Raw genomic sequence first — 57,671 nt, forward strand, 5'->3', positions numbered from 1 at the left:
CTTGAGTTAAATCTGATTTAATCAATAATTCAATATTGTTCACAAAATAAGTTTGTGAATCTTACGAGTGATTTGATAGTCATTGCTTTAAGTTTAGTGGCGAATTGATATGTAAATCAATTTAATAAGCAGGCTAATTAAAACGGAAACATGGAATGTCATATGTGAGATGGTTAATCGAAATAGCTAGAGTGCGCATCACTTGGATTGAGTTAATAAATTTAATTTCATTATAATCATGTAGTTAGCATTAATCATTAAATTTCCTACTCAATCTAGTTGCTAAAAAAAGATTATGGTGTTACTTATATGAACATCAAGTTAATTATTTGTGAATGATTTATGCTTGTATCAAATATTAATTTTTTTTCATATTGTTACAAACTAGATTGATTCCAGTCAGTTTGAAAACCTTGTTTCGCGTGCAAATGTCTTGGTCTAACAGGGCATAACTTACATTATTAAACAGAGCATTTCGGCTCAGATGTCGATCATCCCCGACATCTGGCTGAATAATCTAATTCCGTATATATTTTGTAATATTATTCTGAAGGAGATAAATGGAATATGTTAGGGCTCAAATGAACTGCTGTATAGGACTATTAATTATCAGGATTTTATGCTCTTAAAAATTAAATCATAGCCTACGAAGCTCTATCGGTTTGTTTAAACAATAAAGCCATCCTGACATAAAAGTTAGGGTTGTTCTCGTCTTGCTTTAATTATTTTTATTTAGTGTCTGGTTATAGGTTTTTTGCTTATGCTTTCCCACTAGTAATAACTTTAATTGAGGTAAAAAATGAAAAAATCATCTGCTTTAAAGGCGTTACTGAATAAAAAAGAAATGGCTTTTTTAATGGAGTCGCATAATGCGATGAGCGCTAAAATCGCCGAGCAAAGTGGTTTTGAAGGACTATGGGCATCTGGTCTTTCTATTTCCGCTTCAATGGGTCTGAGCGATCGTAATGAAGCTTCCTGGACCCAAGTTATGGATGTCGTCGACTTTATGGTAGATAACACTGCCATACCTATCCTGTTAGACGGTGATACTGGATTTGGAAATTTTAATAACGTCAGGCGCTTGGTAAAAAAATTGTCTCAGAGAGGTGTGGCAGGCGTTTGCCTAGAAGATAAGCTGTTTCCCAAAGTAAATTCTTTTATCGGTGCTGGCCAGGACTTGGCTGATATCAATGAATTTTGCGGTAAAATTCAAGCGGCTAAAGATAGCCAACTGGAGGAAGATTTTTGTGTTGTAGCGCGTGTTGAGGCACTGATCAGTGGCTGCCCAATGGATGAGGCGTTAAAGCGCGCGGATGCCTACCGTCGCGCAGGGGCGGATGCGATATTAATTCACTCAAAAAAATCGGATGGTGAAGAAATATTATCGTTCTGCCGTCAGTGGAATAATGCCTGTCCGGTGGTCATAGTGCCTACTAAGTATTACAACACTGAAACCGATGCGTTTCGCGACGTCGGTGTCTCTACAGTTATTTGGGCTAACCACAGTCTACGCGCTTCGATTGCCGCTATGCGAGATGTTACTCAAAAAATTCGTTTGAGTAACAGCGTGGCGCACATAGAAAGAGAAATTGCCACACTGGATGATGTATTTCAACTTACCAACGAATATGAAGTGCAACAGGCAGAGAAAAAGTATTTATCGATTTAATTATGTTTACCTCCACTTGTCTGTGCGAGAAAAAAATGATTAATGTAAAACGTTTCGTTGATGAAATTATTCGGCAAGGTACTCACTTTTTCACTGGCGTTCCCTGTTCATATTTAACGCCGCTTATAAACGACGTTATCGCCCGTAATGAAACTCGCTATATTATTGCCTCAAACGAGGGAGAAGCGCTTTCGCTAGCATCAGGTCTCTGGTTGTCTCATCAGACTGCGGTGGTGTTGTGTCAGAACTCTGGGCTGGGAAATTTAATTAACCCCCTGACTTCCTTAAACGAGCCTTTTTCCATTCCGGTGCTGTTACTGGTGACTTGGCGCGGTCAACCTGGCAAGAAGGATGAACCGCAACACAAGTTGATGGGGGAAATTACGCCGCAACTGCTGACACTAGCTGGCGTAAAATGGGCGTTGCTGCCGGATGATGAAGAACAAGCGCTCCATGCGCTTGAAGAGGCGGGGGACTATATGCGTCGAGCGCAGCGTCCTTACGCTTTGGTGATGACAGGCGATCAATTCTCCGCCGAGGCACCAGGTCTTGCAGCGCAGGAAGTGGGCGCGACACGTGCTGAGGCGCTGGGTGTTCTGCTCGAACATGCCGATCCGCAGGGTGTGTTTGTCGCCACAACCGGCAAAACCGGGCGTGAGCTATTTACGCTTTCAGACAGGCCGGAACATCTCTACTGCGTAGGCTCCATGGGCTACGCCAGCGCGTTGGCCGCCGGCATCGCGTTGGGCTGTGAACATCGTAAGGTGTATGTCATCGATGGAGATGGGGCCGCGCTTATGCATCTTGGCAACATGGCAGGTATCGGCGCCAGTCGTCCTGACAACCTTATTCACATCATTCTCGATAACGGCAGCTACGACTCCACCGGCGCTCAACCCACGGTGTCGCAGGGGGTTAGTTTCGTTGGCATCGCTGAGGCCAGCGGCTATGCACGAGCTTGTAGCTGTAACGACATGACAAGTTTTGCTAATGCGCTGACCTCGCCGGTCAAGGGGCCGATATTGCTTCATGTGCCAATTCGTTCCGGCTCTATGGCACAGCTTGGCAGGCCAACGCTGAGCCCTTTTCAGGTAGCGCGCCGTCTGCGCGATCTTTTGGGGGCCGCGCCCATATCATCAGGCACTTACCCAGAGGGCATTGCAACCTGCCCAGCTTCGTTAAAACCTGCAAATGAGAACCGATCCATGAACATTCTTGATGAGAACCCATCGAACGCACTGAATCCCGTTCTGACGGGGATGGATATTTACGCCTCGAAAGCCATCTCGCTTAAGGCCAAAGCCGATCCGTCTATTGCGAACCTCAGTTTTGGCGAGCCAGTATTTGGTCCCCCGGAACACCTGTTGGATTCGATTGAGCAGCAGGATCTTTCGCTGGACGCCTTTATGGACGCTTCGAAGCGTTATGAAGATCCGCGCGGCAGCCTAGCTCTGCGCCAGGCGATCGCCGCTTGGTATCAGGACCGTTACGGGCTGAAGATTGATGCGGAGAAGGAGATCATGGTTACCCATGGTGGCGTAGAAGCGATTACGCTATCTCTGCTGGTCACCACCAAAGCACAAGATCGGGTAGCCATCAGCGATCCTTCTTATATGCTGTACGCCCGCACGATTAAAACGCTGGAGCGCCGCGCCTTAAGTATTTCCCGCCCCGCAGGCAATCATGAGTATGTGCGCATGCTGGCTGAGCATGGCTCGCTTGAAGGCGTCTCGGCTCTGATTGTCAATTCACCGGAAAACCCTACCGGCTACGTCGCCAGCCCGGAAGACTGGGCTGCGATAGGCGAAGCCGCAGCCAAAAGCGGCACTTGGATCATCCATGATGAAGTTTACGATGCGATGCATTTCGAACGCCCGCATCAGCCTGCGCGTATGGTTTCTTCGTTGGCTAAAAACTCAATTATTATCAATAGCTTCTCTAAGAAATTCGGCCTACCTGGCTTACGTATTGGCTGGATGGTGGCACCTGCCGCCATTATCGATGAAGCGGCTAAAGCCCACGACTACCTTTATCTCGGCGTTAATATTCAGTATGAGCGCATCGCTCAGCGCCTGTTGAGCGACCCTGGTAAATCTGCCTGGCTGGAAAATATGGCGAATGGCGTGGCGGCGCGATGCGATAAAGCCGTTAGTACTTTAACTCAGGAGAAAGGATACCTTTGGCCGCGCAGGCCGTTGGGTGCGATGTTTCTATTCCCCGATGTCAGTCTCTTTTACCACCAACTTCCTGAGAAATATCGTCAGCCTGGCAGACCCGTCGGCGATGTCGTTGCCCAGTATCTGCTTGAAGAGCGGGGCGTCGCCGTAGTGCCCGGATCCGTTTATGGCTCGCAGGGCGATAACCATATCCGCTTGGTTCTCTGCACCCCGGATGACGTTTTTGAAAACGCGCTTCAGCGCATGGTGTAGCTGTTTTTCTGTGGCGGCGCATTTTGCCGCCCTATTAGACTGGAGATATAGGATGAGCTCGCAAGATAACCTTTTTATGCAGAAAGGCTTTATTCACTTCTCGCATCATATATGCCGATTGGATATGCCCGAAATTGAGCAGGCGCTGGCCCGGCTATGTGACCGGGCGCGCAATGAAAACAGTGGCGCTCCGGGCATCGTAAGCGTTTTTGAAGCAAATAACTCGGATTTGCTATGTCGTATTGAATACCTTGCCGGCAGCGACGCCTTTTTCGCTGAAGTACTGGTACCACAGTTAAAAACGCTGATTGAACGGCAGATTGGCCAAGCTGTTAATCTCTTTAAAGACAAGTGTAATTTCAAGCATCCGGGCGGAGGCGGCTTTACGCCGCACCAAGATGTAGTTGCGTATCGCCCCTTTGGCTCGGACTATCAAGTGACCGCTGCAGTGATGCTTGATGCGGCTAACGAAACCAATGGCGCTCTGGAAATGGCTCATATATGGGGCTGCGGAGAAAATGAAGGGGAGTGGGTGACAACGCCGCGCGGCAAGCTGCCTTTACTTCCCAGTTACCAAGGTGGTCAGCGCAACGGTGATATCAGCGATCGTCTGAGTCAAACGATGGAGTGGCATCGTATTGATACCGCACCGGGCGATGTGGTGTTGTTCGATTCATACATCCCCCATCGCTCAAGCCCGAACAACTCGCAATCTACGCGTCGAATCCTGTTTTTCACGTTCAACCTTGCCATCGAAGGCGATTTTTATCATCAGTACTATCAGCGTAAGTGGGCAGCGCCCGACGATCCATTGTTCCATGTTTCAACACCGACGCTGCATAGTGCCAGACATGTAACTGACAGCACTGTCACTCCCCCCAGTAATCGTTGAGGCATAGTTTATGCGCCCTTTGCGTTTATTCACGCCCGGCCCGCTCAACACCTCAGAACGCGTGCGTCAGGCGGCAGGCATAGACCTGGGATCACGTAGCCCAATGGCGACGACTCTGAGCGCTCAGCTGCAGCGCGCCGTCGCCGGAATTGCAGGTTGCAATGAACAATGGTGTGCCATCCCGCTCCAGGGTAGTGGCACCTTCGCTGTTGAGGCGATGCTCTGTTCATTGATCGGCACTAATGAGAGCGTACTGGTGCTCGAAAACGGCATCTACAGTCAGCGGATAGCGTCTATCTGTGCGCTACACGCGATTTCGCATCGCGTGCTGAGTTTTAATGCTATGAAGGGATTCGATCTGGAAGAGGTAGAGGCAGCTCTGCAGGAGAATCCGGAAATAACATATATCGCCGCCGTACACTTTGAAACCGCGCTCGGTGTACTTAACGATATCAGCGGCCTAATTACGCTAGCCCAGCGCTATCGGCGCGAAGTTCTTGTTGACGCCATCAGTACTTTCGGCGTGCTGCCGCTTGATTTCACTCAGCCCTCGTTGCGCGCCATTGCGCTGTCGTCAAATAAAGGGCTGCATGGCTTACCGGGTCTGGCTTTTGTGCTGACGCGCCGCACCGCGCTCAGCCGTAAGATGCCCGCCAGGACACTGAGCCTCGATCTTAACGCACAGTTTGAGTCGTTGGAGCAGGACGGGCAATGGCGTTTCACCCCGCCACTGCAAATTATGCTAGCGCTACAGCAGGCGATCGCTGAGTTTCATGAGCAGGGCGGGCGCGCTGCGCGCTATAAGGTCTATCAACAGCGCATGGAATATTTGCTTCAGGGCATGGCGTCGCTAGGATTTACACCAATAATTGATGCTGAATACCGCGCACCGTTGATCGTGACTCTGGCACCGCAGTCCGAAGTGGATTGCGATATTTCCCGACTCAACGACTACCTGTTCGAGCGACAGCTGGTGATCTATCCCACAAAGCACAGTAATCCCAACTCGTTTCGAGTTGGCGTGATGGGCGAGCTGAGTCTAGCGGACATTGATGATCTGCTCGTCGCATTTTCCATGTTTATCTCCGGCGCGTCTTCGCTGCAGATGCAGGCTTCTCAAGGTGACGCGCTATGAGCTATCGCCTTGTCCACTATAAACATTTTGCCGATGTACCGCCGGAAGCCTACGAACGGTTGTGGGAGGAAAATGGATCTCCCGCTTTCTATCATCCCCGTTTCATAGCGTCGGCGGAGCAGTTTCCCCTATTGCCAATAGCCGGTGCATGCTACCTAAGCGCCTGGCAGGACGATCGGCTGTGCGCCTTCCTGGTGGCGTGGCAGCAGATGCAGCCCGATCCGTTTGGTACGCTGGCGCAAAGTACTGGCATTGTTTTCACTCCACCGGAAGGCGGTCTGCTGGGACATATCGCACACTGTTACGATACCCGAATATTACTTCTGCCGGGGGCGCATGCGGCGGCGGCGGCACTGCTTGAACAGCTGGCGGATATCGCGCGCGCCGCCCATTTGCCCGGCTGCGGCCTCCTTAATTTACCCGATGAAACGTCCCTTAAAGAAGTGGTACGCGCGGCAGGCTACAAAACGGCCTTTATGCACCATCGCTTTGCCATAAATCTGCGTGGCTTTAGCGATTTTGATGAGTATGTTAACCATCTGCCGCGCGATGGACGCCATGAGATGCGCCGCCAACTGCGTAAGTTTGCCGCATCGTCAGGCACGATCCAAGTGCTACCCGGTGAAGAAGCCGATTTAAGCAGCGCGGTGGCCCTTGCGCAGCGCACCAGTGCGAAGAATGGCACGCCCGATTACTATCCGCATAGTGTGTTTGAAAAATTCCTGACTGCCTGCGGCGACCTTATTAGTGTGGTGCAGGTGAAGTATGAGGGCAAGCTGGTCTCGGCGATTATTTGCCTTAACGAACCGGGCTGCCTTCATCTCTGGGCGGGTGGTGCAGACTATGCGCACACAGCATGGAGTCCTTATTCGATTATGGTCGCAGCAGGCGTTCAGCATGCGCTGCACCAAGGCCTTTCGCGTGTCGAAGTAGGGCGTACCAATCCGCGCATCAAAGCCAGACTGGGTTGCCAGCCGCTGTCGCTTTATTCTGCGCTCTGGCAGCAGGAGGAGGCATGAGCGCATCCAACTCACGCATCACGCTGGCCCCTGGCCCGCATAAGGAAGGCGAGATGGCTCGCGGACAAGCGCTGACGCTTATCTATATCGCCCTAACTGCCGCATCGCAAGTATTTCTCAACCATGTTGGCTCGGGTCTACCTGCCGCCGTGAGCTTGTTTTATATGGCCGCCGCCGCCAGCCTTATCTTTAACCTGTGGGAGGTGCGTCGGATAAGGCGTAACCATACTGCGCTCTGCCGGTACTGGCCCGCTTGGACGGTAATGTCAGTCTCCTTTGTGCTGAACTGGCTCTGCTCTTGGTATAGCGTCACTCATGCACCGGCCGATTTTTTTATCGCGATCTTCTTTCTCTCTTCTGCGTTGTGCAACTGCGTTCGCGATCGACTCAGAATAAAAGGCATCACCATTGTCAGCGCGCTTACCGCCATCTGGTGGCTATCCGGTGTAGGCCTTGTCGTGCTGAGCACATCTCTGATGGCGGGTGCCTTTATGTTCATTTACTACCTCAGCTCAATGCGTTTTAGCCAACAAAGTGGGCTAGGTCCGGTGTCGGTCGTTTCGCTGCGCTGCTATTTATTGCTTGTCTGCTGCGCGGGCTATCTCATGGAACAGCGTGGCTTTGCCTCGCTGGCGCTTTCAACGGAAAACCTGCGCAGCGTTATGGTGCTGATCATTGCAAACATGGTACTGCCTTCTTTTCTTTCTCAAACCTGCCTGCAGTGGGTCGGCGTAACAGTGTTTACCTTTATGAATTCGCTTATTCCGATGCTGGCCTTTCTTATGCAGTCGGTGCTGAGCGGCGAGTGGCCGGTCAGTATGCTGCTGGCGGTGACGCTTGCCACACTGACGTTGAATCATGACCGTCTGTTGACCTTAGCTGCCAGCCTAACCTTACGCACCAACCACAAAGGGTAATTGCTATGCCGATAATCAATCCTTGGCTGCAACAGCTGAATCCGATATCTTCCCGCTCGGTGTCGCAGCGCGCAAAAGCTAACCCGCAGATCCTTAACCTCAGCATGGGTGAACCTGATTTCGGACCACCGCCGCATCTGTTGACAGAGTTTAGCAAAGAGGACTTGGGCACCGAACGCTTCATTGACGCGATGAAGCGCTACGAGCATTCGCTTGGGGCGCTGTCGCTGCGTCAAGCCATCGCTGGTTGGTACCGTCAGCGTTACGGTCTTCTTATTGATGCTGAAAAAGAAGTACTGGTCACGCATGGCGGAATAGAGGCGTTTAACGTAGCGCTGCTCGCGCTCACCCAGCCTGGCGATAGCGTCACCATCGCCGATCCTTCATATACGCTTTATCAAAGGGCCATCCAGATGGCCAATCGCCATTGCCATATTTTGCCGCGTGCGCCAGGCGTTGACGAATACGCTGAGGCGCTGGCGCGCGCGCCTGTCTCCGCGTCAGCGCTACTGATCAATAGTCCGGAAAACCCGACGGGTTATGTGATGAGCGAGGCGGATTGGCTGGCGGTGACACGGGCCTCGGCCGAGCGGGGATCGTGGGTTATTCACGATGAGGTCTACGACATGCTGGCGTACACGCGCCGCCACGTTAACGCCTGGTGCTTTCCAGCGCTGCGCGAAAACAGCGTACTGATTAACAGCTGCTCAAAAAAGTTTGGAGTGCCGGGGCTGCGCATTGGTTGGATGATAGGCCCGGCGGCCGTTATTGAGGCTGCCAGTAGGGTGCATGAAAGCCTTTGTCTGGGCGTCAATATCCTCAGCGAAAATATCGCCATTCGCTTGCTCAACGATCATCAAACGCTCGCCTGGATAAAGCAGCAAAACGACATGCTGGCTACGCGCAATCAGTATGCGCTATCGCGCTTAGGTGAAGCGCAGGGCTTTTGGTGGCCGCGACAGCCGATGGGCGGCATGTTTCTTTTTCCTAACGTAAGCCGCTTGGCTCAGTCGTTGCCTTCTCGCTGGCGTGACGGTGTACCCGATGCTGGTCGCGCGGTGGCGAATTATCTAATGGACGAGCTTGAGATTGCGGCGGTGCCCGGCATAGCTTACGGCCCGGCCAGTCAGCCTCATCTGAGATTGACCAACTGCGCCAGCGAAACTGTTTTCCGCCAGGCGATCGATCGTCTGGCTGCTCTGCAATGCAAGGAGTCCTCTCTGTGAACACGTTGCTTGATTGCTCAACACTCGCTTTTTACCAAAGCTGTGATAATACAGATGGCGAAGCTTTCGCGGCACAGCTACGCGCCGTGCATCCCGGCGACTGGCGCGCCACGTTTCCGCCCGCCGTTTATCCACCGGGCTTCCTTACTGAACTGGGCGAGGTTGCCGCCGCGTTGCTGAAGTTGATTTTCAGCTTGCCTGAAAGATTATTCGACGGAGACATCGTCGGCCAGCTTAAGGCGCAACGTCTGACAACGCAGCAGCAAACGGACATCCTGCCGTTTTGTACGCCCCCTCTGCTGGAAAAGGCGAGGCTGTTTGCGCGCCCAGATATTCTGCTTACCCACAGCGGACCTAAAGTTGTAGAAATGAATGTTACACCGTCCTTAGGCGGGCTCGGCATCTGCGATCGCTATGTACAGACATGGCGGCAAAGCGCGCTCTGTCAGGCGATGAGCCAGGCGGGACTTGAACTAACAGCACCGCCGATGGGGAAAATTTGGGGAGAGGTATTACATTCCTACCGCCGCGCACGCAGCGCGTCTCGGCCCGTAATGCTGGAGCTTATCGACGACCCAGCGGAAAACCCGGAAGAGAATTTCGCCCGTCCCGACTTTTTAATGGTGGCGGAGCAGGTCGGTTTTCAAGTCGTTACCGCCAAGCCGATTGATGTGCACTTTCAACCGGACGGCGTCTATGTCAAGCAGCAAAAAATCGATGTGGTGTTTACCGATTTAGTATTTGCCGAACAGCTGGAACACGGTATCAGCAGCGACTTTTTCGCTGCGCTAGCCCAGGCGGAGGCGCAGCGGCAATTAGATGTCTTTAGCATCCCCGCCAGTTGCGCGCTGTACGATAACAAAGCGAACTTGGCGCTGTTAAGCGATCCCGCTTTCGCCGCGCACTTTACCCTTTCAGAGCGCGCCCTAATACAACGTTATATACCGCCGACCTTCCTGCTGAATGAGCAGACGCTGGCACGTGCGCAGCTAGAGCGGGCCCAATTAGTACTTAAACCGGGTCTGGGATTGTGCGGTCATAAAGTGGTGTTCGGCTACGCCTGTACTGAGCAGGAATGGCGAGCCGAGTTGGATGCGCAACTGGCGGCAGGCGGTAGTTGGATCTTGCAAACGCTGGTTAGCGATTTATGGAGCTACGCCCTGCCAACGGCACCTGAAGACAGGCGTATGGTGTGTCTCGGACCGCTGATATTCGACGGAAAATATGCCGGTATTTACTCAAGGGAAGAAGCCTTTAATGGCAAAGCCGTAGCGGTTAATCGGGCCCAAGGAGCCACATGGACGGTCGGTTTCGAACGCGCCGCGAACTAACGATTACCGGTGCTTTTAAGAAAGTGCCGTTAACACATTGACCGGCAGGCAAGCCGGACTTCAACTAGGAGAAGATTATGCGTATTGCATGTTTAATGGCGGGATTGAGCAGTCGGCTGTTACCGTTGACCGAAAAACGACATAAAGCCTGTCTGTCTGTCGGCGCGCGTCGAATGATCGATTACCAGTTGAGCGCCTTCGACGCGGCGGGCATCGATAAGCGCACCTTTGTGGTGGGGCATGGCGCACCAGAACTTGTGCAGGTGCTGCTAGAATCGCAGCCGCATCGCGGCTTTGAACTCTGCTATAACCCGGATTTTTCCGCGCGCAACCTCGACTGGAGCGCCTTTTGCGCGCTCAGCCAGCAGCCCGGCCCGGTTTTATATTATGAGGGAGATTTGCTAATCCCCCCGTCGCTACTTCGTGATATGGCGAACAATACGGCGGAAATCTGCATCGCGCTCGACTCAACAAGCCTTAACCCGACAATGGATACGCTCGTGCTGGCTCCCAACGGCAAAATCGAAAGACTGCTTTTTATAGAACACGGCACGGCTGAGCGCCGTCAAGGTGATGGCGCTTTGGGCGAATTCATTTGTTTGGTGAAGCTGGGCGAGGCAGCGCGCCAGTTTGTAGTAGCGGAACTGGAGAAGCAGCCTTTCCAGGGGGCGATGCAGCTCTACGCGATTTTCGAGCGCGCTTTTGCCCGCTTCACGACCTCGTGGGTAGATGCGGCGGGCCGTCCTTGGGTAGAAGTGGACAACGCCGACGACCTGGCGCGTGCCGCCAAGCTGGCCGAGGAGGTGGCTCGCGCATGAATCATCCCATTGCTTCCAACGCCGCACCTCGCCTGAATCCAACCCTGAGTTCATTGGGTGTTTACGCCTCAAAGGCTATTTCTCAAGCAGCCAAAGAGAATCCTGCCATTCTGAATATGAGCATCGGCGAACCGATTTTCGGCCCACCGGAACATCTGCTGGCGGAGATCGCGCGCGACGATCTTAGCCAAGAGGTATTTCTTGCCAGCGCCAAAAACTACGGGCCTTCCGGCGGCAATCCTGAACTGCGTGAGGCGATAGCGGATTGGTATCGACGGCGTTACGGTCTGGATATCGATCCGCAGCGGGAAATTTTGATTACTCACGGCGGCGTTGAGGCTGTGGCGTTGGCTATCCTCTGCTGCTCCCAGCCGGGCGAGGAAGTCGTCGTCACTGAACCTTCTTATATGCTTTATCAACGAGCGCTGCTGGCGCTGGGACGTCGCGTCCACCATCTTCATCGCAATTTCTTTAGCGACGACGCGCAGCAAAACCTGCCTGCCGCGCCCGCAATGATTGTTAACTCACCGGAAAATCCGTCCGGTTATGTGTTTGACGATGCCGAATGGGAACTGCTGCTGCGCAAGGCCCGACAGCAGGGCAGTTGGATCATTCATGACGAAGTGTATGACACCATGTCGTTTGGGCGACGCCATCGTCCCGTGCGGCTATTCGATCCACAGGGAGACCGAACTGTGTTGGTTAACAGTCTGTCGAAAAAGTTTGGCACGCCGGGCTTACGTATCGGCTGGCTGGTGGGCAATCCTGAGTTTATAGCGGCTGCCAGTAAAGCGAACGATTATTTGATTCTTAGCGTCAATCAGCAGTACGAACGCATTGCCCTCAGAATGCTCATCGATCCTCAATGCGATCGTTGGCTGGAGGAGCGCAGCCTGATGCTGAGCGCGCGCGTAGAACGCGCTCTTGAGCGGCTTACCCCCGACAAAGGCTTCACTTGGCCGCATCGGCCGATGGGCGGAATGTTTCTGTTTCCTAATGTGCAGCGGCTGTTTGAGGCATTAACGCCCGCCCAGCAGCAACGTTTTCCTACATCCGGCGAATGCGTGGCGGATTACTTGCTGCGTGAAATGCAGATCGCGACTGTGCCCGGTACGATCTATGGCGCCAGCTGCGCACAGCACATCCGGCTGGTGCTTGGTTGCGACGAGGCGACTTTCGACGAGGCGCTTGCGCGGCTTGAACGCGCTATGCCGACGCGAATTAGAGGATAATTGGAATGAAAAAATCATTTGCCAGAAGGCTGATGCCTTTCGCGTATATGGATGGCGCGAATTTGGTCACGATGCTCAACTTGTTGATCGCCGCTCTGGCGCTGATACTGATCTTCAGTGGCCAACGGTTTTTGCCGTTACTGCTGGTTTTCGCCGCCATTCTTCTCGATCACCTTGACGGCTATCTGGCGCGCCGTTTCTACGCGCATGACAACCTTAAGCGCGGCTTTGGCAAACAGCTTGATACGCTGGCGGATTTGGTAAACTTCAACGTTGTCACTGCCATGCTGGTATTCGCGCAGTGCCGCGAGTATCCACTACTTGCCGGCATGGCAGCGGCCCTGCTGCTGTTCTGTGGCGCGGTTCGCCTTTCGCACTTCACCTTGCAGAACGGCGACGGGCCCGAAGCGTCTTTTGGCCTTCAAACGCCCTATGCTGCGTTTATCGTGTTGGTTTTGCTGATGCTGCAAATGGCCGGGCGGTTGCCGGGCGGTGAGATTTCAGTGCTTGCACTGTCCGCATTCTTTGCGCTGCTGCAAATTACTTGCGTCCCGATTCGGATGCCTGACAACCGTTTGCTGATTCCAGGGATGACGCTGCTGTTCGGCCTCACTCTATGGGTGTCGTTTTAACTTACTGTTAGCAAGGAGATGTTTATGGCTCACGTTGTTTTTATCGATAGCACCCCTACCGGGCTTAATGCCTTCCGCACCGCCCGCAGCCTGGGGCATCAGGTCACGTTTATCCGTCCGACGCGGGCTTCGAGCTTCGTCAGCATTATGTCGAAAGACCCGAAAAAGTTAGAAGGCCAACTGCGCGATGTTGATCACTACATAGAGGTCGAGACGCTGGAGGATAACGACCTGTTCCCTGTACTGGAGCGTCTGCACAGTGAAAGTCCGATTGATAGCATTATAAGCTCGGCTGAAACCGGCATTATGCCTGCGGCGCGCGCTGCGGAAAAATGGCATACTAGGTATCCTTCGCCTCAGCAACTAAGCAAAGCTGTCTTTAAGCATCAACTGCGTGAGACGCTGGCCCGCCATGGCATCCGCTCACCGAGGTTTGAAGTTTTAAGCGAGGATGCGCTGTTCTCCGGCCCGCAAACGATCTGCTATCCCTTCGTCGTTAAGCCGGTGCGCGGCTTCGCCAAACAGTATTCCGCCATTTGTTATACGCCCGCTGACTTTGACACCTATTTAAAGAACCTGCGTGAAGATCGCGCCAACAGTAGCTTGATAGATAGCGTCGTTTCTCATGATTATATTATTGAGGAATACGTTACCGGCACGCTGCATTCGGCAGAGACAATCGTGCGTGACGGAAAGGTGATGCTTTACGCCACCACAACCCGCTACCGAGCGCATTATTATGACCTGCTGGAGCTGGCGGCAGTCATGCCGTCAGGCTTGCCCGATTCCGACCGGGAGCTTATCCGCGACTATTTACAGGCGGTTTTCAACGCGCTGGAGATCGATATCGGCCTCTATCACGTTGAGCTACTGATGACGCCGGAAGGCCCGGTGCTAGTTGAGATAAATGCTCGCATGATGGGTAGCGTATCGCCGATTATGTATCAGATTCAGACCGGAGAAGACGCTTTCGCTCATTTGATTCGCCTGCATTTAGGCGAGTCGGTAATGGTCAGTGAAGCGGGGTTCAATAATGCAGGTATTACACTGGCGGTGGGGGCCAGACACGGTGGTCATATCAGCGAACGCTTCCGGCAGGAACAGCTGACGGCGCTACTGGAAGCCTATGAAATACCACATAATACACTGAATATTGAGGCAAATAAATTTGTGGGGCGCTATGGCGGCAACTTCAGCATAATGGGACATGTGATTATTCTTGCGGAGTCGCCGGAAGCGGTTGCAGAAAAAGGGCACCGCTTTCTGTGTGAAATGGATGCGCTGACTGGACTGGAAACAGCGAAATATTTCGATCGATCATAAAGGAGAATGGTGATGCTTACCCGCGAAAGTTTATTCCAAAATCCGCAGTTTGCCCGTTTTTACTGCGGCGACGTGGCGACACAACTCGGGTCGGCCATCACCTTTATCGTTGTACCGCTGATCGCCGTTGCGGTCTTACACGCAACTCCGTTCGACGTTGGGTTGATCGCAGCCTGCGCGCGGGCACCTTTTATGCTGTTTACGCTGCTGGCGGGCGTGACCGCTGATCGGCGGGAGCGGCGCGCCATTTTGCTTGTAACCAATATGGTGCGTTTTAGCATGCTGTTTGCATTGACGCTTATCGCCTGGAGCGGGCATCTTTCGATTCCCTTCCTGCTACTCGGCGTGTTTATCGTTGGCTGCGCTAATGTCTACTTCGAAGTGGCGTATTGGTCTTATCTACCCAGCCTGGTGCCACTGCATTTAATCGCACGCGCAAGCGGGGCGCTGGCGGCGATAGCCGGCGCGGGAGAGTTGCTCGGTCCTGCGCTAGGCGGCATATTAATTAAGCTGACCAGTGCTTCAGGCACGCTACTGCTCAATGCGCTGCTTTTTCTGGCGGGGAGCAGTCTGCTGCTGGGATTGCCGAAAAATCATCAGGCGTCCAGCGAAAAGCAGCGTTCTTCCAGTCTTATACAGATTAAAGAAGGCATGACGACGCTATTCCGACACCCCGCATTACGCCGCTTGACAATCATCGGTGCCGCGTGGAATCTGTTCGCCTGTACCGCCACGCCGCAGTTAGTTGTTTACCTGAGCCGCGATGTGGGGCTGGATGCTTCTTCGGTTGGCTTAGTGTTGGCCTCTCAGGGAATGGGCGGACTGATCGGCGCGCTGTGCGCGAGTCTGATTAGCGACAGATGGGGTGCTGGACGCGCTATCCTGCTTGGGGGCATTGTTTATGGGCTGTTCTCTCTTGCAATTTGTCTGCCCGACCTTTTTCCGCGTCATATGCATTATCTGGACGCAGTTTTTCTATTTTTTGCCGGTTGGGGCTCATCTGTTGGGGTGGTGAATATCCTGAGCATGCGTCAGCGCGTCTGTCCAAGCCCTCTGCTGGGACGCGTCAATGCCAGTTTTCGCTTTATCACTTGGGGTATAATGCCAGCCTGCGCGCTGTTGGGCGGTGCACTTTCTCAGTTTTTCGGCAGTCACGCGGTGATTATGGGAGCATGTATCGGTGGGCTGCTTTCCATCCTACTGAGTTTCAAAAGCGGCGTGGCTATATTGCGCCAAGAGCAAGACGTGCAACTGGATATCAGCACATGAGCCGAGCACTTATCCGTGTATTCAGTATCAGACAGCCCGGCATCATTCGCATGTCAACCGTTGTAACGGTCTCAAAGCCAGCCTGTAGCTTATCCGTAAGGGTATCAAGACGTTCACTGAGCAATAAGCCAAGGCTAAAACCATGCGGAGAAAGAGGCTCTCATGGCCTAGCTATTATCGATAAGGATTCCTATATCTGTGCAGAGGGTGGTGCTGGCGAATCTGAAAATACTTGCTGCATGGCCTGAAGTGCTGCGAAATAGAGTTTTAATTTAACATAATTAGTATTATGCGCATTTATGCCTTTATTTGATAATGTTGCTTTTTGGATAGTTTATAATATTAGCCGTAAACTGCGTTTTCTCCATTTCTTATGGATGAGGCTGCTGGCCATGTCTAACAAAAAACTCACCATATTTCATTGTTGCTGGTTTTAAACTAAAAGTGCCTGCATTTATTCATATATGAATTATCCGCTTATTAAGGGCCTTTTATGAACTGCTAGAGCTGTCAAAGTATTGCTCTGACAGTTACAATATTTTAATGTTTACTGATTAGATGATGAGATTATGGGGTAAAGCAATGGATGCTAAAATGCTCGCCAGTTCAATCGTATCGGGCGTGGTTTCTGTGCCAATGGACTTCTATCTAGGACTCGAGCGAACCTTTCAGGATTTGGACCTGTCTGATGGAGGCCGACGCATCCAGTCACGCAATATGCATGATGACGTCCGCGTGGGACATGCTGTTTATAACGTCTTTAAGAACAGAAACGAGATAGCTAAAATTGTTAAGATCATCATCGATGATACTCTGCAATACCTCCCCGAACCCGCACTTCGCAAGGTTTATGACAAACTGATTGGCAGCGCAACTTCAATGACCAGCAGGACGGCTACTCAACTGACATTGTCTTCTTACTTTGGGTCAAAGGTCGTCAATGGGGTCATGCTTTCATTTATATCCCGTGTGGCACTCCGGGGACTAACCGGTGGCTTGACCGGCGGCGTTATCGCCCAAGGCGTTATTTCACGTGCCTGTGAGGCATCCCGACGGCTTCAGATGCAAAACCCTGAGCTATGGCGCAAACTGAGGGTTAACGACTACGACATGCTATATTTCATGTTTGAAGAACCGCTGCAGAACTTCATTAAAATGGGTGAAATGTTACGTAAAAACCCCTCCGCTTCCAGAGAGTTTATCAATGCTATCGAAAATTATTAGACTTGTTCGTAAGCTCATCGCCGAAGTATCCGGTGGTCTAGTACTGATGGCTATGGTGGTAGGTATATTTCTGGCAGCCACGCTTAATGAAGGCACCATGCGCTTTATAGGTCCGCTGCTCGTTCTCGTAGTTGGACTGATTGTTTACGGTCTAACTTATCTGATTGCTGAAAAGCCAGACCGTCGTTAACATTTAAGTGACAGAAGTTACTGAACAACATTCGCGAGTACTCATGAGTACAGACCTGATATTTAAACAACTTCCTGCACTAGCCTCCTGCGGAATTTGTCATATAGGGCGAGAATATGGCGGATTCGGCGACAGGGTTTGCTACTTTTCAGTCAGTTTGAAAGACAGCAATGTCGCCTGGATGAAGTTGTCGCTGTGGCAATATTCTGAGAAGTGGGTCGTGATCGTTCGTAAACGTCCGTTCCTTAATGCTTGGGCACGGTCTGGTGATGAACCACAGCTCGCAGCTGGCGATGAAAAAGTATGGAGAAATGATTATAAGTTTTTTCGCGCGGAGAAAGGTTTTTCTCACGGATATTATAACCCTGTCCCACTTGCATTGTGCGATGCACATTATGAAATAGAAAAAGGGTTACCCGTGCTCCGCGCGGGTTTTACAGATGGTGTAACGCGAACATTATGGCTTATGGCCAACGGGGCGGAAAGTTTCCCAGTTAGCGTATCCTCAGAAAGTGATGCTCGTCTGTTATTCCGGGGCGCAGGTGACAGAACAACTCAACCGCTTTCAGTCTCTTTCCTGTATTCACTGTGTTAACAAAGCCGAACTATACAAGGTTTTGACCTTGTAGGCTGAACAAAAGTAATTCTGCTTGTTAACTTTCGGCATCTTTCGCTTTTCGTCTGCCAGCAATGCACCAAAAAAATTATTTGAACATTATTCGAATGCATTTTTATACTCTAAGGTACTGTCATAGTTAATAAACTTTGCTTTGTTTATAGCAACAACAATTTGTGCTGGAATATTGATTTTTTTTGTCATTACAAAAATTCTCAAGGAGCATATCTTCAGGTTACTGAAAGAGATCTCACTAACATCATGGTGTACCAATCAACGGGAAGCAGGTCACGTCTGCTCTGTCGGGTTCTGGATGTGTATCCCAGTGGCTTTTACGCCTGACTTCAGCAGCCGCATTCACAACGCCATCAGGCAGACCTGAGACTGACATGAAGGATTAAACAGTTCTGGCTGGAATCGGGATGTGTCTATGGTTATCGCAAAATCCATCTGGATCTGCTATGAGCGGGCAGCCAAAGCGGGAGCGGTCAGATAAAGAGTAAGGCGTCACACTAAGAACTGCACCTGTATGGACGGGATTAAAATATGCGGAGGTCATAAAAATTGCCCACGCCGTGTACGCATGATTTACAGGCAAGTGCCTCATGAGTTCCACCAAATTCGAGCACGTCAAAAGTGTGAAAATTTATTCGTAGTATGGATTGAAATTATTGAGTGCCAAATTGTGAAAGGTTAAAACTGTTGAATCTTCCAAAATACAGGACATATTTAATTTGGTGAATAACGCTGATGTTTTAAAGGAGCATCTGATTCTGGTACAAAATAGGTTAATAGTAAGGTATACGATTAACGATGCCACAAGTCAGCATTTCCCCTGCTCTTGTAATTCGTTACTTCCCTGTTCCGAATGCATTGCCTCCCCGATTATTGCTTCAGGCTTTCCCGCTTAGTGGATCTGAATGATATTGACGTCAGGATGCATCATTTAGCACCTGGAATCAAAGCTCATGCACGAAATTCTGTCTCTGCAATGTTGAAGCTGCGCATTCTTAATCGCTCTGAATGCTGAGCGTGAAAATAAACTTCCGGCCTCTGGATTTGATGTGGAAGCGATTACGCACTTATTCTCAACCTTCAGCGAAATAAACACCACGCAAACTGAGGTCGGGGGTGTACAGGCACACAGCAAGCCATCCTCCCGTAAAGATTCTGTCACGTCTATATAACGCTTTCCCGGAGCCATATCCTGGTGAAAGCTGTCAAATAAAAAACTGATTGTTTGCCATGCAGTTGGCCCCAGAGCGTCAGGCCCGGGTAATAATTAACTCAGCCGTAATCCTTAACCGCTAAAAAAATTTTATTTTTTACACTTTCATGTGTATTGAAACTTTTCAGAGAGTTGACCGGAAATGTTACAGCGGCTATAACCCTATTAGGTTCGATACTAAAATCACAAGATTTTAAGTTTAACCAAGTTGCTTTGGTATAGAAATATTTCACTCTTGCCCGCGATAAGTCAGGATGTTATCCGCATCTTCGTGGTTAAGATTTTTTCTGCACACAGCCAAGGTATTCTGAATATGTCAAATTCTGACAACGACGCCCTACCGTTGCAAATGTGCGCAAGCGAGGACGCCCAACAACAGCGCGCCATCATTGACGTAGCGCCGGGAAAGCCAGGGATTGAAGCCCGCTGGACATCGAGTGCCAAGAGCGGAATTGGTAACGCCCTTTCACCTGATTCCCGCGTCTGGTTCACCTTAAGCCACGGCATTCTCAACGAAATTTATTATCCGCGCGTTGACAGCGCCTGCACCCGCGATTTTGGGTTCATCATCACCGCCCCTGAAGGTTATTTTTCAGAAGAAAAGCGCGATTGCTCAACAGTAACCCATACGGTCTCGCCAGGCATTCCGGCCTTTTCGATCGTTAACACGGCCCGGGATGGTCGCTACCGGCTCGAAAAAGATATCATCACGGATCCTGCCCGTGACTGTGTCCTCCAACGCATCCGTTTCACCGCGCTAAAGGGGGATGTTGCGGATTACAAGATCACCGCCCTGCTCGCTCCCCATCTGGTGAACGCCGGGCAAATGAACACCGCATGGATCAGTGAATTTGAAGACAGGCCCGTGCTTTTCGCCACGGGTCGCTCTCGTTACTTAGCGCTCGTCTGCGATATACCCTGGACGGCAATGAGCGTGGGCTTTGTCGGCACGTCAGACGGCTGGCAACAGCTGAAAAAATACGGGCGCATCGCGAATTCGTATCAGCGCGCGAACGATGGCAATGTCGCCCTTGCCGGTGAGCTGGCATTCACTAGTGCCTGCCGTGAAGCCACGCTGGCAATCGGGTTCGGCCAGACAGAATCCGAAGCCGCAGCGGCGGCAACCGCCAGTCTGAAAGCAGGCTTTGACAAAGCCCGCAAGCACTACATCAGCAACTGGCAAGCATGGCAGAACACGCTCATTCCACTCGATCAACTCGAGCGGAACGGTGTGAATACATACCGGGTGTCAACCGCAGTTCTGGCCTCGCATAAAGCAGCCGATTGCCCCGGTGCTGTTGTCGCGAGCCTGACGATTCCGTGGGGATTTTCGAGGGGCGATGACGATCTGGGAGGCTATCATCTGGTCTGGCCGCGTGACCTGGTCGAAACGGCTGGGGGATTCCTGGCAGCCGGCGATGCCAACGAAGCACTCGCCATACTGGACTATCTCCGACGCGTTCAGGAGCCCTCCGGGCGCTGGCCACAGAACCTGTGGCTCGATGGAAAACCATACTGGTCAGGTATCCAGATGGATGAGTGTGCCTTCCCTGTTCTGCTAGCCGATATGCTGCTCCGACTTGGTCATCTCGATAAAAAAGCGCTGAAACACTTTATGCCCATGCTGCGCGGTGCGGCCCGCTATATTTTGACCAACGGCCCGGCGACCGGCGAGGATCGCTGGGAAGAAGACGCGGGCTACAGCCCGTTTACTCTGGCGGTCGAAGTCTCCGCTCTCCTTGCCGCCGCGGACCTGCTTTCGCTAGACGGCGATGAGGTGGCTGCATACCATCTGCGCGAAACCGCCGACTGCTGGAATGAGCAGATTGAAAAATGGACCTTTGCCGGAGAGCCCGATTTTTGCGCATCAGTTGGTATTGCCGGTCACTACGTCCGCATCGCTCCCCCCGGCGCAACGGATGAAGCAAGCGCATCCGGCGAAACCGAGATCCGCAACCAGACGCCGGATCGGGCGATTCTGTCCACCACCGATGTGCTGAGTCCGGATGCCCTGGCATTGGTGCGTTTTGGTCTGCGCGCCGCCGACGACCCGCATATCGTGGATACGGTAAAAGCAATCGACCACAGTCTGCGTGTCGAACTCCCTCAGGGGCCACTATGGTATCGGTATACCGGCGATGGCTATGGTGAGCACGAAGACGGCGCGCCGTTCGATGGTATCGGCCAGGGACGTCCCTGGCCCTTGCTGGCGGGCGAACGCGCGCATTACGAGCTGGCAGCGGGCAGGCGCGAGGTCGCGGAGGCGCTCTTATCCACGCTGGAGAAGTCGGCAGGTCCGGGCGGGTTGTTACCGGAACAGACCTGGGATGGGCCCGATATTCCTGAAAGGGAGCTGTTCTTCGGCCAGCCAGCCGGGAGCGCCATGCCACTTGTCTGGGCGCATTCCGAGCATATTAAACTCGTGCGGTCGCTCCGCGATGGCGCGGTCTTCGATATGCCACCGCAGGGCGTCGAGCGCTATATCCGGAATAAAACCGCATCGCACTTGCGCATATGGCGCTTTAACAACCGCCTGTCTTCTGTTCCTGTCGGGAAGCAACTGAGGCTGGAAACGGAAGCGAACGCACTGGTGCACTGGAGCACAGATAACTGGGCGACCGTCTCTGACAGCCCGGCGATCCCTTCCGGACTTGGCACATACTATGTGGACCTGCCTTTACAGCATGAGGACGCAGGAACCCGCGTTGTCTTCACCTTCTACTGGCCTGATGTTGAAAACTGGGAACACACCGACTTCACCGTTCAGGTTGTGAATGAACCGGAAAATCAAATGCGCATTGACAGAGAGGAATGATATGCAGATTGGAATGGTAGGACTCGGCCGTATGGGCGCAAACATGGTTCGTCGTCTTCTTAAACAGGGCCATGATTGCGTGGTCTTCGACGTGAACGCCGATAACGTTGACGCACTGGTTAAAGAGGGAGCAACCGGCGCGTCGTCGCCAGCCGATCTTATTGCTAAACTGGCGGCGCCGCGCGCGGTCTGGCTCATGCTGCCTGCCGCGATCACACCGAAGATTGCGCGGGATTTCGCATCAAAGCTGAATAAAGGCGACGCCATCATTGACGGGGGCAACTCCTTTTATCGTGAAGCGATCGATCTCTCTGGAGAGTTTTCCCCCCTTGGGATCGACTATATCGACGTCGGTACATCGGGTGGCGTGTGGGGCCTGGAACGTGGCTATTCCCTTATGATCGGTGGCCCGCAGGCGGCTGTGAAGCGTCTGGATCCGATTTTTGCGTCGCTCGCGCCCGGTGCCGGTCAGCACATTGAGGAAGATGCGACCGTAGGCACAGCGCCGAGAGGCTATCTTCATTGTGGGCCGGTGGGCGCCGGACACTTCGTCAAGATGGTACATAATGGCATTGAATATGGTGTGATGGCCGCCTATGCCGAAGGCCTGAATATACTGAAAGCCGCCAATGCCGGAAACGGCGAACGAGAGGCAGATGCGGAAACCGCGCCTCTGTCCCATCCTGAATATTACCGTTTTGACATCAATCTTCCCGCCGTTGCGGAGGTATGGCGACATGGCTCGGTTATCGGTTCCTGGCTGCTGGATTTGACCGCCGAGGCGTTGAAGCAGGACCCGCACCTTAAAAACTATGATGGTCGTGTGTCAGATTCCGGTGAAGGCCGCTGGACACTGCAGACAGCGGTGGAAACGGGCGTTCCCGCGCCGGTTCTCGCGTCTGCTCTCTTCGGGCGTTTCTCTTCTCGTGGTGAAGCACTGTTTGCTGAAAAAGTTCTTTCAGCCATGCGGCACGCCTTCGGTGGCCATCTGGAAAAAACCCGCTAAAGCGGAGGGATACAGCGATGGTGCAGCAACGATCAGACGTACTGGTAGTGTTCGGTGTCACGGGCGATCTTGCCTATAAAATGATCTTCCCTTCACTCTATGCAATGGTGAAGCGTAACACGCTCAATACGCCCATTATCGGTGTGGCGTTTGAAGACTGGACGCGCGACCAGTTGATTGTGCGTGCAAAAGAGTCGGTTGAAAAACACGTTGATGAGTTCGATGAGGCAGTCTTTGCTGCGCTGGCGGACAGGCTGTCCTATGTTTCCGGCGATTATCGCATTCAGTCAACATTCGATGGATTGCGCGATGCGCTGGGGGACCATCATCACCCGCTCTATTACCTGGCTATTCCCCCCTCGCTGTTTGAAACGGTCGTCACAGGTCTGCAAGAGGCAGGTATCGCGAAAGGTGCCCGCCTGATGGTGGAAAAGCCGTTCGGCCGCGATCTCGCGTCGGCAAAACAGCTGAACAACGTGCTTCACAACGTTTTCGATGAGGACGCGATTTTCCGTATCGATCACTTTTTGGGGAAGGAAGCCATCCAGAATCTCCTTTATTTTCGCTTTGCCAACAGCTTCCTCGAACCAATATGGAATCGCGATCATATCGAAAGCGTTCAGATTACTATGGCCGAGGACTTTGGTATTAAAGGACGTGGCAAATTTTATGATGAAGTTGGCTGCCTCCGCGATGTGATCCAAAATCACCTAGTGAATGTGCTTCTGTTGCTGACTATGGAACCTCCCGCCTCCGGCGCGTCTGACGATCTGGTTGATGAGAAAGTTCAGGTGCTGAAGGCCATTCCTCCCCTGTCAGACGATGATGTGGTTCGTGGACAGTTTGCAGGCTATACCGATGAACCCGGTGTCAACCCTTCCTCTTCGACAGAGACGTTCGCTGCGGTTCGTTTCCGGATTGCGACATGGCGCTGGAGTGGTGTTCCCTTTTTTATCCGTGCCGGAAAAAATCTGCCTGCGCATGCGACGGAAGTGATCGTGCGCTTCCGGCGACCACCCGTTACACTTTTCGATGACATTGCCAACGAGGCCGCTAACTATATCCGCTTTCGCCTTGGTCCGGATATTACGATCGGCATTGGGGCGCGACGCAAGGCGGCTGGCGAAAAGATGCGAGGTGAGGCCGTTGAGCTAACGGCGCTTGACGATGGCATCGGCGATATGGCGCCCTATGAGCGGCTGATAGGCGATGCGATGGCTGGCGATCGTCATCTTTTTACCCGACAAGACGCAGCGGAACTGGCCTGGAAGATCGTTGAGCCAGTACTGGATAAGAAAACCGTCCCCCTTTCCTACAAGCCCGGAACCTGGGGGCCGGATACGATGGCAGACTTTGCGCCCCCCGGCGGCTGGGTCGATCCCGATTGAGTTATGGAGCACTATCAATGACGCGGCAACCTAAAAAGAAAAAAGATGAAATCGTTCTGGCCATCGACATCGGCGGAAGCCATGTAAAAATCCTCTCCAGCGCTGGCGGGGTGAAAAAGAAGGCGGACAGTGGAAAGACAATGTCTGCGGCTGAAATGGTTGCTGTGGTTAAGAGCCTGGCTGAAGGCATGACCTACGATGTGATTGCAATGGGATATCCCGGTCCGGTCGCCCACAACAAACCGCTTCGGGAACCCGCCAACCTCGGTGAGGGCTGGGTGGGATTTGACTATGCGGGCGCATTCGGTTGCCCTGTTCGTATCGTCAACGACGCCCTGATGCAGGCGCTGGGTTCCTATCAGGGCGGACGCATGCTCTTTCTCGGTCTTGGCACGGGATTAGGTGCTGCGATGATCGTTGAGAATGTCGCTCAGCCCATGGAGATTGCTCACTTACCTTATCGCAAGGGCAATAGCTATGAACATTATGTGGGTGAAGCCTATCGGATAAAAAAGGGCAACAAAAAATGGCAAGAGCGTGTTTTTGATGTAGTGGAGATGCTGACCGCCGCGTTACAGCCTGAGTACGTCGTCTTAGGCGGCGGAAACGTAGGTGAACTCGATTCACTTCCGCCCAACTGCCGGAAAGGCGACAACACGCTGGCATTCGAAGGTGGATTTCGTCTCTGGAACGACCCAAACTTGATCACGTGATTCCTGCCTTTTAAGAAAGCCAGAATAGCGGTGCTGTGTTTTAGGTTTACTGCCGTGAACGTTTATTCGCGGCAGACTAACGAAAACCGCCAGCGAATGCGACATTCATAGCTGGCCGACCCGCCCCGTCATTGCCGGTGACCGGCATCGGTGGGTTAAGAAAACCTGTCAGAAACCCCAAAAAAGCCTGAAAATGGCGTTTTTTATTGCTGCTTCATACTGACTGACATCACCCACTTTATCCCCTAACGCTTTCACCGGGACAGATGCAATGTCGGTTGTCACAACGCGGTACTTGCTGCCGTTAACCAGTACCTCAGGATAAAGTTCACCTGAACCCACGAACTCGCCCGGAAGAGCAAGGGGGGCAACCATTAAACGGCCTGGTGTGTCTATCAGGTAGCTTTGTATTTCAACAAGATAAGGATATTTTTTACCATTCTTGTGTGAGTAAACGTCAAATTGCATCCCTACCAGTTCCTGTACATATCAGAAAGCGATCCCTCTTCTCCCACAAAGTCAGAGAAGGCTTTCATGCTTTCACGGTTTTCTTCTTTCCAGCGTTCAGCCCGGATTCTGCGAGCCTCAGTAGTGACAAGCTCGTTAACCATTTTAGAAAGGTTTAAACCCGCAGATGAAAATATCTCGTAGGCTTCTTTATCAATGGTGACGTTAGTTCTGTATTTCATGTACACCTCCGAAGTGTGAGTTATAAGTATACACTGCTGATACACACCAGCAAGGAACGATTTTTAGGTGTACTTTGCTTTCACGTGCGCCTGGTTTGACCCGCCCGAAAAGCGTTGTTCAGCTTGTCAGACTGCTTATGACCCTGAATGTACGATCGCACTGGCCCAGAGAAAAATGTCTGCTCAGATAACAGGCTCTTTCTGAATAAGTGGCCACTTTGTTTACGGTCTTGCACGGGCCAAAGCAGATAGCCGTGAAGAAAAACGAAACGGTGACGATATACTAGCTGACCACTTGTCCGCGTTTCTGATGCGGATAGCTTTCTGTTGAAACCTTTCAGCGACAGGAAGGAAGGTGAATGCAGGAAGCGGATTAATGTAAGTGCAGGTTTAACTCTCGTTGTGCGGCAAGAGCAGAGGGACGGCAAAAAGCTCGTCCTGGTGGTCCGTCTGCCGTGGTTACTCATACACAATAAAAAAGTTTCAAGCTAGCCATTTGACTGGAGCACCGCATGTTAGACACCAGCATATATCACACCTCAGAAACAACCACCGGCGTTTCCTGCTCACCCACTAACCTGGTGACCCTCAGGGACAGAAATAATAAAACATGGATGATCCAGAAAGAGCTTATTGCCTGGGTCCGTGAAGAAGAATTTTCAAAAGGTTGCCGCGTCGTTCTGTCTAACGACAAATGGTTTGACGTTCCTCTCGGTATCGATGAACTGGTAAGCGCGCTAGGTTTGCCGGTTCCACCACATACTGACGACTAAGTGGGCGCCGTGAGACAGGTGCATAAGTGCCTGTCCAAAAAATATCACAGAACTGCGATGCCATAGGTTGAGTGCGTGTGCCGCTCAGAACGTATCGTTGAGTCTGTTGTTATCAGCATGGACATACGTAGGGTGACACTGCGTTCGCCCGGCGCAACAGCTTATCAGTCCAGTACATCCGCTCATAACAGGCATTCGGCACTAACATACCAACGACTTTTCCAGCAAAGTAATATTTTTGCCCGCCGAGTATTCGATCCGAAATTTATCCACATACCACAAAATCAATTTCAGCCCTCTGCCGCTTTCCTGGGTCATTGTCTGGTCAGAAAAAGCATCACAACGTGCCGCCTGGAGGCGTTCAGCGGGAAATACACTCCCCTCGTCCATAAAGCGAAGCGTAATGCTGATGTCTGACGCAATAAATTCCACTGTAAACCGGCGGTGACTGTCTTCGTTTAGCGCATGACGAATGATATTGGTTGCTGTCTCACACGCGGCGAGATCGAGTGAGAACCGCCAGTCATCATTCACGGGTAACGCATTGAGAATCAAAACGGGAAAACGGTGGGCAGTAATGTCCATGAGGAAAGCATTCAACGTGACGACTAAGGTAAATTGCCTGAAAACCCACGGTTTTTTTGCGAAAACCTCTTATGGAGTTGGGCTGATGCTACCGTGTACGGAGCACAGCCCTGTTTCACTGGCGGGCAGAGCGTTTTTCTTCCGCTTAGCCTCTTTGTTTCCTGAATGATGCTTTACGGGTGCGTAAAAAACACCCGGTTGTCGTTCCGGCCCGCTCCGCCCTTCCTGCTTCTCCGGCTGAGGAAAAGATCCCGGTTTACTCCTTCACCACCGCCTCCGTCTTCACCCCTGGCTGTGCGCTTGCCATTTTGCTTCGGCTCAAAAATGCATTCAGCAAAATCGCCCCGAAGGTCGCAGTGCCGATCCCGCCCATGCTGAAGCTGCCGAGCGTCAGGGTAAAGTTGCCTGCGCCTAAAACCAGCGTGACCGCGACCATGATAAGGTTGCCGTTCAGCCCCAGGTCGACGTGGTTTTGTACCCAGATGCGGGCACCTGCCACGGCAATCAGCCCAAATACCACAATGGATGCGCCGCCGAGCACCGGGCCAGGAATGGTGTGGATCAGTGCGCCAAATTTAGGTGAGAAGCCCAGCACAATGGCAATAACCGCCGCGGCGACGAAAATCGGCGTGGAGTAAATTTTGGTGACAGCCATAACACCTATGTTTTCTGCATAGGTTGTCACGCCCGTTCCACCTGCGGAGGCGGACAGCATCGTCGCCAGTCCATCACCGACAAACGCGCGGCCCATGTAGGGATCAAGGTTTTTACCGGTCATACCAGCCACCGCTTTAATATGGCCGAGATTTTCTGCGACAAGGATTACTGCGACCGGCGCGATCATCAGCATGGCATGCGCGCTGAATACTGGCGTCGTAACGGTTGGTGCGCCAAACCAGGGTGCCTGAGCGACCGCGCTAAAATCCACCGGCGTGCCCAGCCCAAGGCCGTTGGTGATGACCATATAAATCAGATAAGCGGCCACCAGCCCCAGTAACAGCAACAGGCGCTGCACCAGACCGCGGGTGAATACGGCTACCGAACCGATGCAAAGCACGGTCATGACGGCCATCCAGCTGTCAAACGAGGAGGCGGAGACGCTGTGAATCGCAATCGGCGCGAGGTTTAGCCCAATCGCCATGACCACGGCACCGGTCACCACGGGCGGCATCAGACGTTCAATCCACCGCGTGCCAACCGCCATTACGATAAAACCGATCACCATATAGAGCAGGCCGCAGGCAATAATCCCGCCAAGGGCCACACCGATATTGGGATTCGCACCCTGACCACTGTAGCCGGTTATCGCGATAACCAGTCCGACGAAGGCGGCACTGGACCCGAGGTAACTCGGTACGCGACCGCCTACCACCAGGAAGAACAGTAAGGTACCGATCCCCGACATCAGGATGGCCATATTAGCGTCAAAGCCCATCAGTAAGGGCATGAGGACCGTGGCGCCAAACATCGCTACCGTATGTTGCAATCCCATAATGATCGTCGTGCCTGACGGCAGCCGTTCATCCGGCGCGATGACGACGCCATCCAGATTGCCTTCTCTTTTACGCCATTGTGGAAACCAGGTATTTGCCATGCACGACCCTTACTAAGTTGAGAGGAGTGAGTTAACAGGCTGTCTGACGCATCAGTGGATGATAGCGCCGGTCGAAATACACCAGTCCGTGGCCGTTGTCATTGCGCTGAATAGCAACGACTTCACAAAACAAAATATCGTGGGTGCCGACGCTGGTGATCTGCGTAATGTTGCAGTCAAACGACACCAGCGCATCAGTGAGGATCGGCGATCCGGTGGCAAGGCTGGCCCAGTCAGCGGCCGCGAAACGCGCATCCATCGGTGTCTTTCCGCCGAACAGATTGGACAGCGACGCATGACCGTCTGAGAGCGTGTTAACGCACAGCACCTGGTTTTGCGTAAACGCCGCATGAACAGAGGCCGCGCGGTTCAGGCATACCAGCAACGTCGGTGGCGTATCGGTCACGCTGCATACCGCAGAGGCGGTAAAACCGGCCCGTCCACCTGCCCCGTCTGTGGTGATGATGTTGACGGCGGAACCCAGGTGCGCCATCGCATCGCGGAACTCTTGCTTTTCAACGGCAGCCTGTTTAACAGCGGTTGCGGACTGTGTGGCGTTCAGAGTGGATTGCATGCTCGTGTCCTCATAATGAAACAGGGTGCTTACAGCACGCGGCAGGCGCGGTCAAAGTCAAGACGCGGTGCGCGCGGATACAGTTTGCTGCTGTCGCCGTAACCGATGTTGATGAGAAAGTTGGATTTCCAGCCCGTCTGCGCCAGGAAGGTTTCATCCACTTTCGCATTGTCGAAACCAGACATCGGTCCGGTGTCCAGTCCGAGTGAGCGGCAGGCCATAATCAGATAGGCTGCCTGCAGACTGCTGTTGCGAAATGCCGTATCGTGCGCCAGCTGCGGGCTGGAGGTGAACCACGAACGCGCATCGCCGGAGGGAAACAGTTCGGGCAGTAATTCATAAAACGCAGGATCCCAGGCAATGATCGCCGTCACCGGTGCAGTCAGGGTTTTCTTCAGATTGCCGCTGGACAGCGCCGGTGCCAGTTTCTCTTTGGCCGCCTGGCTCTGGATAAACACAATGCGCACCGGGCTGCAGTTTGCAGATGTTGGCCCCATGCGCGCCAGCGCGTAAATCGTTTCCAGCTGTTCATGGGTCACCGGTTTATCCAGCCAGCCGTTATGGGTGCGGGCGTCAGTGAACAGGGTTGCCAGGGCGCTGGCGGTTAAGGCTTCGGCCATGATATCTCCGTTGAAAAGGGCTCGGACACGATGTCAGCTGCATGAAAAGCATGCCGCCGCAGCCAGTCCAGTAAAATCGGGTTAAACGTATCGGGGTCGGTCACACTCATGGCGTGACCGCCATACTGCATTTGCTGGTGCTCCCCCAGAGGAAGACGGGCAGCGAGATCGGCCGAGCGCTGCCAGGGCACCAGCAAATCGTCTTTACAGCTCAGCGCCAGCGTCGGTGCGATCACCCCGTCGAGCGAGGCGGCCAGGTCAGACGTCATCAGCGCCTGTAAGCGATGCAGCAGATTTTCCATTCCCTGAAAATGCGCCACCTGATGCTGGCGCTCTTCCTGTAATAACGCCTCATGTTCAGAAAGCCAGTCGCCCGGATACAGAAACAGGGGCTGCGCCTGAACATACGCATCCACCCCGCTGTTAAGCAGCAGGTTCTGGCGGACCTCAAAGCAGCGACGCGTCTGGCTGTCGAGCGTTGCCCATCCGTTGATGACCACCAGACTTTGCAGTAAGGCCGGATAACGCAGTGCAAGATGCAGGCCAACGATGCCGCCGAGTGCGTGACCGACCAGATGGCAGCGGCGGATATCCAGCCCGTTGAGCATGCCCGCCAGCTCATCGGCCATATCCTCCATGCGGTAACCGGCCGGAACGGTGCCCTGACTCAGGCCGGTGCCGTGCTGGTCATAAATCACGACGCGAAAATACTGTGTCAGTACAGGCAGTTGCGGCTGCCAGAAACTGCCGGAACCGCCCAGCCCTGAAGAGAGCACGACCGTGTCTGCATCGGCATTATCTTTACCTAATACCTTGTAATACATGCTGTTTCCTCAGGGTTATCAGAACAGATGCCGGTAAACAGATTACTTGCCGATGTGGGCAATCGTTGCGATCTCAATCAGGGCATCCGGCTTCACCAGCCCGCACTGAATACAGAAACGCGCGGGTTTTTCACCGGGAAAATACTCGGCGTAGACCTGATTGATTGCCCCGTAATTGGCCCAGTCGGTGATAAAGATGGAATTCATGGTGACGTCCTCCATTGTGCCGCCTGCGGTTTCAATCACGTTTTTGATGATCTCCAGAACGTGACGGGTTTGTGCCGCGGCATCGCCAACGTGCACCACGTTGTTGTCTTTATCAAACGGCAGCGTCCCGGAAACGTACACCACGCCATCGGCGAGCGTGCCCGGAACAAAAGGTGCCAGTGGCACTCCACTGCCAGCGGGAATAATGGCGCTTTTAGGCATCGTTGATTGTCCTTTGTAAAAGCGGTCAGGCCGCGTGTTGTTCAGTTTTGTAGCCAACAGCGTCACAGAACTGACGCACGTTAGAGACCCAGCCAAAAAAGGTTTCAATGTTATAAATCGCGGCTTTCTGTGCGAATTCCGGGCCAGCCTGGTGCGTCGCGTCTTCCAGTACGACGCCAAAATATTCCAGGAAAAAGCCATCGCGCAGGGTGGATTCCACGCAGACATTCGTGGCGATGCCGGTAAACACCAGATGATGAATGCCATAGCTGCGCAGCAGACTGTCGAGCTGGGTATTAAAGAAGCCGCTGTAACGGGGTTTGGGCAGCACAATATCGCCCGGCTGCGGCTGAAGCTCATCGACCAGATCGTAATCCCAGTCGCCTTTTGCCAGCAGTTTGCCCATCAGCTCCGGGCGTTTGCGCATGGTTTTTAGCGCATTGGATTTATGGAAGTTCGGCGACCCCGCACCGCCGGCTTCGACATACTGATTATCCCAGCCGTTCTGGAAGAAAATCACTTTGATGCCCGCCGCGCGTGCGGCGGCAATCGCCACTTTAATATTGGCGATCACCGGCGCGGTGGCAGAGACATCAAAGCCCGCCAGATCCAGGTAACCGCCCTGTGACGCATAGGCATTTTGCATATCCACGACAATCAGCGCAGTTTGCTGCGGGGTAAAAGCGATGGCTTCAGGACGGGCTGTGAGGACCGTTTCCTCGCCGGTATTGTGGGGTTCGCGGCGGACCACTGACGGATTCTCAACAACGTTCATTATGCGACCTCTTTCTGCGCAATGCCGATGTGCTGGCGGGTTTTCATTAATGGCTGAATGTAGCGGCCAAAGTTTTCGATGCCCTCAACGAAGTCGTCAAAGGTCAGCAGGACGCCGCCAGCGCCGGGCACGGTGTCGATTTCATCGAGCATTCTGGCGACGCTGGCCCAGGAGCCGACCAGTGTGCCCATATTGATGTTGACCGCTGAGGTGGGATCCGCCATCTGACGGACATTGGTATCGCTGCCGGATTGGGTGTCCTTGCTGCTCTGATCGGTCAGCCACGCGAGCGCCTCGGCGTCAGCCCCGGCTTTATACAGCTCCCATTTGGCGCGCGCGGCCTCATCGGTTTCATCGGCGATGACCATGAACAGCACATAAGAAGATACGTCGCGGTTTTCAGCCTCTGCCGCTTTTTTCATGCGGGCGGCGGTTGGCGCGAAGGCCGTTGGTGTATTGACGCCCTTGCCGAAGCAGAAATTAAAGTCGGCATGTCTGGCAGAAAACGCCATGCCTGCATCACTTTGCCCGGCGCAGATCACTTTCATCTCGCTTTGCGGGCGGGGACTGACGCGGCAGTCGTCCATTTTGAAGAATTCGCCGTCGAGCGTGCAGTGGCCGGTGCCCCACAGATCGCGCAGCACGCTCACGTATTCGGTCAGGTAATCATAGCGGCGGGTAAAATAGTCATCGCCCGGCCACATGCCCATTTGCTCGTACTCGGGTTTTTGCCAGCCGGTGACAACGTTGACACCGAAACGGCCGTTAGAGATGGAATCAATGGTGGCGGCCATGCGCGCGACGATCGCCGGCGGCATCACCAGCGTAGCGGCCGTGGCGTAAAGTTGGATGCGAGAGGTCACGGCGGCCAGTCCGGCCATCAGCGTGAACGACTCCATATTGTGTTCCCAAAATTCGGTTTTACCACCGAAGCCGCGCAGTTTAATCATGGAAAGCGCAAAATCGAAATGATAGTGCTCCGCTTTTTGCACGATGGTTTTGTTCAGGTCGAAGGTCGGTTTGTACTGCGGTGCAGTTTCTGAAATTAACCAACCGTTGTTGCCGATAGGAATAAAGACACCGATTTTCATCGCTCACCTCGATTAAAAGTAATACGTACCAATACAAGGGCTTACGAAAATCTCTGCGCGGCTTGAGTGCGTCCTGCGGGTTCCGAATTGCACCGTGCTGAAATCTCCAGACGCAAAAGTCTTTGCAAAGCAGGTGCCAGTTTTAAAATAAATAACCTTTTCAAAGGGTTGAAAGTTTGAATGGAAGATAACTGGAGCAAACGGTCCGTTTCGGACCCGTTGTTCAAAAATAACTGCACAGATAACAGGCAAGATTGAGCAAAAAGGGTGCAAATCGCTCAACTGTTGATTTCAGAGCGCGTGAATAATGAGCGTTACGATAGTCGCCCCTGCCCCCATTTGTTATAATTCACGCCTTGCTGTTTGTCTCAGGAGATGTTGTGAAGCCATTGGTCGAACACCCGCACGCTGCCGCCGGAGAGCAAAAATCCGTTAGCCCAGGTTCCAAAACCACAACGCGACGCTCGCGGGCGGTTGCTGCCAAACGTGGCGCTATCATGAACGCCGCACTGGAATTTTTTTCACTCTATGGCTTTCACGGCACCCGGCTGGAGCAGGTTGCAGAACGGGCTGACGTCTCGAAAACTAACCTCTTTTATTACTTCCCGACAAAAGAAGCGCTCTATATTGATGTGCTGAAAGGACTGCTGGATATCTGGCTGGCGCCGTTAAAGGCCTTACAGCCCGATCAGCATCCACTGGAAGCCATTAGAGAATATATTCGCCTGAAACTCTGTGTGTCCCGCGATCATCCGCAGGCTTCGCGTCTTTTTTGCCTGGAGATGGTTCAGGGCGCGCCGTTGCTGAAACAGGAGCTGGGGGGCGGCCTGAAAACCCTGGTAGAAGAGAAATGCGATGTCATTCGGGGCTGGATTAAAGATGAGCGCATTGCCCCCGTCGATCCAATGCAGTTGATTTTTATGCTGTGGGCAACGACGCAGCATTACGCCGATTTTAGCGTGCAGGTTGAGGCAATCACCGGTAAAACGCTCAGCGATCCGGCGTTTTTCGACCAGACGGTAAAAAACCTTCAGCACATTATTACTGAAGGCATTCAGATGCGGGCTTAATCCGCCTGGCGGGGGCGTTTGTACCGACGCCTCAGCGAAAGGTTGCCAGAGATTTTGCTCGACGCAGCGTCGGGTGACAGGCAGGGCCACTCATCTCAGCTGAATGGCTAGCGAAGCCCGATCAAACGGGCCGTTTGAATTAGGTATTCATCAGACTCTGTACGCCTGTGTTGCCCAGTACGCGGCGCAGGAAATCCTGCGTGCGCGCTTCCTGAGGCCGCAGCAGCACCTCATCCGCATGCCCCTGCTCTACAATCTGTCCGCTGTGCAGAAAACACACACGATCGGCGACCTCTCTTGCAAACTGCATCTCATGCGTTACCACGATCATGGTCATTCCCTGCTGGGCCAGGTTGCGCATAACCTGCAGCACTTCGCCGACCAGTTCTGGGTCCAGCGCGGATGTCGGCTCATCAAAAAGAATGGCTTTCGGCTGCAGGGCTAGCGTGCGGGCAATTGCTACGCGCTGCTGCTGACCACCGGAAAGCTGCGACGGCCGGGCGGAAACTTTGTCGCCCAGCCCTACTCTTTCCAGCAGCTCTTTGGCCATCTTTTCGGCTTTACTGCGTGTCTCGCCATTGACGTAAATCGGCCCTTCCATCACGTTTTCCAGCACGCTACGGTGAGGAAAAAGATTATAGCGTTGAAAAACCATACCGATCTGGCGACGAAGCGCGTTGATACGTTTGCTTTTACTGTCAACATGCTGATCAAGCACGCGGATGGCGCCGCTTTCATAGGTTTCCAGCCCGTTGATACAGCGCAGCACCGTCGATTTCCCGGAGCCTGAAGGCCCGACCAGGCACACCACTTCGCCCTCTTCGACGCGAAAACTCACCCCTTTCAGCACTTCAACTGCACCAAAGCGCTTATGGACATCAAGAATTTCAATCATCTCATGCTCCTTTTTTCTGGCGATTTTCAAGGTGCCTGGTAAAAGCCAGCAACGGCATGCATAACGTCAGGTAGAGCAACGCCACCAGCGTATACACAGTGGTGTTATCAAAGGTTGAAGCCGCCAGAAGCTGGCCCTGGCGGGTCATTTCGGTAACCGCGATCGTTGACGCCAGCGCTGAGTCTTTCAGCATCATGACCAGGGTATTGCTGTATGGCGGCAGTGCGACATGAAAAGCCTGAGGCAGAATGACGCGTCGCATCGCTTTAAAGAAGCTCATGCCCATAGAGCGCGCCGCCTCAAGCTGACCACGATCCACCGATTCAATACCGGAACGAAAAATCTCGGCCAGGAAGGTTGAAAAGCAAAACGCGATACCGATGACGCTGGCCTGAAAGGATGTCAGGGTAATGCCGATATCGGGGAAAACGAAATAGATGTAGAACAGCACCACAATCATCGGCAGGGCGCGAGTGATATTAATGATGACGCTGACGGGCCAGGAAATGATTTTAAAAGGACACATTTTTGCGGCAGCGAAGATCAACCCCAGCGGCGTACTGATGAGCAAGGACAGTAGCGTGATATAAATCGTCATTTCAGCCCCTTGCAAAAGAAAGGGAAGGTAAACATGAATGCTGCTCCAGTCCATTATGCGCTCCCGCCGGTGTTGAGTGTCATGCTTCAAATTCATTTAAATGAATATGTTTATCAGTAAATACTGTCAAACTTTTCATCTGATGACGTCATAGCATTAACTTATTAGTGTAATAAAGTGCATTGAAAGCCCACTGACTGGGGAAATCAAAGGGTTTTATGTTAATTTGTGAGGCGCAACATTTTTAGAAAAGAAAAGATTGACAGGCAGGAATTTAATTTCATTATAGTGAAATTAATTGTTCACATGTCAATCAGGAGTAAGTGATGTCTCTTCGGTCGCACGTTACCATGGCTTTATTCTCTGTTGCCCTTGGTCTCACTTGCAGTGCGCAGGCAGCGCCACTGACGGCAGGCTCTCCGCCTTCCAGCGCGCCTACCACGTTTCTGGATACCAAAACCGGTAAAATTGAAGGCTTCATGCCGGACGTGGCCGCGGAAGTGGCCAAACGTCAGAAGCTTGACATCAACTTTACCGCGGTGCCTTTCTCGACGCTGATTCAGTCTGTAATTGCGGGCAAAATCGATATGATTGTGGCCGGGATGACACCCACACCAGAGCGCGAAAAACGTATTGCGTTCTCGCAGCCAGTCACTGCGTTTGGACCGGGGCTGGTCGTGCGTGATGACAATAAAAAAGTCTATCGCTCGCAGCAGGATCTGAAAGGCGACATCGTCGGCACCATGGCGGGCACCGATTATACGCAGGCGCTGATTAAGAGCGGTATCGCGAAAGAGGTGAAAGTGTATGACAGTCCGGCAGATATGATGCGCGATCTGTCCCTGGGCCGTATCGCTGCGGGGATGAACGATTACCCGATAATGAAATATCAGGAAAAATCTGGCGCGTACAAAGGTATGCATGTGGTGGACGGTTACAAGCCTGAGCATATCGCACCTATGGCCTTTGGCGTGAAAAAAGGGAACGATAAGCTACTTGCCGATATTAATACTGCCCTGACGGCAATGAAGGCCGACGGCACATTGCAAAAAATCAAAGCGAAGTGGGGAATGCCTTAATCGCGTGTTGATGCACGGAGGCACGCAACCTTAAGGAACATGGTGATGAAAACAGCGTTAATGCACTCAGAGGATCTGAGTGCCGTCGAGATGACGATTGGCTTACGACTAAAGCAGATACGCAAGTCGCGCAATATGACCATCAAGGCACTGGCGGAACAGGCCAATGTGTCGGCGGGAGCCATCAGCCAGATTGAGCGCAATCTGGCTAACCCCACGGTACGGGTGCTTGAGCAACTTCGCGTGGTCCTGAATGTCCCACTGACCGCTTTTCTTGAACAAAATGAAGAGATGCGACCCGGTGCTGAACATTATGTCCGGCGCTGGCGTGAGCGGCCGCATTTTGAAGTTGGCAGGCAGGGCATAACCAAGGCGATGTTATCGCCTTCTGGCGAACATGATATTCAGTTTATGTATATCAGCATCCCTCCCCGCACGCGTTCGGAAGAAATGCTGACAGGCATTGGTGAAAAAGCAGGTGTAGTCATGGAAGGCCGTCTCACGCTGGAGGTGAACGGTGAGGCGACCTTCATCGAAGCGGGCGACAGTTTTCAGTTTAAAAGTCATCTTCCGCATAACATTTTTAACGACAGCGACACTGAAGCCCGCGTGTTGTGGATTATGCATATTCCGCCCCGACATCATATTTGAAACAAGGTTAACCCATGCGAATTAAGGTCGATAGCGTCAGTGACAGTTCCGTCTTCCCCACCTCTGTTGATGTTGTTGTGATAGGCGGTGGGATTGTGGGGACGTCAACGGCATATGAACTGGCGAAACAGGGGGTTTCTGTTGCGCTGTTTGAGAAAGGTGTGATTGCCGGTGAACAGTCAGGCCGAAACTGGGGCTGGGTTCGTCAACAGAACCGTGATTTGCATGAGTTACCAATGGCGATGCGAAGCCTGCAGCGCTGGGATGAGCTGAGTGGTGAAATCGGGATGGATTTGGGCTTCAGGCGCAGCGGTATCCTCTATGGCACGCTAAATGAAGCTGACCTGGCGCGCTGGGAAAAATGGGGACAGCAGGCAAAACAGATTGGCTTTACCAGCCAGTTGCTCTCCGCGCGTGAAGCACAGGAGCGCATTGGGGACAAAACTCCATGGCGAGGCGGTGTATGGTCACCGACAGATGGTCGTGCAGAACCGTCGCAGGCGGTACCGGCCATTGCGAAAGGCGCGCAAAAGCTGGGAGCCAGCATTTTTCAGCGTTGCGCGGTGCGCGCGCTGGATATCAGCGCGGGCCGTGTTTCTGGCGTCTGGACAGAACGCGGACTGGTTAAAGCCAGCCGGGTAATTTGCTGCGGCGGTGCGTGGAGTTCGCGTTTCTGCAGACAATATGGCGTAGAACTCCCTGCCGCCAATATTCTGGGTACGGTATTTAAAACAACCGCCGCTCCTGAGGTCGTCAAAGGCTGTCTGAGCACGCCTAATCTTTGCCTTCGCCGCCGTCTGGACGGCAGTTACACCGTTGCCGTTCCGGGCCTTGGCCAGATTGATTTAGCACCGCAGAACATCCGTTATGCTGCGAAGTTTTATCCCATGTTCCGCAGCAAGGTCGCTAAAAAACTGAAAATCCGCCTGAACGGTTCATTCTTTTCTGGTCCTGAAGCGTCTGGAAGCTGGTCGCCCGACAGGCCCTCGCCGTTTGAAAAGATCCGGGTGCTTGATCCCACGCCGGACAAGCGCATCATTCACGATGGCCTGGCCGAGTTGATTCGCGTCTTCCCCGAACTGGAGGGCATCAAAGTCGATTATGCCTGGGCCGGCTGGATTGATACCACCCCGGATTTGGTGCCGGTGATTGATCAGGTGAGCCAGCTCCCCGGCATGTTTATTGCCTCAGGCTTTAGTGGCCACGGTTTTGCCATCGGACCCGGTGCGGGACTGATGTGTGCACAGATGTTAACGAATAAGCCCGTTTATACGGACCTGACGCCCTACCGGCTCTCACGCTTCGAGAAAGGTAATGCGATTCGCCAACCGCAAATGATGTAACTGCGCTGATAACAGACAGGCCATGCGAACAGCGCATGGCCGTTATCGAATGCAGCCCGCTCAGGCATGTTTTTAGCGCTGTAGCGCCGCCTGATTTGTCCGACGTGAAAACCCCTGCCCGGCCCTACTCAACCCGCACCTGAATATGGCCGCGGGATTTCGCACAACCCTCCAGACTCAGCGCGGCCTTTTCTGCGTGTCCGTTACTGTGAATCCCGCTTGTGATGCATAGAAAAGTAGCGATTATCAATGCTTTCGCGGAAAAAGCTATCGGGATCCACCGCGGCACAAAATCCCTGGTAAACCCGGGCAGGAACGGCCAGCCAGCGCCGGCAACTTCCGTTGCGATATTCAAGCTCGAGCACACCCGAAGTGGGATCGAATCCTGCGCTGCGAAATAAAGAAGAGTTAATATCGTGTCGTTTCATGAAAGATAGTCCGTACCGGTTAAGCCCAGGCCTGCATCATTGCCGCGCTGGCAGAGCGGCAATGTATCACAGACTTCCCCATTGTTGAGCAACCTTCAATGCGCTGACAAATAACAGTTATTGATGACACCGCGCGCTGACATGGCTTTTACCGGATCAAGCCCGTCTTCAGTAAAGGCTGGTCCTGCTAATATACACGAGCAATGTGGCAGTGATTTTTCACCAACCAGAACCACGGCTGACAGGCGTTGACAACGTCTGACAAGATCGTTGTGCTACCTTATCTGAAACCGTCCCCTCAATTTATCCTCACCAGGGGGATGTAAATAAATATTTCAAACGTAAGCGTTAACGATTTTTAAAATTCTTTTTTGTTGAGTGCGCAGTGCCGTAAAAATAAAAACTTTAGGGCTAAAAGAAAGATAAAAGGCAAATGCATCGATTAGGATTTAATGATTTTTTAATAAGAAATAATTTGAGTTAGCACCCTATTTCCTTCTGGTCACGCCAGGGGGGGTTTATTCACAGCAGGTTTCAGCTGCACGACCGTACTTGTCTCGTCAAAGTGCACAGGTTTAGCGACACCGCCAACACGACTGCAATTTAATTTCATGATTAGCAAAGGGTTAATTTGTCCATTTACGAATACACTCAATAAAAAGACCTGAAAAAAATGACAATCTGTTTTGCTGTTAACATTTTTTTACCAGCTTAACGAAAAATTGATGGTCATGAAATGACCATAAACCGATTTGCAACAACGCGCAAAATCAGAAAAATGCCTGATTAATGCGTTGTATCTTCATGTCTGGTGTCACTTCATCAGGACAAGAAAATGGCAAGCATAAGCTCACTTGGCGCTGGTACTAACCTCGACCTCAACACGTTATATGATAATTTACAGTCAGCTGAAGAAGCGCAGTTGACTCCAATTACCACACAGCAGGCGTCATACAATGCGCAACTGACAGCCTGGGGCGTGGTACAAAGTTCAATGTCAAAATTGCAGACAGCCGCTGCGGCTTTGCAAAACGCATCAAGCATAGCGACCACGAAGGTCACCAGTACGAATACGGCGTTTACCGCCACGCTTGCCAGCAATGCCGCTGCCGGAAACTATTCCGTTGAAGTGGATCAGTTGGCCGCATCACAGTCACTGCTCTCCAAATCAGCCAGTAGTGAAACAGCGCAGCTTGGCGACAGCAGCATGGCTTCCCGCACGATCACGATCAGCCAGCCTGGACAGAAATCCCCGCTGACCGTGACGTTAAACCAGAACCAGACAAGCCTGACTGCTATTCGTGACGCGATTAACCAGCAACAGGGCAGCGTAAACGCCAGCGTTATTATGGCGAACGACAATACCTATTATTTGTCCCTGACCGCACGTGACAGCGGGACGGCGAATGAAATGACCGTCAGTACCAACGACTCAACGTTGGCACAGTATGTCAATTACAGCAGTGGTGGCAGTAATAATGGTATGACAGAACAGGTTGCCGCTCAGGATGCGCAGATAAAAGTGAATGGTTTATCAATTACCCGCAGCAGCAACATTGTGACGGATGCACCGGAAGGTGTAACCCTGAATTTAAATAAAGTGAATACCGGCTCGCCGGAAACGTTATCCATCGCGTCAGATACATCGCCGATGTCGACAGCAATCCAGACATATGTGGATGCGTATAATTCGCTGCAAAAAACCATTGCCGATCAAACAAACTATACGCCTGTACAAGCCGGACAGGCGCAGAGTGCTGACAATGGCGATCTGCTCGGTGATAACACGTTAATGAATATTCAGACCAGCCTGCGCAGTCAGTTTTCTGATCCTCAGTCGGGTAATATTCAGGAGCTGTCTCAACTGGGCATTACACAGGATGATAAAGGTGACCTGACCGTGGACAGTACGAAACTGAATAATGCGCTGACGAATCAGCCCGCCGATGTTTTAGCGTTTCTGACCGGCGATGGAAAGACAACCGGCTTTGCGACAGAGGTGACGAATAATCTCAACCAAATGCTGGCGAGTAATGGTACCGTTTCGAACGCCACAACAGGGATTAATACGTCGTTGAAGCAGCTCTCAGATCAATACAATACTGTTAACGACCAAATCACCACGATTATGGCGCAGTATAAAACGGAATTTACCAATCTGAGTACGCTGGTTTCTTCTATGACGCAGACCGGTAACTATCTGGCTGCACAATTCGCAAAAATGTAATAGCCGCCTTATCTTATTACTCTGCAGACAGATATCTTGTAAAAGATATCTGTCTGGTCATTATCTTCCCTTCATCGTTCTGCTTTACTGTTTCTGAATAGCGGTAACGCTTTACCACTCTCTTTCAGATCTAATTCATACGTAATACAGGTTTAGATTAATTTCTCCCGTTTCTGTGAAACCAGCGGCAGTGATTGGGCCGTGCTACCCTGCCCACTTGCTTTGCAATGCAATACCACTCATCCTCTCTGACCACGTTGCGCCAGGACGTAAAACGATTTTCGCATAACTTTCATTATTTCAAAGTGTTACACGGAAGTAATGATATATCTTGGCGGGCTTTTTTAGACAGGTTTAATACAGGTTTTCTTATCAATGCATAAACAGGAAGAAAATAAGGCAACCGCCTGGCATCAGGGACTTTTTCTGATATTTAATTATCCGTGCTATTTAACAGTAAATGCTGTAACAAAAAGTTTTTAAGGTTAAGGAATTAAGTAATTTGGTTGTATTTGATGTGTGGTAATAATTCTTTTTTACAAGGATACCGCAGGCGTTTCCTTTCGCTTAAAACGGCACTTCTGCTATTCACGAATTAATCTTATCTGGCGATTTTTAATTAAAGTTCTGTGGTTTCGTTTCGATAATAATAATGCGTAAATCATACGTTCTCCTTAGAAGGAATTTATCATGTCAGTGATTAACACTAACGTTCTGTCGCTCATCACTCAGAATAACCTGGATAAGTCTCAGTCTTCTCTGGGTACCGCTATTGAACGTCTGTCATCGGGCCTGCGTATTAACAGCGCAAAAGATGATGCCGCGGGTGAAGCGATTGCTAACCGTTTTACGTCAAACATCAACGGTCTGACCGTTGCTGCGCGTAACGCGAACGACGGTATTTCATTGTCTCAGACAGCGGAAGGTGCGCTGGATGAGATAAACAACAACCTGCAGCGCGTCCGCGATCTGACCGTTCAGGCGCAGAACAGCTCCAACTCTGCTTCGGATATCGATTCGATTCAGGCTGAAGTTAACCAGCGCATGCAGGAAATCGACCGCGATACCAAGCAGACCGATTTTAACGGACTCAAAGTACTGAACACCGGTTCAGGCAGCACCACCTACAACTTCCAGGTTGGTGCGCAGGATGGCCAAACGATCGGAATTACCATCAGTTCAAGTGACAGTTTTGACCTGGCCGCAGCAGGTAACGCCTCTTCTGGTAACGTGCAAAACACCAGTTCAACAACCGGTCAGACAGTGAATGGTACAGCCCGCAGCACCGCGGCTATCGGCTTTGACGTACTGAAAGGTGCCGTTACCGGTGGATCGGGCGGTACAGCATCTGGCAGCACACCGCTGGCAGATATTGATAAAGCGATTAAAGCCGTTGACAGTCAGCGTAGCCTGTTGGGTGCGTCTCAGAACCGTTTTGAGTCCACCATCAGCAACCTGAACAACACCGTCACCAACCTGACTGCTGCCCGCAGCCGTATTCAGGATGCGGACTACGCGACGGAAGTGTCGAATATGTCACGTGCTCAGATCCTCCAGCAGGCAGGTTCCTCGGTACTGGCGCAGGCCAACCAGGTGCCACAGACGATGCTGTCATTACTGCGTTAAGAGCCAATTCAGGAACCACGCCTGTTACAGGCGTGGTTCTTATCACTCAGCGGCGGTTTGTCAGCTCACCTTTCGAATGAAGTCGCTAAATGCCGCTAACTGCTTAGCCAGATGCTCTCTTGTACCCTGTTCAATCACCTCTCCGGCCTGCTCATCCACTTTATTCTGGATAACGCCCCCCATGAATTCCGGTTTGTTTAACACCATCGCATCCAGAAAAACCAAAATCTGCCGCAGATGATACTGACAGCGTGCGCCACCGATAGCACCCATTGAACTCGTTTGAATCGCCACGGGCTTACCGGCTAAAGGCTGATTGGGCACGCGAGACAACCAGTCGATGGCATTTTTCAGTCCGCCAGGAACGGAGTAGTTGTATTCAGGGGTCACGATAATGACGCCATCAGCCTGGCGGATCTGTTCAGCCAGCGCCGTGACGGTATCTGGAATGCCTGCTTCCTGCTGGATATCCGCATCATAAAGTGGAATATCCCGGATTGACGGCAGCGCTTCTACCACCACGCCCTGCGGTGCCAGTTGCGGTAGCGCATGCGCAATCATCGCGTTGTACGATCCTTTTCTCAGGCTGCCCAGTAAGGTAACCATTTTTAACGGTTTGTCTGACATTGTCGTTCCTCTTTTCGATGGCTAAGTGCGTTTTCACGCCACGTCTGGAATATACTATGGCGTTTCTGACGGATTAAAAGTGAGTGGTTATGCGGCAATTTTTGTTGGTTTTAACATCAATTTTGGTCGTGGGCTGTGCGCCGGATCATCGCACCCGGACATCAGGCCTCGCCAATCCGGCCTCACAGCATTGTCTGGCCGTTGGCGGAAAAAGCGATATTGTAAAAACGCCAACGGGTGAAGTGGGCTACTGTATCCTGCCTTCGGGTGAACATATCGAGGAATGGACCTTGTACCGCCGTGACGAATCGAAGGGGTAAGCTGTGGTGAATTCTGACCGCTCGGTTATCAGACTGGCGACCCTGCACGATCTGGCCGGAATTACAGCCCTGCTTCAGGCAAACTCGGCCGGACGCGGCGGCACACTGAATGGGGATTTTCCTGCCGATAAAGTTGAAGGGATGCTGCGTCGCGCCGGTGTCAGGACAGTGGTTGCCCAGCGCGATGAGGCGATTACCGGCGTATTATTTAGCGCCATTCCCACTCAGCACGAACCCGAGATGATTAACGCGATGCTTCATGCGTGGCCACCGGGGTGGCACTGTTGGCTCTACGGCCCGGTTTGTATCAGTGAGGCTGAACGGGGAAAGGGATTGCTAAAACGCCTTTATCACCACATGTGCCAGTATCATCAGGGCGCACCTGTGTTATTTATTCAGGCGCAAAACAGCCGTTCAATTCAGGCCCATCAACGCCTTGGCATGTACCCGGTGGCAAAGTTTGCTATGCAAGATGAAGATTTTTTTGTCTATAGCCATCAGGGTTAGCAACCTCAAAACCGCCGCGCATAGCACAAAAGGAAACCTGCTTCCGATGCAGATTCTACAATGAATCTAAGACATTAACGGGGGAGAACAGGATGACAAAGATCTGTGTCACATGCGGAACCGCCTACTCGCAGATGGAAACAACCCACTGCATAATTTGCGAAGATGAACGTCAGTACGTGCCGGCTTCAGGGCAACAATGGACATCCAGTGAAGCGCTCCATGCCGCGCACAGCAATAAATGGCAGCAACCTGAAACGGGATTGTTTAGCCTGCAGTCTGTGCCTGATTTTGCCATCGGCCAGCGCGCGTTTTTGATTAAAGGACAACAGGGCAACGTGCTGTGGGACTGCATACCTAACCTTGATGCCGCCACCGTCGATATCATTCGTGCGCTGGGCGGTATCGACGCAATTGCGATTTCACATCCCCACTATTACAGCAACATGCAAGACTGGGCAGCAATATTTGATGCGCCATTGTATATCCACGCCAGCGACAGCGAATGGATTGTGCGTGACAGCCCACATCTGCAGTTATGGGATGGCGATGTCCTGACTATGCTCCCTGACATAAGTTTGTTGCGGCTGGGTGGCCACTTCGCGGGCGGCACGGTACTGCACTGGGCAAAAAATGAAGGCATCCTGTTGTCTGGCGATATTATTCAGGTTGCGCCGGGGGCAAATGCTGTGTCCTTCATGTGGAGTTATCCCAACATGCTGCCTTTAACGGCAGACAACATCAGGACAATAACCGAGCGTCTGACCCCCTTTGCCTTTGATCGACTTTATAGTGCATTTGAAGGGCGCGATATTGCGTCTGACGCGAAACAGGTGGTGAACCGCTCAGCACAAAAATATATAGACTGCCTGCAGTAAGACAGAGCAGTGACGGACGGTTAAGCGGCCAACGCCATCACCCGCTTAACCCACGTTTTTCATTCGTCGATATACCTCAGACAGGCTTTATGACTCACCCTTACGGCGATGAGACAGCCTCATCACCTACGCTACGATCCCTGTTAGTGGCGCTATCAACGGATTCATCTGTTGACCGCACTCAGCAAAAACGACACCGTCGTTCCGGTCTGTAGCGGCACAGGAACGTCAGGGCGAGTTCAGTTGACTCACCCTTTCGCACTGGATCAGGGTGCCAGCGATGCACCACTGGTGGCGATAACCTCTTTATACCACCAGAAACTTTTCTTGCGGCTGCGCGCCAGCGTGCCGTTCCCATTGTCATCGCGGTCAACATAAATAAAACCATAGCGCTTGGACAGCTCGGCTCTGGAGGCGCTGACCAGATCGATGGGCCCCCAGCTGGTATAGCCCATCACCTCTACACCATAGTCAATCGCCTCGCGCACCTGTACTAAATGGTCATTAAGGTAGCTAATGCGGTAGTCATCCTGCACTACGCCGTCCGCGTCAGGTTTATCCTTCGCACCCAGGCCGTTTTCCACGATAAACAGGGGTTTCTGATAACGATCCCAGAGCACGTTGAGCAGCGTACGCAGACCGACAGGATCTATCTGCCAGCCCCATTCGGAGCTTGCCAGATGCGGGTTTGGCACCATGCTCAGGATGTTGCTCCGTGCCTGCTGATTTAACGCCTCATCGGTGGTGACACAGCCGGTCATATAGTAGCTGAACGAGATAAAGTCGACCGTTGATGTCAGCGCCTCGCGGTCGGCATCGGTGATGTCAATCTGAATACCGTTGTCACGGAAGAAGCGCAGCATATAGCCCGGGTAGGCACCGCGGCACTGCACGTCACCGAAGAACTGCCAGCTGCGGTTCTCCTGTAGCGCTTCCAGCACGTCTTCTGGCTTGCAGGTCAGCGGGTATACCAGGCCGCCCAACAGCATATTGCCGATTCTGGCATCAGGAATAATGTCATGACAGGCTTTTACCGCCAGCGCGCTGGCGACCAGTTGATGATGGATTGCCTGGTACACTTCGCCTTTATTGCTGGTTTCCGGCAGACCAACGCCAGTCAGCGGCGCGTGCAAGGACATGTTGATCTCGTTGAAAGTCAGCCACAGCTTCACCTTCTCTTTGTAGCGCGCAAACACAGTGCGGGCGTAGCGTTCAAAAAAACCGATAGTCTGACGACTTCCCCAGCCGCCGTACTGCTTTACCAGCGCCCATGGCATTTCATAATGTGACAGCGTGACAAGCGGCTTGATACCGTGCGCGGTCAGTTCGTCAAACAGCCTGTCGTAAAAAGCCAGCCCTGCCTCGTTTGGCTGCTGATCATCACCGTTCGGGAAAATACGCGTCCAGGCAATCGAGACACGAAGGCATTTAAAACCCATTTCAGCAAAGAGTTTGATGTCTTCCGGATAGCGGTGATAGAAGTCGATAGCCACATCCTTGATACTGCTGTCTCCCGCGACGCGCTCTACCACCGGACCAAAAACCCCCTGTGGCTGAACGTCAGAAGTTGACAGCCCTTTTCCATCGTCCAGATAAGCGCCCTCTGTTTGGTTGGCGGCTAACGCCCCACCCCATAAAAAATCATCCGGGAAAGTCTTCATTATGTTCTCCTGTTATTGATGGCTTACGCAGATTAGCGGTACACCGGCATTGGCGAATGTTGCCGCCACGGTCGCTACCTCGCGGTATTCGTCGCTGTTGCTGATAATAATCGGGGTCGTCAGGTCGTAACCGGCATCGATAATTGCCTGACGATCAAACTCCAGCAGCAGATCGCCCGGCTGCACGCTGTCACCTACCTTCACGTGAGCGGTAAAGGGGATGCCATTGAGCTTCACGGTGTCGATGCCCACGTGGATCAATACTTCAATGCCGCTGTCGCTGAGCAGGCCAATGGCATGTTTGGTCTGAAAAAGCGAGGCAACAACGCCGGTGAAAGGGGCAACGACGTTGTTATCAGAGGGAATGATAGCGGCACCGCTGCCCAGCAGGCCGCTGGCGAAGGTGGTATCCGGCACCTGGTCGAGTGCCAGAACGGTGCCGGTCATCGGCGATAACACCGTGTTTTTGCCTGCTAATGTGCGCCCGTTAGGCGTTGCGCGCGCTGGCATCCCGGCGACCAACGTCAGACCGCAACTCAGGACCAGTGCCACCATTGTGCCGAAAAGGCCGCCCCACAGCGTGGCATCCACGCCGCCCGGCGGTATCATCTGGGCGAGGGTAAAAATATTGGCAAAGCCAAACGAATAAACTTGGGTATCGCTGAAGCCAACAATAGCTCCACCGACAGCTCCCGCCACGCAGCCAAAGATAAAGGGGCGGCGCAGCGGCAGATTGACACCATAGACCGCGGGTTCGGTAATGCCGAAGATCCCTGCCGTCACGGACGATCCGGCCAGCATTTTTTGACGCGCATCGCGGGTGCGCAGGAAGACCCCTAACGCCGCACCCACCTGACCGAAGACCGCAGGCAGCAGCATCGGCAACATAGAATCGTGGCCCAGCACCGCCACGTTGTTGATCATCAACGGTACCAGCCCCCAGTGCAGACCAAAGATGACGCAGACCTGCCAGAGCGCGCCCATTGCCGCGCCCGCCAGCCACGGTGCCAGTGCATAGATCCACTGATAACCGTTTGCCAGCATATGGCTGAGCCAGGTTGCCAGTGGGCCAATCACCAGGAAAGTCAGGGGGACCGTCACGCCCAGGCAAATGAGCGGCGCGAAGAAATTTTTCATCGAGGATGGCAGCAGCTTCGTACTCTGTCTTTCCAGCCAGCAGCTTACCCACGCGGCAAGAATAATCGGGATTACGGACGAGCTGTAGTTAAACCAGGTCACCGGAATGCCGAGAAACGCCTCGGTCACCGAATCCGGCTGCTGGCTGGCGTTGAATGCAGCGATCATGATCGGATGGGTCAGCGCGCCGCCAATGACCATGGTGATAAAAGGATTACCGCCGAACTTTTTCCCAGCGGTGTAGCCCAGCACTAATGGAAAAAAGAAGAACAGCGCGTCGCTGGCGACGAACCATATTTTATAGGTGCCGCTTTCCGTGGTGAGCCAACCGCAGACCACTGCCAGCGCCAGCAACCCTTTGAGGATACCAGAGGCCGCCAGGACGCCGATAAATGGCGTAAAAATTCCGGAGACAATGTCGATTAGGCGGCCAGATAAGGAGCCCTTGTCGCCCTTTTCCTCCACGACAGGCGCGTCATCAGTCAGCCCGGCCTCGTTGCGCACAGCCTGCCAGACGTCATGGACATGGTTCCCAATGACGACCTGGAATTGGCCGCCGCTTTCTACCACCATAATCAAATCCGGGTTGTTCTTCAGCCCCTCGGCATCTGCTTTCTGCTTGTCTCTCAGTTTAAAACGAAGCCGGGTTGCGCAATGCACAAGGCTGACGATGTTCTCTTTTCCGCCAGCGTGGCTGAGAATATCATTCGCTAAAGCCTGGTATTCCATCTCGTTTTCCTTACATCCGGTGCCTGTAGCCACCTGTTGAATTAAAAAAAAACCTGAGGGCGTCCTTCGTCAGAAGTACGCACTCAGGTTTTGCCTGCGTGATGCAGTAACAATCCTGAATTCAGTCGCCAAAAACCTTATCATCTGTAAGGTTTTCAGGAAGCATGTATTGGCTACGTATGTGATTCAGGTGGCAGTTTTGTCGGAAGAAACAGCCGTGCGCCGAGCAGAATGAGTGCATTACCTGCGCGTATCAAAAGGGGATTTCCGGCAGAACAGCCAGGAAGTGAAAACAGCATCGCCCGCCTGACAGGACGGGCGTGATGTTGCAATGCAGATATAATGAGAAGTCGTTCGTTATTTAACGCGTGTACGCTGGCGGCACGTTACCGCTTTAGTTTTATTTGCTCAAGTCCCTGTAAAACGTTATTAATATCATCCCCACTCAGATGTTGCACATCCAGTTGGTGATGAAGAGAGGTTAAATCGCCTTTCGAAAAACTGCCCTGCGACAGTTGCTGATGAATCGCTTGCAGAATTTGTTCATCTAACTGATTGATTTGCTTTCTCAACTCAGCCAGATCTTTAGCCGGTGGGACCGACTGAGGTTTGGCCAGCCAGTCCGCCATGTAGCGATACTGAATCGCTTTGCTGGCATCCATCAACGCCTGAAAGAAGACGGTAACAGATTGGGGATCCAGCCCGGCCTGAGCCGATTTTTCCTGCGCTTCTGCCAGCACATCCTTTTCCCTGGTCAGATCTTCAACCGGCTTGTTATGCACTTTTTTGAACGCTGCGACGTCTTTCATCAGCAGCATTCTTTCATGCAGTGCGCGTGAGAGCAGAGAGACAGGTTGAGATGCTGCAGGCGCAGCAGCAGCGGAGCCGCTAAAAATAAGGGCGGCCAGCAGAAAGGTCATATATTGCATGTTTGGTTAGCCTGTTTCCAAATAGTTGAAAAAGATTAATCATATTAAACGCACCTCTCAATAATGAAGTGTCTGTGAAAATTTAGTTAATCTCTGTAATTAACTAATTCAAATTATGAATACAACAGGAAGCGAATGCTTTTTATCATTAGCAAACGTAACCTTTCATTTCCACCAACAGAACCATGCCACTTCAATGTTAATATTGGGTTAACAAGACGATGGCGCATTCAGTATGAAATCAATGACACAAAAAATTAACGCATTGAATTTTATTATAAAAAATATAAATACGGAAAAAGGAAATATAAAAAATTCTTTTTCCCCTCCCTGCAATGTAAAAAAACGTCAGCTAAAATCCGCTTCTGATTATTCGCAAACTAATTATTCTGGGTTTTACTATTAACATCGAAATCTTAATTTTTCTTTAAAAAACAGTATAAATTGTTTGATTAAACATTTGTTAGCATTTATTTCAAAATGTCTTTAAAGTTTTCAACATGATAGTCGATAAGCTTTATTAAGCAGTATGGGTCTATTGCCGGCTGCGAATAATTTCCTTTACCGGCTATCAGGGTGGAATTATGTTTATTACGCGGACGTTTTCCGATATGAAAATGGGGAAAAAGCTGGGTCTCAGCTTTTTTGTGCTGATAATGGCAACTCTGGCTATCGCGCTGTTAGCGTACAAGGGCTTTCAGGCCATTAAAGAGAATGCGCAAAAACAGGATATCACCGTCGATTTTGTCAACAGCCTTGGTAAAGCACGGACCAGTCGGCTGCTTTATCAGTACACAAAAGACAATCAATATGCGCAGGTCAATGCAAAAGCGCTGGGCGATTTAACGGCGCAGGTAAATAAACTTAAAACGTTTAGCTGGGACAGTCAGGGCGAAAATATTCTCAATACTGCCGCAAGCGAACTGGAAAACTACAAGACGCATCGCGACGTTTTTTATAATGCCTCCCAGAAAACGTTTGCTGCTGCATCCATCCTTCAAAATAACGATCTCCTCATGGTCGGCCAACAGCTTGACGGTGTCACGCTACCCACTCAGCCTGAAGCGATGCTTCAGGTACTGCGCTTAGCGTCGATACTGAAAGAGATCGCCGGCGATGTAGAGCGTTTCGTCGACAAACCGACCGAATCCAGTAAAAGTGAAATCAGCGACAATATTACTACCGTTTCCCAGTTGCGGGCGCAGCTACTCGAGCTGTCTGTGCCAGATATCCAGGCGGTGCTGGCGACGCAGAAAACGGATTTGACGCAACTCAGGCAGGCCTTCACCGACTATCTGTCAGCAGTGGCTTTAGAGACAGCTGCATCAAAGCAACTCAGTTCCACAGCCGAAAGACTGAATACGTCCGTTGCGGAGCTTTTTAACTATCAGGGGGCTGAATCCGCAAATGTGTTACACAAAGCAGAAATGCAGATTGCACTTGTCGCTGTAATTTGTGTTCTTCTTAGTCTGCTGATCGCCTGGCGAATAACACTTTCCATCACGGTTCCGTTGAAAGAAACGCTCAGCGTAGCCAAACGCATAGCTGAAGGCGATTTGACCACCTCGCTGTCCACGGCTCGTCGTGATGAACTGGGGCAATTGATGCAGGCCGTCAGCGTGATGAACGAAAGCCTGCAAAACATCATTACCCATGTACGCGACGGCGTGAACAGCGTGGCTCGGGCTTCCTCAGAGATCGCTGCCGGCAATATGGATCTGTCTTCCCGGACCGAGCAACAGTCTGCCGCTGTGGTGCAAACTGCGGCCAGTATGGAAGAGTTAACCTCCACCGTGAAACAGAATGCGGAAAACGCGCATCACGCCAGCCAACTCGCTACAGAAGCTTCTGCCAATGCCGGACGCGGCGGTGAGATCATCCGAAGCGTTGTCACCACCATGCAAGGCATTACGACCAGTTCAGGTAAGATTGGCGAAATTATCAGTGTCATTAACGGTATTTCCTTCCAGACGAATATTCTGGCCCTGAACGCTGCCGTGGAGGCGGCACGTGCCGGCGAACAAGGGCGTGGTTTTGCCGTTGTCGCTGGCGAAGTCAGAAACCTGGCGCAGCGCAGCGCTGTTGCGGCTAAGGAAATTGAGACGCTGATCCGCGATTCACTGAATCGGGTCAATGAAGGTTCGACCCTGGTGGATCAGGCGGGAACGACAATGGACGAGATCGTGCTGTCGGTGACTCAGGTTAAAGATATTATGAGCGAAATCGCGGCAGCCTCGGATGAGCAGAATCGTGGCATCTCGCAGATCGCCCAGGCGATGACAGAGATGGATACCACGACGCAACAGAACGCCGCGCTGGTTGAAGAGTCCTCAGCCGCTGCCAGCTCACTGGAATCGCAGGCAGAAGCGCTGGAAAAAACGGTTGCTGTATTCCGGGTACCCAGTAACAAGAAAAGTGTGGTGGCCAGTCAGGCTGTATCGTCCGCAGCACCTAAAGTCGTGGTGTCTGCACGCCAGTCCAGCGTAACTGAAGCCAACTGGGAAACGTTCTGATACCGGAAACAGTGACGCCGGCAAGCTGCCGGCGTCACTGTGGTTGGCTGAAAAGAGCGGTGCAACACGTATCCTGAACTGATTTTGTTGCCCTGCTTTGTAACGATGCCGGTTCCGACCTGGTCATTTCAGTCGGTTTTTTGCGGCTTAATGCACATACAGAGTAATCCTGCCAGCACCAACATGACGCCGACCATCGCGCCTGTATGAAAGGGCTCAGCGAACAGCGGCAGAGTGATTGCCATCAACCAGACCAGTACATAGCTGATGCTCAGCAACGGATAGGCCCGGCTGAGCGGCAGATGGCGCAGTGCCAGAAACCAGCTCACCATCGAACAGGCGTAAGCAGTCAGTCCGCCACACAGAATCAGCAGCGGCAGCCAGTTCACGGGGTGCTGGATCAACACGGCCTGCAAACTGGGCAACTGTAGCATCGCCCAGCGCAGCATTAACTGAGCGAGTGTCACCAGCAAAACGCTGCATAAGGCCAGCAAATAACCCTTCATGCGTAGCTCCCTATCAGGGCGACGCCTGCGACAATCAGTACCGTGCCAGCCCATTGCAGAGGCGACATTCTTTCACGCCAGATAAACCGTGCGGCCAGGGCAACCAGAATAAAGTTAATACTCAGCATCGGGTAGGCCAGGCTTACCGGCAAACGCTGCAGCACCAGCAACCAGGCCACCATCCCCAGCGCTAACATGATAAGACTGGCCAGCAGCCAGCCGGCCAGGTTAGCCCTGTTTGTTTGCCGTGCCGCCTGTTTCTGACAGAGCTGACCTGCGCAGGTGAGTAAACTGGTCAGCAGCACCAATAATAAACTCACGATCAGTTAGCCGCATTGTATTGCAGTAACAGCATCCGACCGTTGCGATAGACCGCATCCGCTGGCGGTAAATCTGTGGGTGTCGCTTCACCGCGTTCCAGCATCATGATCAACGAGACATTGCCCTGCTTACGGTGCGCCTGAAGCCATTGCGGGAAATCCTCGCTGCTGACATAGGCAGACTGGGCATCGGGATAGCTAAGACCATACTGCAGCTCGCCCTTTTGACTGTAGGCAATGATATCGCTGCGTTTCAGCGTCCAGGCGATGGCTGACGACACGCCGGAATTATCACTTAAGATATAGCGGCTGTTCGCCAGGCTGTTTTCAATACTGCGGATGAAGACCTGGGGTTGCTTAGTATTCTCAACGTTTTCCGGAATTGCCGAACCGACACAGAGCGCCAGCGCCAAAGGGCAAAGCGCGGCGGCCAGCCAGTTGCGTTGTGGCGATTTCAGGCTGAAAGCCCCCGCGACAGCCCAGCCCGCAAACGCGATCACGGCCATAATGAGTGCAACCAGCTGATGTGCGCCATAGAGCGGACGATGGCTTAATCCCCAGGGTGCCAGCACGACCAGCAATGCAACCACACAGATCGCGCCAAACAGGATATTGATCCAGGCGTTGACTTTAAAGACGCGCGTGTTCTCACCCACTTTACGCCAGGCATAGTCCGCCATCAGCAGCGCCAGCGGCGCAAAGCAAGGCAGGATATACGTCGGCAGTTTCCCTTTCGCAATGCTGAAAAACACCAAGGGGATCACGACCCAGCTCAACAGATAAACACCACCTGAGGACTGCTGGCGTTCGGTCCAGCCTGAACGCAGTGCGCCCGGTAACAACGCCAGCCAGGGCAGCGCGCCGGCAATCAGCACTGGCAGGTAGTACCAGAAAGGTGCCTTATGCTGTGCGTTGTCTTCGGCAAAACGCTGGATATGCTCAACCCAGAAAAAGTAATGCCAGAAATCAGGTTGCTGCTGCTGAATGGCAATCGCCCAGGGTGCACTGATGGCTGCCGCACTGACAATCGCCAGTGGGCCATAAATAACCAGTTCCCGAAAACGCTGGTTCCAGATCGCCCATGGAAGGATCGCCAGTACAGGAACCGCCAGGGCAAGGAAACCTTTGGTCATAAAGCCCATGCCGCAGGCTAAGCCCAAAATCAGATAACGGAGGATACGTTGCCGCACATTTTGCGCTTCGCTGGCGAACCAGTAGCTGCACATCGCCGCAACCATCCATAACGTCAGCATCGGATCCAGCACGGCATAAGTACCAATACCGTAGACCAGAAGTGAGGTCATAAAGATAACGCTGGCCGTGAGAGCAACGGTACGGCGAGCAAACAGGCGACAACCCAGCCAGTAAATCAGGATGGCGCTCATCAGGGTTGAAAAGACCGAACCAATCCTGACGGCGAAGTTATTGTGACCAAAAATGGCCTGTCCAACAGTATTGAACCAGTAACCGGCGATGGGTTTTTCGAAATAACGCAGACCGAAGAAGTGCGGCGTAATCCAGTTGCCGTTTTGCAGCATTTCACGGCTGATTTCGGCATAACGCGTTTCATCGGGCTGCCAGAGATTGCGGAACTCCAGAGGAAGTAAATAATAAAGAACGAAAAGTGAAACCAGTAGTACCGTCTTTTTGGTGGCAGTCATGGTGCTTACCTTGTTAAATTCTCACAACCCAACCAGCCTTCCCGGCCAGCAATGTGCCCACGAACAACCTTGCCGACAGGCAATGTGTCGAGGTCGTCAGGCAAGAGGTCGCTCAGCGGGCAAAATTGTATTCCCTGCTCGCGGGCACGCTGTAACAACGTATCGAACGCATTGAGTTGACTGATACCTTCGACTTCAGCATGGATGGTATACACCGGGGTGCCCTGATCGGCGTGGATCTGTTCCAGGATGTAATCGTTGAACCGTTCAGCACTCAGCGTGGGACCGACCACTTCGTCCCAGGTGGGTAACGTCACGGGGATCTGTACCGTACCCGGCTCGCCATTTCTCAACTGTGGGCGAAAAGGCGCGGTACCGCGGCAATCGCTGTTGTACGCAAAACCAAATGTTTGCTTGGCCTGAATAACACGACCATCCGCGCGCCAGCCCGCCACGGCGGAACAGGTGACAGGTTTGCCGATAATGGCCTCCAGCGCATCCCGTCCTTTCGCAATCTGCTGAATAAGCTGTTCTTCATTCCAGACGCCTGCCCACGTTTGCCAGGCAAAGTGATCCCAGGCGTGCAGGCCAACTTCATGGTAATCGGCCGTCATGCGGATAATATCGCGCATCCCTGCCCCAATCTGTTTTCCTGGCCAGGCGGTCCCGGCCAACAGGATATCCCAGCCATAAAGCGATGCTGCGCGTGAGCGCAGCATTTTCCACAGAAAGCGCGGCTTCATCAGACGCCATAAATGGCGTCCCATGTTGTCAGGCCCGACACTGAAGAAAAAGGATGACTGGACATCGTGTTTTTTGAAGACCTCAATCAGCGCGGGCACGCCAAGTTTTGTCCCGCGCCAGGTATCGACATCGACACGTAGACCGACTTTCCTCATGCCTTATCGTCCTGAAGCTCAACGGTGCGCAGGAAGAAGTCGAGAGTGTTATCGATGGTCGTATTCATTTGCACTTCAGGTGTCCAGCCCAGCAGGCGTTTTGCATTACGGATTGAAGGCTTACGGTGCTCAACATCCTGATAGCCCTTGCCATAATAGCTGCTGCTTTCCACTTCACGGAAACCGGCAAACGGCGGGAAGCTGGCACGCAGCGGGTGACGCTCAAAGCTCTCCAGCAGACGTTCTGCCAGCTCTTTGATACTCGCTTCGTTGTCTGGATTACCGATGTTAATGATCTGCCCGTCGCAGTTATTGTTTTTGTTTTCAATAATTCTGAACAGGGCTTCAACACCATCACTGATATCTGTAAAACAGCGCTTCTGACGACCACCATCAAACAGCTTGATAGGCGAACCTTCCACCAGGTTTAAAATCAACTGGGTAATGGCACGCGAACTTCCGATGCGCGCGGCATTGAGGTTGTCCAGGCGCGGACCCATCCAGTTAAACGGACGGAACAGGGTGAAGCGCAGACCTTCTTTTTCACCGTAAGCCCAGATGACCCGGTCTAACAGCTGCTTGGAAACCGAGTAAATCCAGCGCTGTTTGTTAATCGGACCGACGACCAGGTTCGAGTGGTCTTCATCAAAGTTGCTGTCGGTACACATCCCATACACTTCGGACGTTGACGGGAAAATGATACGTTTGCCGTACTTCACACAGTCGCGAACAATTTTGAGGTTTTCTTCAAAATCCAGCTCAAAGACACGCAGCGGGTTGCGGGTATACTCAATCGGCGTGGCGATAGCGACCAACGGCAGAATGACGTCACATTTTTTAATGTGGTATTCGATCCACTCTGAGTGGATGCTGATATCGCCTTCAACAAACTGGAAGCGCGGATGACCAACAAAGCGGCTGATCGCGTCGGAACCAATATCCAGGCCAAACACTTCGAAGTTGTCGTCCTGCAGCAGGCGCTCGGTCAGATGGTTACCAATAAAGCCGTTAACACCCAGGATCAACACGCGGGTGCGACGCTTCACGGCGGCCACAGCCTGAGAATACAGCAGTGCGCCATTTACCATGCCCAGATGTTGCGCCAGCTGAACACCGTTCATGTAAACGCTGTTCGGGGTTTGCCCCGTCTGGATTTCCAGCGCGCCTTCACCACAAGCCACGACAAACGGATCGGCTGACAGCACGGTTCCCGGACGAGCGTTGTGCGCGGTCGTTAAAACTTTGGCTTTCCAGACCACAAACTTTGTGGTGCCGGCAAACGCAAACGCGCCCGGCCATGGATCGGTAACGGCACGGACCAGATTATTGATTTGCTTAGCAGGCAGGCTCCAGTTGATGCGACCATCTTCTGGTGTTCTGCGACCCACAACCGTGGCTTCCGCTTCGTTTTGCGGCTTGCCGACGATATTGCCCTGTTTCATCGCGGGCAAGGTGCTTTCCAGCAGCTCACTGGCACAGTCAACCAGTTTGCGGTGCAGGGTTAACGCGTTGTCTTCTTCAGCAATGGCGATGCGCTGTTGCGCGATGATTTCACCCGCATCGGCTTTTTTCACCATGCGGTGTAAGGTCACACCGGTTTCCGTTTCGCCATTCACCAGCGCCCAGTTTAATGGCGCACGACCGCGGTATTTTGGCAGCAGTGAACCGTGCAGGTTAAAAGCGCCCTGCTTCGCGCAGTTCAGAATGTCGTCACACAACAGGTTGCGGTAGTAGAAGGAGAAAATAACATCAGGTTCTGCTGATTTAATGCGATCGATCCACAGCGGATGGTTAACCTCATCCGGAGCATAAACCGGGATTGAATTTTCAGCCGCAATTCGCGCCACTGAGCCAAAAAAGTGATTTTCTGACGCCGTGTCGGCATGGGTGTAGATGGCGCTGATAGTGAAGCCTGCTTTCAACAGCGCATTAATGCCCGCACAACCCATGTCGTGATAAGCGAAGACGATAGTTTTCATTACTCGGTTTCCTGTACAGAACGGTCTTTCTGAGGATTGATAACACGTTGAATAAAATAGCG

Annotated in this window: 53 protein-coding genes and 1 pseudogene (1 of these 54 running past the window's edge); 31 read left to right on the forward strand and 23 right to left on the reverse strand. The window is 52.4% G+C overall.

Translation table 11 applies throughout. The annotated features are described in order from the left end of the window. Positions 1-799 precede the first annotated feature (799 nt). The 20 genes and pseudogenes from aepX to RAC65_RS11645 all read left to right on the forward strand — a co-directional run bounded on the left by aepX (position 800) and on the right by RAC65_RS11645 (position 25,072). Positions 800-1,669 (forward strand): phosphoenolpyruvate mutase, encoded by an 870-nt coding sequence (aepX, locus tag RAC65_RS11550; protein WP_282497922.1) that lies wholly within the window; start codon positions 800-802, stop codon positions 1,667-1,669. A 2-nt stretch (positions 1,670-1,671) separates the two neighbouring features. After that, positions 1,672-4,098, forward strand: a complete 2,427-nt coding sequence (aepY, locus tag RAC65_RS11555; RefSeq protein WP_375096725.1) for a phosphonopyruvate decarboxylase — start codon at positions 1,672-1,674, stop codon at positions 4,096-4,098. A gap of 52 nt (positions 4,099-4,150) precedes the next feature. Continuing rightward, entirely contained in the window at positions 4,151-4,990 is an 840-nt protein-coding gene (locus RAC65_RS11560; protein ID WP_375096726.1) for a phytanoyl-CoA dioxygenase family protein, read from the forward strand. A gap of 10 nt (positions 4,991-5,000) precedes the next feature. Continuing rightward, the gene (locus RAC65_RS11565; RefSeq protein ID WP_375096727.1) at positions 5,001-6,125 is read left to right on the forward strand and encodes a 2-aminoethylphosphonate aminotransferase; all 1,125 of its coding nucleotides are present in this window, start codon (positions 5,001-5,003) and stop codon (positions 6,123-6,125) included. After that, entirely contained in the window at positions 6,122-7,144 is a 1,023-nt protein-coding gene (locus RAC65_RS11570; RefSeq protein ID WP_282497918.1) for a GNAT family N-acetyltransferase, read from the forward strand. Before RAC65_RS11565 ends, RAC65_RS11570 begins: the two co-directional genes overlap by 4 nt. Then, positions 7,141-8,061 carry a hypothetical protein gene (locus tag RAC65_RS11575; protein ID WP_282497917.1) on the forward strand — a complete coding sequence of 307 codons (921 nt, stop codon included), beginning with the start codon at positions 7,141-7,143 and terminating at the stop codon, positions 8,059-8,061. Before RAC65_RS11570 ends, RAC65_RS11575 begins: the two co-directional genes overlap by 4 nt. Positions 8,062-8,066: 5 nt before the next feature. After that, positions 8,067-9,287 (forward strand): pyridoxal phosphate-dependent aminotransferase, encoded by a 1,221-nt coding sequence (locus RAC65_RS11580; RefSeq protein WP_375096728.1) that lies wholly within the window; start codon positions 8,067-8,069, stop codon positions 9,285-9,287. After that, positions 9,284-10,618: a hypothetical protein gene (locus tag RAC65_RS11585; protein ID WP_282497915.1), complete on the forward strand. Its 1,335-nt coding sequence runs from the start codon at positions 9,284-9,286 to the stop codon at positions 10,616-10,618. Before RAC65_RS11580 ends, RAC65_RS11585 begins: the two co-directional genes overlap by 4 nt. Before the next feature lie 77 nt (positions 10,619-10,695). Further along, the gene (locus RAC65_RS11590; RefSeq protein WP_375096729.1) at positions 10,696-11,436 is read left to right on the forward strand and encodes a sugar phosphate nucleotidyltransferase; all 741 of its coding nucleotides are present in this window, start codon (positions 10,696-10,698) and stop codon (positions 11,434-11,436) included. After that, on the forward strand, positions 11,433-12,668 hold the full coding sequence (locus RAC65_RS11595) for a pyridoxal phosphate-dependent aminotransferase (RefSeq protein ID WP_375096730.1): 1,236 nt from the start codon (positions 11,433-11,435) through the stop codon (positions 12,666-12,668). Before RAC65_RS11590 ends, RAC65_RS11595 begins: the two co-directional genes overlap by 4 nt. A gap of 5 nt (positions 12,669-12,673) precedes the next feature. Continuing rightward, positions 12,674-13,300 carry a CDP-alcohol phosphatidyltransferase family protein gene (locus tag RAC65_RS11600; RefSeq protein ID WP_375096731.1) on the forward strand — a complete coding sequence of 209 codons (627 nt, stop codon included), beginning with the start codon at positions 12,674-12,676 and terminating at the stop codon, positions 13,298-13,300. An 18-nt stretch (positions 13,301-13,318) separates the two neighbouring features. Continuing rightward, positions 13,319-14,623, forward strand: a complete 1,305-nt coding sequence (locus tag RAC65_RS11605; protein WP_375096732.1) for an ATP-grasp domain-containing protein — start codon at positions 13,319-13,321, stop codon at positions 14,621-14,623. A gap of 12 nt (positions 14,624-14,635) precedes the next feature. After that, complete coding sequence (locus RAC65_RS11610) at positions 14,636-15,892, forward strand: MFS transporter (protein WP_375096733.1); 1,257 nt, start codon at positions 14,636-14,638, stop codon at positions 15,890-15,892. Between the two features lie 582 nt (positions 15,893-16,474). Continuing rightward, positions 16,475-17,116 carry a hypothetical protein gene (locus RAC65_RS11615; RefSeq protein WP_375096734.1) on the forward strand — a complete coding sequence of 214 codons (642 nt, stop codon included), beginning with the start codon at positions 16,475-16,477 and terminating at the stop codon, positions 17,114-17,116. Between the two features lie 233 nt (positions 17,117-17,349). Beyond that, entirely contained in the window at positions 17,350-17,901 is a 552-nt protein-coding gene (locus RAC65_RS11620) for a hypothetical protein (RefSeq protein ID WP_375096735.1), read from the forward strand. 312 nt (positions 17,902-18,213) lie between these two features. Continuing rightward, positions 18,214-18,381: pseudogene (locus RAC65_RS11625) on the forward strand (IS3 family transposase); the annotation flags it as partial. 1,082 nt (positions 18,382-19,463) lie between these two features. After that, positions 19,464-21,965: a glucan 1,4-alpha-glucosidase gene (locus tag RAC65_RS11630; RefSeq protein WP_367144057.1), complete on the forward strand. Its 2,502-nt coding sequence runs from the start codon at positions 19,464-19,466 to the stop codon at positions 21,963-21,965. Between the two features lies 1 nt (position 21,966). Continuing rightward, the gene (gnd, locus tag RAC65_RS11635; RefSeq protein WP_375096736.1) at positions 21,967-22,971 is read left to right on the forward strand and encodes a phosphogluconate dehydrogenase (NAD(+)-dependent, decarboxylating); all 1,005 of its coding nucleotides are present in this window, start codon (positions 21,967-21,969) and stop codon (positions 22,969-22,971) included. Positions 22,972-22,988: 17 nt separating this feature from the next. Then, positions 22,989-24,359, forward strand: coding sequence for a glucose-6-phosphate dehydrogenase (gene zwf, locus RAC65_RS11640; protein ID WP_367144055.1), 1,371 nt, complete (start codon positions 22,989-22,991; stop codon positions 24,357-24,359). A gap of 17 nt (positions 24,360-24,376) precedes the next feature. After that, positions 24,377-25,072 (forward strand): ROK family protein, encoded by a 696-nt coding sequence (locus RAC65_RS11645; RefSeq protein WP_324030716.1) that lies wholly within the window; start codon positions 24,377-24,379, stop codon positions 25,070-25,072. Between the two features lie 168 nt (positions 25,073-25,240). Here RAC65_RS11645 and RAC65_RS11650 read toward each other — a convergent pair whose 3' ends face one another. Together RAC65_RS11650 and RAC65_RS11655 are read right to left on the reverse strand one after the other, a co-directional pair. Continuing rightward, on the reverse strand, positions 25,241-25,540 hold the full coding sequence (locus RAC65_RS11650; protein WP_324030717.1) for a CcdB family protein: 300 nt from the start codon (positions 25,538-25,540) through the stop codon (positions 25,241-25,243). Positions 25,541-25,542: 2 nt separating this feature from the next. Continuing rightward, complete coding sequence (locus RAC65_RS11655; protein WP_006121899.1) at positions 25,543-25,761, reverse strand: type II toxin-antitoxin system CcdA family antitoxin; 219 nt, start codon at positions 25,759-25,761, stop codon at positions 25,543-25,545. 512 nt (positions 25,762-26,273) lie between these two features. Between RAC65_RS11655 and RAC65_RS11660 the strand changes: the two genes are divergently transcribed. Beyond that, complete coding sequence (locus tag RAC65_RS11660; protein ID WP_054633991.1) at positions 26,274-26,534, forward strand: hypothetical protein; 261 nt, start codon at positions 26,274-26,276, stop codon at positions 26,532-26,534. 201 nt (positions 26,535-26,735) lie between these two features. On the opposite strand, the gene RAC65_RS11665 is transcribed toward RAC65_RS11660, so the two are convergent. From RAC65_RS11665 to rutA, 8 genes are all read right to left on the reverse strand, one after another. Next, positions 26,736-27,119, reverse strand: a complete 384-nt coding sequence (locus RAC65_RS11665) for an ATP-binding protein (RefSeq protein ID WP_054633992.1) — start codon at positions 27,117-27,119, stop codon at positions 26,736-26,738. Positions 27,120-27,375: 256 nt separating this feature from the next. Continuing rightward, entirely contained in the window at positions 27,376-28,713 is a 1,338-nt protein-coding gene (rutG, locus tag RAC65_RS11670; RefSeq protein ID WP_324030718.1) for a pyrimidine utilization transport protein G, read from the reverse strand. A gap of 31 nt (positions 28,714-28,744) precedes the next feature. Beyond that, on the reverse strand, positions 28,745-29,287 hold the full coding sequence (gene rutF, locus RAC65_RS11675; RefSeq protein ID WP_367144051.1) for an NADH-dependent FMN reductase RutF: 543 nt from the start codon (positions 29,285-29,287) through the stop codon (positions 28,745-28,747). Between the two features lie 29 nt (positions 29,288-29,316). Further along, positions 29,317-29,907, reverse strand: coding sequence for a malonic semialdehyde reductase (locus RAC65_RS11680; protein WP_006121913.1), 591 nt, complete (start codon positions 29,905-29,907; stop codon positions 29,317-29,319). Next, positions 29,892-30,731, reverse strand: a complete 840-nt coding sequence (gene rutD, locus RAC65_RS11685; protein WP_033742500.1) for a pyrimidine utilization protein D — start codon at positions 30,729-30,731, stop codon at positions 29,892-29,894. The genes RAC65_RS11680 and rutD overlap by 16 nt, the downstream gene beginning before the upstream one ends. Before the next feature lie 42 nt (positions 30,732-30,773). Continuing rightward, positions 30,774-31,160: a pyrimidine utilization protein C gene (rutC, locus tag RAC65_RS11690; protein ID WP_006121916.1), complete on the reverse strand. Its 387-nt coding sequence runs from the start codon at positions 31,158-31,160 to the stop codon at positions 30,774-30,776. A 25-nt stretch (positions 31,161-31,185) separates the two neighbouring features. Beyond that, positions 31,186-31,935, reverse strand: a complete 750-nt coding sequence (gene rutB / locus RAC65_RS11695; protein WP_006121917.1) for a pyrimidine utilization protein B — start codon at positions 31,933-31,935, stop codon at positions 31,186-31,188. Then, positions 31,935-33,026, reverse strand: a complete 1,092-nt coding sequence (gene rutA, locus RAC65_RS11700) for a pyrimidine utilization protein A (protein WP_006121918.1) — start codon at positions 33,024-33,026, stop codon at positions 31,935-31,937. Before rutA ends, rutB begins: the two co-directional genes overlap by 1 nt. Before the next feature lie 389 nt (positions 33,027-33,415). Here rutA and rutR point away from each other — a divergent pair, with 389 nt between their 5' ends. Beyond that, positions 33,416-34,096 (forward strand): HTH-type transcriptional regulator RutR, encoded by a 681-nt coding sequence (rutR, locus tag RAC65_RS11705; RefSeq protein ID WP_375096775.1) that lies wholly within the window; start codon positions 33,416-33,418, stop codon positions 34,094-34,096. A gap of 139 nt (positions 34,097-34,235) precedes the next feature. On the opposite strand, the gene RAC65_RS11710 is transcribed toward rutR, so the two are convergent. Both RAC65_RS11710 and RAC65_RS11715 read right to left on the reverse strand, forming a co-directional pair. Continuing rightward, positions 34,236-34,991: an amino acid ABC transporter ATP-binding protein gene (locus RAC65_RS11710; protein ID WP_375096737.1), complete on the reverse strand. Its 756-nt coding sequence runs from the start codon at positions 34,989-34,991 to the stop codon at positions 34,236-34,238. A gap of 1 nt (position 34,992) precedes the next feature. After that, positions 34,993-35,685, reverse strand: a complete 693-nt coding sequence (locus RAC65_RS11715; RefSeq protein WP_369974385.1) for an amino acid ABC transporter permease — start codon at positions 35,683-35,685, stop codon at positions 34,993-34,995. Between the two features lie 230 nt (positions 35,686-35,915). On the opposite strand from RAC65_RS11715, the gene RAC65_RS11720 reads away from it, so the two are divergent. Genes RAC65_RS11720 through RAC65_RS11730 form a run of 3 tightly spaced genes read left to right on the forward strand, consistent with a single transcriptional unit; the run spans position 35,916 to position 38,662 of the window. Next, positions 35,916-36,668 (forward strand): ABC transporter substrate-binding protein, encoded by a 753-nt coding sequence (locus RAC65_RS11720; protein WP_006121922.1) that lies wholly within the window; start codon positions 35,916-35,918, stop codon positions 36,666-36,668. Positions 36,669-36,713: 45 nt separating this feature from the next. Continuing rightward, on the forward strand, positions 36,714-37,319 hold the full coding sequence (locus RAC65_RS11725; protein WP_006121924.1) for a cupin domain-containing protein: 606 nt from the start codon (positions 36,714-36,716) through the stop codon (positions 37,317-37,319). A gap of 14 nt (positions 37,320-37,333) precedes the next feature. Beyond that, on the forward strand, positions 37,334-38,662 hold the full coding sequence (locus RAC65_RS11730; RefSeq protein ID WP_033742493.1) for an FAD-binding oxidoreductase: 1,329 nt from the start codon (positions 37,334-37,336) through the stop codon (positions 38,660-38,662). 203 nt (positions 38,663-38,865) lie between these two features. On the opposite strand, the gene RAC65_RS11735 is transcribed toward RAC65_RS11730, so the two are convergent. Further along, a complete protein-coding gene (locus RAC65_RS11735; RefSeq protein WP_006121926.1) occupies positions 38,866-39,090 on the reverse strand; it encodes a KTSC domain-containing protein in 225 nt (74 codons plus the stop codon). An 835-nt stretch (positions 39,091-39,925) separates the two neighbouring features. On the opposite strand from RAC65_RS11735, the gene fliD reads away from it, so the two are divergent. Continuing rightward, positions 39,926-41,317, forward strand: a complete 1,392-nt coding sequence (gene fliD / locus RAC65_RS11740; protein WP_033742492.1) for a flagellar filament capping protein FliD — start codon at positions 39,926-39,928, stop codon at positions 41,315-41,317. A gap of 690 nt (positions 41,318-42,007) precedes the next feature. Then, positions 42,008-42,943: a flagellin gene (locus RAC65_RS11745; RefSeq protein WP_006121927.1), complete on the forward strand. Its 936-nt coding sequence runs from the start codon at positions 42,008-42,010 to the stop codon at positions 42,941-42,943. Between the two features lie 60 nt (positions 42,944-43,003). Here RAC65_RS11745 and RAC65_RS11750 read toward each other — a convergent pair whose 3' ends face one another. Continuing rightward, a complete protein-coding gene (locus RAC65_RS11750) occupies positions 43,004-43,570 on the reverse strand; it encodes an NADPH-dependent FMN reductase (RefSeq protein WP_033742489.1) in 567 nt (188 codons plus the stop codon). Positions 43,571-43,674: 104 nt separating this feature from the next. On the opposite strand from RAC65_RS11750, the gene RAC65_RS11755 reads away from it, so the two are divergent. The 3 genes from RAC65_RS11755 (at position 43,675) to RAC65_RS11765 (ending at position 45,275) form a co-directional block, all read left to right on the forward strand. After that, on the forward strand, positions 43,675-43,890 hold the full coding sequence (locus RAC65_RS11755) for a DUF333 domain-containing protein (protein ID WP_226376372.1): 216 nt from the start codon (positions 43,675-43,677) through the stop codon (positions 43,888-43,890). Between the two features lie 3 nt (positions 43,891-43,893). Then, positions 43,894-44,397, forward strand: a complete 504-nt coding sequence (locus RAC65_RS11760) for a GNAT family N-acetyltransferase (protein WP_058702553.1) — start codon at positions 43,894-43,896, stop codon at positions 44,395-44,397. Between the two features lie 92 nt (positions 44,398-44,489). Next, positions 44,490-45,275: an MBL fold metallo-hydrolase gene (locus RAC65_RS11765; protein ID WP_058702552.1), complete on the forward strand. Its 786-nt coding sequence runs from the start codon at positions 44,490-44,492 to the stop codon at positions 45,273-45,275. A 266-nt stretch (positions 45,276-45,541) separates the two neighbouring features. Here RAC65_RS11765 and RAC65_RS11770 read toward each other — a convergent pair whose 3' ends face one another. The 3 genes from RAC65_RS11770 to RAC65_RS11780 all read right to left on the reverse strand — a co-directional run bounded on the left by RAC65_RS11770 (position 45,542) and on the right by RAC65_RS11780 (position 49,731). After that, positions 45,542-46,936 (reverse strand): glycoside hydrolase family 1 protein, encoded by a 1,395-nt coding sequence (locus RAC65_RS11770; protein WP_058708905.1) that lies wholly within the window; start codon positions 46,934-46,936, stop codon positions 45,542-45,544. A gap of 12 nt (positions 46,937-46,948) precedes the next feature. Next, positions 46,949-48,802: a PTS beta-glucoside transporter subunit IIABC gene (bglF, locus tag RAC65_RS11775; RefSeq protein ID WP_375096738.1), complete on the reverse strand. Its 1,854-nt coding sequence runs from the start codon at positions 48,800-48,802 to the stop codon at positions 46,949-46,951. A gap of 386 nt (positions 48,803-49,188) precedes the next feature. Further along, positions 49,189-49,731, reverse strand: a complete 543-nt coding sequence (locus RAC65_RS11780; RefSeq protein WP_058702549.1) for a chorismate mutase — start codon at positions 49,729-49,731, stop codon at positions 49,189-49,191. A gap of 584 nt (positions 49,732-50,315) precedes the next feature. Between RAC65_RS11780 and RAC65_RS11785 the strand changes: the two genes are divergently transcribed. Beyond that, entirely contained in the window at positions 50,316-52,244 is a 1,929-nt protein-coding gene (locus tag RAC65_RS11785; RefSeq protein ID WP_058708903.1) for a methyl-accepting chemotaxis protein, read from the forward strand. Positions 52,245-52,372: 128 nt separating this feature from the next. Here RAC65_RS11785 and arnF read toward each other — a convergent pair whose 3' ends face one another. The 6 genes in view from arnF to arnC are tightly spaced (at most 5 nt apart) and all read right to left on the reverse strand, a layout consistent with a single transcriptional unit that may run on beyond the window. Further along, on the reverse strand, positions 52,373-52,750 hold the full coding sequence (gene arnF / locus RAC65_RS11790) for a 4-amino-4-deoxy-L-arabinose-phosphoundecaprenol flippase subunit ArnF (RefSeq protein WP_058708902.1): 378 nt from the start codon (positions 52,748-52,750) through the stop codon (positions 52,373-52,375). Beyond that, complete coding sequence (gene arnE / locus RAC65_RS11795; protein ID WP_006121943.1) at positions 52,747-53,070, reverse strand: 4-amino-4-deoxy-L-arabinose-phosphoundecaprenol flippase subunit ArnE; 324 nt, start codon at positions 53,068-53,070, stop codon at positions 52,747-52,749. Before arnE ends, arnF begins: the two co-directional genes overlap by 4 nt. 2 nt (positions 53,071-53,072) lie before the next feature. Then, positions 53,073-54,731 (reverse strand): lipid IV(A) 4-amino-4-deoxy-L-arabinosyltransferase, encoded by a 1,659-nt coding sequence (gene arnT / locus RAC65_RS11800; protein WP_375096739.1) that lies wholly within the window; start codon positions 54,729-54,731, stop codon positions 53,073-53,075. A gap of 5 nt (positions 54,732-54,736) precedes the next feature. Continuing rightward, entirely contained in the window at positions 54,737-55,630 is an 894-nt protein-coding gene (arnD, locus tag RAC65_RS11805; RefSeq protein ID WP_039339451.1) for a 4-deoxy-4-formamido-L-arabinose-phosphoundecaprenol deformylase, read from the reverse strand. Then, a complete protein-coding gene (gene arnA, locus RAC65_RS11810; protein ID WP_006121946.1) occupies positions 55,627-57,609 on the reverse strand; it encodes a bifunctional UDP-4-amino-4-deoxy-L-arabinose formyltransferase/UDP-glucuronic acid oxidase ArnA in 1,983 nt (660 codons plus the stop codon). Before arnA ends, arnD begins: the two co-directional genes overlap by 4 nt. After that, on the reverse strand, positions 57,609-57,671 hold the final stretch of the coding sequence (gene arnC / locus RAC65_RS11815) for an undecaprenyl-phosphate 4-deoxy-4-formamido-L-arabinose transferase (protein WP_033742463.1). 918 nt of this gene lie beyond the right edge of the window; the window shows 63 of its 981 coding nt (coding positions 919-981); its start codon lies beyond the right edge, outside the window — the gene reads right to left on this strand; the stop codon is at positions 57,609-57,611. Before arnC ends, arnA begins: the two co-directional genes overlap by 1 nt.

The organism is Pantoea sp. BS_8, from assembly GCF_041954965.1.
Taxonomy (GTDB): domain Bacteria; phylum Pseudomonadota; class Gammaproteobacteria; order Enterobacterales; family Enterobacteriaceae; genus Pantoea; species Pantoea stewartii.

What these genes read in the sequence shown, in the direction of transcription:
- RAC65_RS11580 (WP_375096728.1), top strand. Translation starts at nt 8,067, where the DNA reads ATGCCGATAATCAATCCTTGGCTGCAACAGCTGAATCCGATATCTTCC.
- RAC65_RS11710 (WP_375096737.1), bottom strand. Translation starts at nt 34,991, where the DNA reads ATGATTGAAATTCTTGATGTCCATAAGCGCTTTGGTGCAGTTGAAGTG.
- RAC65_RS11605 (WP_375096732.1), top strand. Translation starts at nt 13,319, where the DNA reads ATGTTTATGGCTCACGTTGTTTTTATCGATAGCACCCCTACCGGGCTT.
- RAC65_RS11735 (WP_006121926.1), bottom strand. Translation starts at nt 39,090, where the DNA reads ATGAAACGACACGATATTAACTCTTCTTTATTTCGCAGCGCAGGATTC.
- arnD (WP_039339451.1), bottom strand. Translation starts at nt 55,630, where the DNA reads ATGAGGAAAGTCGGTCTACGTGTCGATGTCGATACCTGGCGCGGGACA.
- RAC65_RS11785 (WP_058708903.1), top strand. Translation starts at nt 50,316, where the DNA reads ATGTTTATTACGCGGACGTTTTCCGATATGAAAATGGGGAAAAAGCTG.
- RAC65_RS11655 (WP_006121899.1), bottom strand. Translation starts at nt 25,761, where the DNA reads ATGAAATACAGAACTAACGTCACCATTGATAAAGAAGCCTACGAGATA.
- zwf (WP_367144055.1), top strand. Translation starts at nt 22,989, where the DNA reads ATGGTGCAGCAACGATCAGACGTACTGGTAGTGTTCGGTGTCACGGGC.
- RAC65_RS11765 (WP_058702552.1), top strand. Translation starts at nt 44,490, where the DNA reads ATGACAAAGATCTGTGTCACATGCGGAACCGCCTACTCGCAGATGGAA.
- rutB (WP_006121917.1), bottom strand. Translation starts at nt 31,935, where the DNA reads ATGAACGTTGTTGAGAATCCGTCAGTGGTCCGCCGCGAACCCCACAAT.
- bglF (WP_375096738.1), bottom strand. Translation starts at nt 48,802, where the DNA reads ATGGAATACCAGGCTTTAGCGAATGATATTCTCAGCCACGCTGGCGGA.
- RAC65_RS11575 (WP_282497917.1), top strand. Translation starts at nt 7,141, where the DNA reads ATGAGCGCATCCAACTCACGCATCACGCTGGCCCCTGGCCCGCATAAG.
- RAC65_RS11630 (WP_367144057.1), top strand. Translation starts at nt 19,464, where the DNA reads ATGTCAAATTCTGACAACGACGCCCTACCGTTGCAAATGTGCGCAAGC.
- RAC65_RS11665 (WP_054633992.1), bottom strand. Translation starts at nt 27,119, where the DNA reads ATGGACATTACTGCCCACCGTTTTCCCGTTTTGATTCTCAATGCGTTA.
- RAC65_RS11560 (WP_375096726.1), top strand. Translation starts at nt 4,151, where the DNA reads ATGAGCTCGCAAGATAACCTTTTTATGCAGAAAGGCTTTATTCACTTC.
- aepY (WP_375096725.1), top strand. Translation starts at nt 1,672, where the DNA reads ATGTTTACCTCCACTTGTCTGTGCGAGAAAAAAATGATTAATGTAAAA.
- fliD (WP_033742492.1), top strand. Translation starts at nt 39,926, where the DNA reads ATGGCAAGCATAAGCTCACTTGGCGCTGGTACTAACCTCGACCTCAAC.
- rutA (WP_006121918.1), bottom strand. Translation starts at nt 33,026, where the DNA reads ATGAAAATCGGTGTCTTTATTCCTATCGGCAACAACGGTTGGTTAATT.
- RAC65_RS11730 (WP_033742493.1), top strand. Translation starts at nt 37,334, where the DNA reads ATGCGAATTAAGGTCGATAGCGTCAGTGACAGTTCCGTCTTCCCCACC.
- rutF (WP_367144051.1), bottom strand. Translation starts at nt 29,287, where the DNA reads ATGCAATCCACTCTGAACGCCACACAGTCCGCAACCGCTGTTAAACAG.
- RAC65_RS11595 (WP_375096730.1), top strand. Translation starts at nt 11,433, where the DNA reads ATGAATCATCCCATTGCTTCCAACGCCGCACCTCGCCTGAATCCAACC.
- RAC65_RS11620 (WP_375096735.1), top strand. Translation starts at nt 17,350, where the DNA reads ATGAGTACAGACCTGATATTTAAACAACTTCCTGCACTAGCCTCCTGC.
- RAC65_RS11780 (WP_058702549.1), bottom strand. Translation starts at nt 49,731, where the DNA reads ATGCAATATATGACCTTTCTGCTGGCCGCCCTTATTTTTAGCGGCTCC.
- RAC65_RS11660 (WP_054633991.1), top strand. Translation starts at nt 26,274, where the DNA reads ATGTTAGACACCAGCATATATCACACCTCAGAAACAACCACCGGCGTT.
- arnT (WP_375096739.1), bottom strand. Translation starts at nt 54,731, where the DNA reads ATGACTGCCACCAAAAAGACGGTACTACTGGTTTCACTTTTCGTTCTT.
- RAC65_RS11745 (WP_006121927.1), top strand. Translation starts at nt 42,008, where the DNA reads ATGTCAGTGATTAACACTAACGTTCTGTCGCTCATCACTCAGAATAAC.
- RAC65_RS11750 (WP_033742489.1), bottom strand. Translation starts at nt 43,570, where the DNA reads ATGTCAGACAAACCGTTAAAAATGGTTACCTTACTGGGCAGCCTGAGA.
- rutD (WP_033742500.1), bottom strand. Translation starts at nt 30,731, where the DNA reads ATGTATTACAAGGTATTAGGTAAAGATAATGCCGATGCAGACACGGTC.
- RAC65_RS11770 (WP_058708905.1), bottom strand. Translation starts at nt 46,936, where the DNA reads ATGAAGACTTTCCCGGATGATTTTTTATGGGGTGGGGCGTTAGCCGCC.
- rutG (WP_324030718.1), bottom strand. Translation starts at nt 28,713, where the DNA reads ATGGCAAATACCTGGTTTCCACAATGGCGTAAAAGAGAAGGCAATCTG.
- RAC65_RS11680 (WP_006121913.1), bottom strand. Translation starts at nt 29,907, where the DNA reads ATGGCCGAAGCCTTAACCGCCAGCGCCCTGGCAACCCTGTTCACTGAC.
- RAC65_RS11615 (WP_375096734.1), top strand. Translation starts at nt 16,475, where the DNA reads ATGGATGCTAAAATGCTCGCCAGTTCAATCGTATCGGGCGTGGTTTCT.
- gnd (WP_375096736.1), top strand. Translation starts at nt 21,967, where the DNA reads ATGCAGATTGGAATGGTAGGACTCGGCCGTATGGGCGCAAACATGGTT.
- RAC65_RS11570 (WP_282497918.1), top strand. Translation starts at nt 6,122, where the DNA reads ATGAGCTATCGCCTTGTCCACTATAAACATTTTGCCGATGTACCGCCG.
- RAC65_RS11650 (WP_324030717.1), bottom strand. Translation starts at nt 25,540, where the DNA reads ATGCAATTTGACGTTTACTCACACAAGAATGGTAAAAAATATCCTTAT.
- RAC65_RS11725 (WP_006121924.1), top strand. Translation starts at nt 36,714, where the DNA reads ATGAAAACAGCGTTAATGCACTCAGAGGATCTGAGTGCCGTCGAGATG.
- arnA (WP_006121946.1), bottom strand. Translation starts at nt 57,609, where the DNA reads ATGAAAACTATCGTCTTCGCTTATCACGACATGGGTTGTGCGGGCATT.
- aepX (WP_282497922.1), top strand. Translation starts at nt 800, where the DNA reads ATGAAAAAATCATCTGCTTTAAAGGCGTTACTGAATAAAAAAGAAATG.
- rutC (WP_006121916.1), bottom strand. Translation starts at nt 31,160, where the DNA reads ATGCCTAAAAGCGCCATTATTCCCGCTGGCAGTGGAGTGCCACTGGCA.
- RAC65_RS11590 (WP_375096729.1), top strand. Translation starts at nt 10,696, where the DNA reads ATGCGTATTGCATGTTTAATGGCGGGATTGAGCAGTCGGCTGTTACCG.
- RAC65_RS11565 (WP_375096727.1), top strand. Translation starts at nt 5,001, where the DNA reads ATGCGCCCTTTGCGTTTATTCACGCCCGGCCCGCTCAACACCTCAGAA.
- arnF (WP_058708902.1), bottom strand. Translation starts at nt 52,750, where the DNA reads ATGAAGGGTTATTTGCTGGCCTTATGCAGCGTTTTGCTGGTGACACTC.
- RAC65_RS11715 (WP_369974385.1), bottom strand. Translation starts at nt 35,685, where the DNA reads ATGAATTTGAAGCATGACACTCAACACCGGCGGGAGCGCATAATGGAC.
- RAC65_RS11610 (WP_375096733.1), top strand. Translation starts at nt 14,636, where the DNA reads ATGCTTACCCGCGAAAGTTTATTCCAAAATCCGCAGTTTGCCCGTTTT.
- RAC65_RS11645 (WP_324030716.1), top strand. Translation starts at nt 24,377, where the DNA reads ATGACGCGGCAACCTAAAAAGAAAAAAGATGAAATCGTTCTGGCCATC.
- RAC65_RS11720 (WP_006121922.1), top strand. Translation starts at nt 35,916, where the DNA reads ATGTCTCTTCGGTCGCACGTTACCATGGCTTTATTCTCTGTTGCCCTT.
- RAC65_RS11600 (WP_375096731.1), top strand. Translation starts at nt 12,674, where the DNA reads ATGAAAAAATCATTTGCCAGAAGGCTGATGCCTTTCGCGTATATGGAT.